The sequence below is a fragment of the bacterium genome (genome assembly GCA_024224155.1).
GTDB lineage: Bacteria > Acidobacteriota > Thermoanaerobaculia > Multivoradales > JAHEKO01 > CALZIK01.
Map to the genome: position 1 here is coordinate 1 of JAAENP010000425.1, position 57671 is coordinate 57671.

Sequence of the window (57671 nt, forward strand, 5' to 3'; positions counted from 1 at the left end):
GACGGCAAGGACCCGGTTGGCCGCCGCCAGAGCGTCTTCGAACCGGCCTGTGGCCAATGCCGTTTCGCCCTCGGCGAGAAAACCTTCGACGGCTTCGCCTCTGAGGCGGTCCTGGTCCGCTTGCGCCCTCAGGTCCAGCAAGGTGCGCTCGAGAGCCAGCGCTTCGCTGTTGTCGGGCTCGAGCGCGAGAGTCGGCTGAAGGCGTTCGAGGGCTTCTTCGGTCCGGCCCGCGCGTTGAAGATCGGCCGCCTCGGTGAGAGCGAGTGCGACCGAGCGCGAACGCTCGTCGGCTTGGATCTGGCCCCGAAGCTGCTGCTGAGCGTCTTCGAAGAGGGCTCGGGCTTCGGAGTCCTCGGTCAGACTCAGGGCCTGCCGCAAGACGCTCGAGGCTTCGGCGAACAGACCCTGAGCGTGCAGGCTCCGGCCACGATCGATGAGCTCGGAGATCCTCTTTTGAAGATCCCGGCGTTGCTGCTGCGCTGCCAGCTCGGAGCGCAGGCGGTCGAGGGTTTCGAGGGCGCGGGAGTCCTCGGGTGCGACCGCAAGTGCCCTTCCCAGGGCGGCAATGGCTCCTTCGATGTCGTTCTCGCCTTCGAGCCGGTCGGCCGCGATCAGGCTCTCCCGGACGACGTCACCGATTCGCTCGGCCTCCTCATCGACCGCGGATCGCTGTGCCGCGAGCGCCAGCTGTCGGTAGCGTTCGAGCTCGGCGCGATCGGGCTCCGACTGAGCGATCGCGCCAAGGCGCTCCTCGGTCTCGAACGCCTGGAGCGCAGCGTCGAGCTGGCTGAGCTCGTAATAGGCGATGCCCAGCTTGAGATAGGGGAAGTAGGCGGTGAACTTCATGCCGTAGGTCCGCGCGCGGGCCCCGGAGTCGCCTTTCTTCTCGATGGCGCTGTTGAGCTCTTCGATCGCGTCGGCCCAGCGCTCATCGGACAGGGCCTTTTCAGCCGCGGCGTAGTGCTCGTACCAGAGGTCGGCGAGCGCTGGTGGAGCCAGGACGGTCAGCACGGCGATCAGCACCATCAACGGCGCGATCCACATGCCCGGTCCGATTGAGAGAGTCCTAGTCGCTTGCGGTCGCATGTACGATTTCTTGAATACCTCTCCTAGAAGCTATAGATGGTCGATAGCGAGGCGGTGTCTCGGCGTTCCGAGACGTCCACTCCGAAATCGATCTGGACCTTTTCGAAAACGACACCGAAGCCGGCGGCCATGTGTAGCTCGTCTTCACCGGGAACCGTCTCGGCTCTAGCGAGGGGATCGCCGGTCCGGTCCCGCACCAGATGATCGGGATCCTGCCAGGCCCCCAGGCGGACGGCCAAGACCGCTGGGCCTACGAAGAAGGCGTACTCAGCGCCGACGTGCAGCTCGTCGGCATCGTCGATGGTCTGCCCGGAAGAGAGCTCCGGCGCCAGGCTCTCGATGACGACCGAGTACTCGACTCGGTTCCATTCGAAACCGGCGGTCCAGTGGCCGTCCGTGGATCGGTAGGAGAGTCCCAGGCCGTAGACGTCCGGGAAATGCCAAGGTGAGGTGCCGATGTCGACACTCTGACCGGGTGGAAGGTCCGGATGGACGGGACCTGCGGTGAGAACTCCACGGAGCGCGAGCTTGGGGCCTTCCCGGTAAACGCCGCCTAGCCTCCAGTCGCGGGCAAAGCTCCACAGGAAGCCGCCCGTCAGGCCCCAATCACCCCCTGAGATCTCGCCTCGGACATGGTGCGACAACCGCTCGGGTAGAAACGATGCGGCTGCAAAGTAGCCCGCCACCGTATCGTCGTCGGGTAGATACTCGTCGCCGACGAAGTATGTCGCGGGATCAAAGTAGGACAAACCCAGCCCTAGGCTCAATTGATCGTTCATGCGATAGCCGGCGGCCAGAGAGTGGGTGGTGATGTCGAAGTCGAAGAAAGCCCGTTCGATCGGACCACGCCAGGTCCCCGCGATACCCTGACCGGGCGTGAAGATACCCTGGATCTCCTGAGCCATCTCGAAGTTGAGCAGCTGGTGCTGGAAGAACGCAAACGACCAGCTGTGCGCCGGGTAGACCAGCGAGACGAACGAGAGCCCCGTCAGATCCGCGCTCGACGCCCCGCGCAGCGGGAACGCAATCGTATCGATACCGAGTCCGGTGGGTTCGCCGGCGGCTCGTCCTCCGGACGTGTAAGGCGTCGTGGAGCTCCAGGAACGGCCTTCTATCGAGACCTCGGGCTCGGTGAGCTGAATCAACCCCGCCGGATTGGCAAACGCCGCGGTGGCGTCGTCCGCGAGAGCCACGAACGCGCCACCGAGCCCAAGGCTGCGGGCGCCCGGGTTGGAGAAGCTGAACTCGACGGTGGTAATCACCTGGGCGTTCAGAACCGCCGGCGCAAGAGCCGTCAGACATACCGCCAGCGCCATTCGAGTGCGGGTTCCAACTGCCGTTGAGAAAGACATCGAAGCCTGACCTCAGAAACCGTAGATGGCCGAGAGCGACGCCGTGTCGATGCGCTCGGAAAGATCGATTCCCAGGTCGATCTGAAGTCGTTCGAAGGCGATGCCGAAGCCGCCGGTTAGATGCAGCTCGTCTTCACCCGCCGGTAGGATGGCCCGGAGAAAGGGTTCTTCAGCAGGGTCGGCTTCGCTGCGGATCTGGTGGTCGGGGTCGTGCCAGAGGCCCAGGCGGATAGCCAGCACCGAGGTGCCGGCGAAGAAGGCGTACTCGCCGCCGAGATGGATCTCGTCGGCATCGTCCAGGGTCTCCCCGTCGTCCCGCTGCTGGGGAAGAAGACTCTCGAGGAAGGTCGAGTACTCGACACGTTTCCACTCCAAGGCTCCGGTCCAGCGGCCGTCCCGCGAACGGTAGGCCGCTCCCAGACCGAAAACGTCGGGAAAGCTGTAGGGCGCCTCGAAGCCATCGACGATCCGAAAACCGGGGGGGAGATCGGGATCGGCAGGACCGGCCTCGAGACTCAACTCGAAATCGAAATCCGCTCCTTGCCGGTAGAGACCGCCCAGGTTCCAATGCTCCGTCATACGCCACAGGAATCCCGCGGTCAGGCCCCAGTCGGCCTCGTTGCCCTCGAGTGTGACGATCTGTTCCAACCGTTCCGGAAGAAAGGACGCCTCCGAGAAGTGGCTCTCGACCGTGTTCTCGTCCGGGAGATAGTCCCAGCCGAAAATGAGAATACTGGGGTCGAGATGAGACAGGCCGAGACCGAGGCTCCACTTGTCACCGGCGCGGAATCCCAGTGCTAGCCCCCGGGTGAGGATCTCGAGGTCGATGCGACTGGTCTGGATCTGGGATCTGAAGTTGTCGGAAACTCCGGCGACCGGGCCGAAGAGCCCCTGGGTCTCCAGGCCGAACTCGAAGTTCGCCAGCTGATGCTGGAAAAAGGCCAATGACCAGCGCGTGCGTGGGTAGACAAGAGAAACATAGGAGAGTCCGGTGAGGTCCGCCGTTGATTCCGCTCGCAGTGGGACCGCTACGGTGTCGATGCCCCGGCCGGTGGGCTCTCCGGCCGCTCGGCCGCCGCTGGTGTAGGGCGTCGAATAACTCCAGGACCGCCCTTCGACGGAGAGCTCAGGCTCTGCAATCTGGATCAGGCCGGCCGGGTTTGCGAATGCAGCGGTCGCATCGTCGGCCAGGGCGATGAAGGCGCCGCCGAAACCGAGGCTGCGCGCGCCGGGATTCGAGAAGCTGAACTCGAGGCTCGTGTTGGCCTGCGCGCTCAGCGCGGCCGGCGCGATCGCGCACATCAGACACACCACCAACATGGCGCGCACACTGCGAACCCGAGGAGTCATCGCTGGATCGACCCTGGCAGGCGTTGGCAGTGCCCTCAATACCCTCAGAGACGGGAGCCGCGCCACCCCGACCGGGTAGCCGGCACAGCTTCGCGGCGGGCTCCGTCCGGCGGGCTCAGCTACTGTAGGCTCAGCCACGGTAGGGGAATTTCTTCGATAGCTTTCCGGTGATCCCGACGATGACGTCGTTGGCCGGACGCCGCCAATCCGTGGCCCGATGCACCTCGACCTTCCAGAGCAGATCGCCGTCAGGACAGCTGACCAGCTCGCTGTCGGCGTGGATGTCGTGGGTCCGGGTCAGACCGGGCGGGATCAGCCAGTCGCTGCGGCCCTCGGTCGCTCGATGGAGAACTTCCAGGCCGACCTCGGTGCCGTACGAGGCCAGGTCGGAGAGATAGCGCTCCTTGACCACGCGGGTCCGGATCACCGCGTCTACGTCGAGTGTCTGAGCGAGCTCTTCGGCCGGCAGGTCCCAGCTCTCTCGAATTCCGATCTCACTCTCGCTCAGAATGCGATTCGTGGTTTCGATGGGCTGGAGGCGGACCAGGATCGGCCGCTTGCGGGTCGCGCTCGAGCGATCGAGAAGCCGGTTGTAGAAGGCGTGCTGAAAGGCGAGGCTCTCGGCTTCTTCGATGGCCAGGATCTCGTCCGGGCTGACGTCGGCGGGGACCTGACCCGTGAAGACCATCTCGAATGGCAGCACCGCGACCGTGTCCCGGGCGGGTTCGCGCTCGGCCAATCGGGGCGATTCGTAGTGAACGGCGGTGCACGCCGAGAGCATGACTGCGAAAGCTAGCAATCCATTTCTTCTCATCTCGTACTCCCTTCGGCGGGCTTCGAGAGGACCCGCTCTACTCAATCACGCGACATTGCGGTTCAATTACCGCAGTCTTATGCGCCGGTCAGCGCCAGGCGGCTCCAGCCAGTGCCCGCCCGGGGGGGTGGCCGGGGTCTCCCACCCTGCAAGTCGTTGCGTGAGACGCGGAATCGGGTACAAATCGATCAATGGCACAAGGAGTGCGCCTGCAGGCGCTTGCTTTGCTTTGTTTCGGCCTCTTTGCCGTGCCGGTCGCCGTCGAGGCGCAAGCAGGATTCAGCACCTTCCAGTTCAGCGTCTCGAACCCGGGTGCTCGTAGCCTGGGCTTCGGCGGCGCTTTTATGGCCCTGGCCGACGACGCCACCGCCGCGTTTGCCAACCCTGCCGGACTGGTGCAGATCATCGAGCCCGAGGTCTCGGTCGAGGGACGCACGGTGAGTTATTCGACGCCCTACACCGTCGGCGGTCGGATCAGCGGTGAGCCCAGCGGATTCGGTCTCGACCGGGTCCCAGGGCTGCGGCTGGGCCAATCCGAACAGGAAGTGGCCGAGCTCTCGTTCCTGTCCTACGTCTACCCCAAGAATCGATGGTCGCTGGCGTTCTACCGGCACGTGTTCTCGAACTTCGAGTTCAGGGGCGAGACCCAGGGCCTCTTTGCGACTCCGTTCCCGCCCGACACCGGTTTCCGGCGCGAGCTCGACCGACGCATTGCCACCAGCTACGACATTGTGGGCTACGGTATGACCGGAGCCTGGCAGGCGACCGATACCCTCAGCCTCGGTGTCGGCTGGGTCTATTTCGACATCGGGCTGACCGGCACCGAAGAGCGTTTCACGTTCGATATTGAGAACGCTTTCTTCGAGCGCAACCCCTACCGGCCCGAACGTAACTTCGAAAACCTTTTCTTCAAGGTGGACGACTCCGACTGGGGCTTGACGGCGGGCTTCCTGTGGAGTCCGACCGCGCACTGGCGGGTGGGTGGGGCCTACCGGGAGGGTCCGGAAACGGATGACTTCAGCGTCGAGATCCGCTCGGGCCGTTCCAATCCGGACTTGCCGCCGGGAACCACGCTGTTCGGATTCACCTCGCCGCTCTCGTTTCCCGACGTCTACGGCCTGGGCCTCGGCTACCGCGCCCCCGGCGATCGCCTGACTCTGAGCTTCGAGTGGGACCGGGTCGAGTACTCGGCCATCGTCGAGAGCATCACTTTCGAAAACCAAACCTTCATCGACGACGCGGATGAGCTCCACCTGGGTGCGGAGTTTGTCTTTCTCGAGCGGAGGCCGGTGATCGCCTTGCGCGGGGGCGTCTGGCTGGACCCCGACCACCGGCTGCGGTTTGAAGGCCCGGCGGAGCCGGATGAGATCTTGGATCAGGCTCTGTTCCGGCGTGGCGAGGACGAGATCCACTGGAGCGCCGGAGTCGGTTTCGTTTTTCGGCGATTCCAGCTCGATGTCGGAGTCGACATTTCGGACTTGGTGGACACCTTGTCGCTGTCGACGATCTACGGCTTCTGAGCCCGAGGAACAGATAGGCCTCCTGCTAAGCTCGTTTGATGTCTCGTCAGCGAATCGTCGTCGTCGAGGATGAGCCCGACATTCTCGAAATCCTCCGCTACAACCTCGAGCGCGAAGGCTATGCCGTGGACGCGTTTTCGAGAGGTGATGAAGCTCTCGAGGGAATTCGGAAGAACCCGCCGGACTTGTTGCTGCTGGACTTGATGCTTCCAGGAATGGACGGCCTCGAGATCACTCGGCTTCTGAAGCGAAGTCGCGAGACCGCCGAGATCCCCTTGATCATGCTCACCGCCAAGGACCAGGAGGTGGATCGCATCGTGGGCCTTGAGCTGGGCGCTGACGATTATCTGGCGAAGCCGTTCAGCCCGCGAGAAGTCGTCTTGCGAGTCAAGGCGGTTCTTCGCCGGAGTAACGGTTCGCCCTCCGGAGCCGAGACGTCGCGCGTGGGTGGGTTGGAACTCGACATTCCGGCCCATCGGTTGCTTGTGAACGGGATCGAAGTCGAGGTGACGGCGACCGAGTTTCGATTGATTAGAGTCCTGATGGAGCGGGCTGGGCGAGTTCAAACGCGAACCCAGCTCCTTGCGGACGTTTGGCGATACTCCGAGGACGTCGATAGTCGCACCGTGGATACGCATGTTCGCCGTTTACGCAAGAAACTCGGTCGAGAAGCGACGCGAATCGAGACCGTCATCGGCGTCGGTTACCGGCTGAAGGCCTGAGCCCAGCTTGAGCTTCGGTTTCAAGACGTTTCTCGCGGTATTCGGCGCCGTGTTTCTTAGCATCGCGTTGTTGGTTCTCTTCTGGAGCCGATTCGGTGAGATCCCGTCTGCGAAGGTCTTGGGAGCGAGCGCAGTGGTGGTGGGGCTGATTTCGGTCGCCGCGAGCCATCTAGTGATCCGGGCGGCCGAGGCGCGGCTCAGTCGGCTCTCGGGAGACGCCGACAAACGCCTGAGCCAGGTCGAATCGGAGAGCCAGCGATTAGAGGCTGTTGTGGATGGCATGTCGGAAGGAGTCCTGGTCTCGGATGCGAACGGCAGGGTATCTCTTGCCAATCCCCAATGGCGCGAGCTCTTCGGCCTGGGCGACGAGGTGGAGGGGGAGTCGGTGCTAGAGCTCAGTAACCGGACCGCCCTCAATCGGATGCTGACCGCGACGCTCGAAGACCAGCAGCAGCAACAGATCGAGCTCGAGCTGCCGGATCCCGATTCTGGAACATCCAGGACTCTGATTCTCAAGAGTGCTCCTCTGAGCGAATCGGGCGGCGCGGTCGTGGTCGCCGAAGAGGTCACCGAGCTCCTGCGCCTGACTGAGATTCGCCGCGATTTCGTGGCCAACGTCTCGCACGAGTTGAAGACCCCGCTGTCGGCGATTCGTGGCTTTGCGGAGACGCTGACGGATGGTGCCAAGGACGATCCCAAGGCGTCGAAGCGGTTCCTCAAACGGATCCTCAAGCAATGTACGCGTCTCGAAGCGTTGCTCTCCGACCTGTTGACGCTGTCGCGGCTCGAGCACGCCGCGGATCAAGGACGCATGACCGACGTCGATATGGGCCGCATCGTTGCGGAAGCGGTCGAGGAAGTGGGCGAGAGGGTTGCCAAGAAGAAACTAGATCTCGAGACCGACTTGCGACCGGTTCGCGTGATCGAGGGAGACGCCGTTGCGCTAGAGCGACTGTGTGCCAACCTCCTCGCCAATGCCGTGAAGTACAACCGAGCCGGTGGAGAGATCCAGGTCAGATTGCTGCAGTCTGGGCACGATGTCGTGCTGGAGGTAGAGGACACGGGAATAGGCATCCCGACCGACTCGACCGAGCGGCTCTTTGAGCGCTTCTACCGGGTAGACAAAGGCCGTTCCCGGGAAGAGGGTGGCACCGGACTGGGTCTCGCCATTGTCAAGCACGCGGCCAATCTGCATGGCGGCACGGTGGAGGTGGAAAGCGAGCTCGGCCGCGGCTCGCTGTTTCGTGTGCGGCTTCCGTCGGCCAGAACCACCTACTCGTAGTGGGTCCACATGCGGATCACCTTGACGGTCTTGTCGTCCTCCAGCAGTTGCTAGAGATCTCGCGCAGCTTTCCACGAAACCTGTCACCGGGCTGTCACAAGGGCGACGTGAGTTTGCGCCTCATGCTTTCTAGGTTAGCGAGTGTTAGGCGGCCTCTTCGGGCTTCCGGCCGATAAGACTCCACACAACACTGTCCGAATAGTAAGGAAAGAAGAGAGGAGAAGTACGTGTTCAAGAGAGTTCTTGGCGGCGCTTTTGCCGCGCTTGCTTCGGTAGCGACTCTGGCTGCGCCTGCCGCCGCGGGGGTTGTCGTCTATGAAGAAGGCGACAAGAAGATCGAGATCGGGGGGCGCATTCAGATCCAGTATGCGAGGGTCGATCCCGACGACGGAGACGCGAGAGACGAGGTTTTCTTCCGCCGCTTGCGCCCCTATATCTCAGGCACGGTGTCCAAGGACTGGGTCGGCAAGATCCAGTTCGACTTCGGCAAAAGCCTCGACGGCAACGAGGTTGCGGTCAAGGACGCCTACATGCAGTACAAGGGCTGGAAGAACAAGAAGCTCACGATCGGCAATTCGAAGACACCGTTCTCGCGTGAGTTCTTGACGTCGTCGAAGCGTCAGCAGACCGTCGAGCGTGGTTTCGTCGGTGACCACAACTTCGGCACACCCGATCGGCAGCTCGGCTTCAAGCTCGAGGGCCACAACGACAGCAAGAAGGTCAATTGGGCCCTCGCGCTCGGTAGCCAGCAGCTCGACCCCGATGCCAAAATAATGGACTTCGATTCGCCGGCCAACAACGCCGCGGATTGGAACCAGGGCATCGTGGTCGCGGGGCGGGTCGATTTCCACCCCCGGGGAGCGATGAAGTTCGACCAAGGGGACTTCCACAGCGACGGCTTCAAGAGCTCGTTCAGCGTCGCGGCATTCACCTGGGCCAACGACGACGACAACAACACGCGTACCGACCCGACCACGGGTTTGAGCACAAGCTCCTCGAAGCCGGATCTCGATAGCGCCGAGGGTTTCGAGTTGAGCGCCGGCGTCCGCGGCAAAGGTCTCTCGGTTGACGCCGAGTATCAGCTGATCTCCGGCGACACCGTCGATCCGACTTTCACCGGAGGGGTATACCGCGGCGGTACCACCGATCTCGACAAGATGCAGATCGAAGGCGGCTACATGCTGAAGGGCAGTCCAGTCGAGCTTGTGGCAGCCTGGGAGACCCTGGACGCCGACAACTATGAGACGTCGTGGGACGCTACGGAGCTCGGCATCAACTACTTCTGGAACAAGCACAAGGTAAAGGTCCAGTTCACCTATCGCATGGGACAGAATGTGTTTGGTGTCAAAGGCGACGACGCGGACACCGGTCTCCTCCAGTGGCAGTTCGTGTTCTAGCGGTAGCCTAATCCAGGCGGACGACCGCGGTCGTCCGCCCCGCCCCCAGATCCGAGCTGTAACCTATGTCCCCGGGTCGACCTGTTACCTATCTGTCCGGGCCAAACAGCTTGTCTCGACCGTCTTCTCCTCTCTTCGAGGTGGACGCGGACTGGGGTACTCTGGTGCGGTCCGGGGCCGGCTGACACTTTCCATGGGCGAGAAGTTCTACATCAGCGCGCAGGGACTCTTGGAGGATTCCTTCCGCCTCGGCGCGAAAGTCCTCGAAAGCGGGTTCAAGCCGAGCTTCATCGTCGCCATTTGGCGGGGCGGAGCGCCGATCGGTATGGCGGTCCAGGAGTTTCTCGACTACCACGGGGTACCTACCGACCACATCGCCATCAGGACGTCCTCGTATCAAGGAATCGACGGTCGGTCTCCGACAGTTCGCATTCACGGGACCAGCTACCTGATCAAGAACCTCGAGTTCGAGGATCGCCTGTTGATCGTCGACGACGTTTTCGACACTGGCTACACGATCCAGGCGTTGATCGCGCATCTGCGAGAAAAGTCGCGGCTAAACACTCCTGAGGACATCCGGGTCGCAGTGCCGTACTACAAGCCGTCGCGAAACGAGACGGATCTGGTGCCGGACTACTACCTCCACGAGACCGACCGGTGGATCAAGTTCCCGTACTCGCTCGAGGGCTTGACCATAGACGAGATTCGCGAGAAGCGGCCGGAGGTCTGGGAGGTCATCAAGGGGTCGGTGGCTCAGGTGTCAGAGTAGCTTATGGAGAAAGAGTTCATCCGGGAAGAAGATCTTCTGCTGGACGCCTACCGACTAGGAGTAAAGATTTATCAGAGTGGCTTTCGGCCGACGGTCATCGTCGGGGTCTGGCGCGGAGGAACCTCGGTCGGTATCGCCGTGCAGGAGTGCCTCCAGTATCTGGGGGTCGAGACCGATCACATCTCGATTCGCACCTCCTATCGGGGGATGACCAGCTACAAGGCGATGCTGGACAACGCGGAGGCGATTCGAGTCCATGGCACCCGGTACTTGCTCGAAAACCTGAATGCCGAGGACGGCCTTTTGATCGTCGACGACGTCTACAGCTCGGGCTTGAACGTCCAAGCGGTGATCGACCGGCTCGCCCATCGAACCAAGCGCAATATGCCACGCCAGGTGCGGGTCGCGGTTCCTTGGTACCGGCCGTCCAGCAGACGGACCGACCGGGTGCCGGACTACTACCTCTACGAAACCGACAAGTGGCTGGTGCTGCCCTGGGAACTCAACGGTTTGACTCGGGAAGAGATCTACCGCGAGAAGCCGTTCTTGAAGCCGATACTTGAAGGAGTGAATCGGTAGGCCAGAAGCGTGGGGTGGGACAGAGAAGAAAGACGGTCGAATGACGCTGCCCGCCGGTTGTCATTCCGAGCGATAGTGAGGAGTCCTTCGACATCGGTTCTCGAAGCCCTTCACCGGTCGGCCGACGGGATTCCTCGGTCGCACGGCTCCCTCGGAATGTCAAGTCGTAGAAGTCGGCCGCTACGGCGCGGTGCTAGCATTCGGCTCATGGGGCTACCTGAAGTCAGGGATTCTGAAGTGCTCCCGGCGCGGAATGCCGTGCAGGCGCTTCGCCTGGATCCTCTGATCGTCGCGGCCGCGGCAGAGGTGGATCGGACTCTGCTTCGCTGGATGCTCAGTCTTTCTCACCGCGACCGTCTTCGGGCGAGTACCAGGGCGACGGCTGCGCTTTCCCGGATCCGTCGTGGATCGACCCAAGCAAGCTGATCTCGCTGCCCTGATCGAGGCACTGGTCGAGGCCGGCGTCGATTTCCTGGTGATCGGCGGTGCCGCGGCGGTTCTTCATGGAGCGCCCACGACTACTTGGGACCTCGATATCGTTCACGAGAGGTCTCCCGAGAACCTGGACCGCCTGCGCAATCTGTTGGAAGAGCTACACGCGGTTGTGCGCGATCCGGCCGGTAGAGATCTGAAGCCGACTCGCGGCCTCCTCGAAGCCGGTGGTCAGCTGCAACTGCTGACGGACCTGGGCCCGATCGATCTTCTCGGAACTCTCCACGATGGACGGGACTACGACGATTTGCTGGCCAAAACCGAGAGCGTGGGAGACGAGACGTTGCGGATTCGGGTGCTCGACCTGCCGACTTTGATCGAGGTCAAGGCCGGTGCCGGTCGAGCGAAGGATCGACTCCTGATGCCGGTACTTCTTGCGCTGCAGGAAGAACGAGAGTCGGGCTAGCCGTAGCGACCTTCGATGTAGTCCGCGGTCTGCTGGTCCTCGGGTGTCATGAAGAGCTCTTCGGTCAGGTCGTGCTCGATGACCTTGCCTAGAAGCATGAAGATGCACTCGTGACTCGCACGCCGGGCCTGGGCCATGTTGTGGGTGACGATCAGAATCGTGTACTCGCCCGCGAGCTTCCAGATCAGCTCCTCGACCGCTTCGGTGGCTGCAGGGTCAAGCGCTGAACAGGGCTCGTCCATCAGCAGGACCTCGGGCTTGACCGGCAAGAGGCGCGCGATACAGAGCTTCTGCTGCTCTTCCAGCGAGAGGTCGGTCGCCGTGCGGTCGAGCCGGTCCTTGACCTCGTCCCAGAGCAGGACCTCCCGCAGAGCTTCTTCGACGATGCCGTCGCGATCCGCTTTCGACAACGTCCTTGCATCGGCCTCATGCAGCCGGTAGCCGAAGAGGACGTTGTCGCGAATCGAGAGCGGCAGCGGGTTGGGCCGCTGGCAGACCATACCGCCTTCCTTGCGCACCTGCACCATTTCGTTTTCGGGCGCAAAGATGTCGTGACCGTGCACCTCGATCTTACCGGTCGTGCGGACATAGCCGAGCCGCTCGATGATCCGGTTGACACTTCTCAGGAGAGTCGTCTTGCCGCACCCGGAGGGTCCGATCAAAGACGTGATCAGTCCCTTCTTGATCTCCAGGTCGACGTCGAAAAGGGCCTGGAAGGTCCCGTACCAGAGGTTGAGCTTCTCGGTGCGAATCGCCGGGGCTTCTTTCTTAGCCAAAGCGCCCCTCCAGATAGCCCTTGGTCCGCTCGTCGGCGACCTCGCCTTCGAAGAGCTTCTCGGTTTCGCCGACCTCGACCAGCTCGCCCGACAGGAAGAAGGCTGTGCGTTGGGAGAGCCGGCGGGTCTGCTGAACCAGGTTGGTGACCAGGATGATGGTGATCTCGTCCTTGAGCTCTTTCAGGACGTCCTCGATGCGCATTGTGGTTACCGGATCGACCGCGATCGAGAACTCGTCGAGGAGCAGAAGATCCGGATCCTGCGACAGCGCCCGGGCGATGGTGAGCCGCTGCTGCTGGCCACCGGACAGAAGGCTTCCGAGAGAGTCGAGACGATCCTTGACCTCGTCCCAGAGCGCGGCCCGGGTCAGGCAGCGCTCGACGATCACGTCCAGATCCGGCTTCTTCTTGATGCCGGCCAGCCTGGGCGCGAGCGCGACGTTGTCGTAGACCGAGAGCGGCAGGCCCACGGGCAGCGGGAAAACGACGCCGATGCGCCGTCTCAGGGCGTAGACGTTCTTCCAGCGCCGGACGTCGCTGCCGTCGAATTTGATCGTGCCATCGACCTTCATCGATGGCACGAACATGTCCATGCGGTTCAGGGCGCGCAGAAACGAGGTCTTGCCACTGTTGGCGGGTCCGATGATGCCGAAGATCTCGTTCTCGAAGATGTCGAAGCTGGCGCCCGAAAGAGCCTTCTTGGGGCCGTAGCTGATCGCCAGTTTCTTGACCTCGACGAAAGGCCGAGGCCGGAGGCCGTCTTGGTCTTGTGGACCGGCTACCACTTCTTACGGCCTCGGAGGTAGGTGCGAAAAGCGATCGAGAGGGCGTTCATTGCCAGGACCATGCTGATCAGGACCAGGGCGACACCGAACGGGAGCCCCTCCGGGACATCCGGAACCTGGGTCGAGATGACGAAGAGATGCAGCGACATGGCCATGGTCTGATCGAAGACGCTCTGCGGCAGGAAGGGGAGGAAGAACGCCGCGCCGGTGAACATGATCGGCGCGGTTTCTCCGGCGGTACGGGAGACCTCGAGAATGACGCCGGTGAGGATGCCGCTCACCGAGTTCGGCAGCACCACTCGCCGGATGGTCTGCCATCGGGTGGCGCCCATGTTCCAGCAAGCCTCGCGAAACGCTTGCGGCACGGCCTGAAGGGACTCCTTGGTCGCGACGATGACGACCGGCAGGGTCATGACGGCCAGGGTGAGGCTGGCGGCGAGAATGCTGGTGCCGAACCTGCAAAACAGCACGAAGGCGCCGACGCCGAACAAGGCGTGAACGATCGAGGGCACGCCGGCAAGGTTGATGATCGCGAGATTGATGGCTCGGGTCAGCCAGTTCTCGGGCGCGTACTCGCTCAGGTAGAGGGCCGCCGCGACTCCGATCGGGACCGAAGCGAGAAGCGCCACGACCACGAGCCACACCGTTCCGACCAAAGCCGGCAGAATGCCACCGGCGGTCATGCCGTTGGTGGGCTCGGTAAACAGGAAATCGAACGAGATCATCGGTCCACCCTTGTAGATCAGGATGCTCAAGATGATCAGGACGGGCAGGATCAACATGGCCGCCATCCAGAGAAACAGGAGGCGGACCAGGCGCTCGTTGCGCTTGTTTCTATAGTTGAGCTCGGTGGGCGCGAACATTGGATACCTACTCGGATGCCTCGGGGCTTACTTCTTTCGGATGCCGCGAACCACGAGATCGGCGGTCAGGTTGATCACAAAGGTCACGATGAAGAGGAGGATTCCGAGCGTGAAGAGCGCTCGGTAGTGGTCGGATCCGACCGCGGTTTCGCCCAGTTCGGCCGCGATCGTGGCAGTGAGAGCGCGGACGGAATCGAACACGCTGGTCGGCAGGTTCACCGAGTGGCCGCTGGCCATCAGAACCGCCATGGTCTCCCCGAAGCCGCGGCCGACGCCGAGCAGGACGGCGGCAACGAGCCCGTTCTTGGCCGCGGGTAGGACGACTCGACGCACCACCTGCCAACGGGTCGCGCCGAGCGCCTCGGCGGCTTCCCGGTAGGTGTCGGGCACCGCTTTCAAAGCGTCCTCGGCGATCGTGGTCATGATCGGTGCGGCCATCAAACCCAGAATCAGGCCCGAGTTGAGGACGTTCAGGCCGATCGGAACGTCGAAGGTCTTGATGATGAACGGATTCATGATCGAAAGGCCGATGAAGCCCCAGACCACTGAAGGTATGGCCGCCAGGAGCTCGACCAGGATCTTCAGGGTCTCTCGGGTCTTGCCCTTGGCGAATTCGCCGATGTAGATCGCTGCGCCGAGAGAGAACGGAACCGACACGATCATCGCCAGGCCGGTCACACTGCCGGTACCGACGATCAGGGCAAGCGCGCCGTAAGTCGGGTTGTGGTCTGAGGTCGGTCGCCACCGTGGTGAGGTGAAGAATTCACCGACGTCCAGCGTGTCGGTGATGAAACCGAATCCCTCCTTGGTGATGAAGACGAAGATGCCGATGACGAAAACGATCCCGGAGATTCCGCCAACGAAGACCAGGGCCTGCACGGCCTTGTCGATGTACCAGTCGCGGTCACGCCGGTCTCCGTCTCGCCGGCGGTCGTGGCGCGCCTGGGTGTTGACGGCTGATTGATTCACTCGCGTCGGTCCGTCGGGCGCCAGCTCGCGCTCAGTCGGCCTCGTCGCCGCGGAGCGTTTCCATGAGCTCTCGCATGTCGTGTTTGATCTCTTTGAAGGCCGCCTTCAGCATTGCCTGTGAGCGCTCCTGGTCCAGATCGTGTGTGTAGCCGCCGATGTCCCATTCCAAAACAACGGTGCGGAAGGGAACCTCCTCGAATCGCTCTCGTGTTCCTGGCTCGAGTCCGATCACGAGATGAAACTCGGCGAGCTCTTCGAGGGTCGCCGGCATGGGCCGTGGCTCGAGGCCGCGGGTGCTGAAATTCTTGCGGTCGAGAAAGTGAAGGCACTGCATGTCGACCTTCTCGGCGGGCTCCCAACCGGCGCTCTCGTACTCCCCGCTAGCGGGAAAGGCCTTGCGCGCGAAGGCCGCCGCCATCTGGCTCAGGCTGTCGTTGTGTGAGTCCACGAACAGGATTCGGTAGAACCTCTCGCCTTTGACCTCACCAGTGTTGGCAAAGATCACTTGCTCACAGATGTTCTTGGCCTGGCTCGCGACCCGACCGATGCTGGCGAGCACGGTCAGTAGGGCGAAGAGGTCCTGTACCTCACGCTTTTGTTTCCTGGCGGCTTTCATCAGATCCGAATAGGCCTTCTGAAACGTCGCGCGAACCTGGTTCGCTGTCTCGAGGGTCTCTTTGGCGAGCTCGGAGTCGCCCTGCTTGAAAGCCTGGAGGGCCTGCTCGAGCACCTCTATGGCTTGGCTGGAGATCAACTCGATGTCGCTCATGAGCTTGCCTGGTGGCTTCTCAGAGAGCTGGATGACCTCGCGGCAGATGGTGACCGCATAGTCGCCGATTCTCTCGAGCTCGACGTCCAGCCGCAGCACGGAAGAGACGAAGCGCAGCGGACCGGCACTGGGGAGGTGCCGTACGACGAAAACGTGGCAAAGGCGATCGATATCCCGGATTTCTCGGTTGACCGGTCGGTCTCCCAGGATGATCTCGGAGGCGAGGTCCTTGTCGCCGGTCAAGAAGGCGGCGATCGCCCTCTTCGTTGCTTTCCTGACGGTCGAACCGATGGCATCGACCCGGCCCTGAATCTCATCGAGATCCTGCTGTAGACGCTCTTCGTAGTGACTCATGGCAGTTCCTTGGCTTGCGGTAAACGAAACGACAACCTCCCGGGTGGGTCGCCACCGGCTTACAGCCGGCCCGGTCCCTGGTGGAAGCCTGCCGAGAACTCTCGAGCTACCCGCAGCTTACCGAAAAGACCGGCGCGTAGCCCTTGTCCAAAATGATGCACTGCCCTTCCTGGGAGAGGATCCAGTCCAGGTATTCCTTGACCGCTCCCTCGGGCTGTCCGGCCGTGTACATGAACAATGGCCGCGCGATCGTGTAGGTGCCGTCGATTGCCGTATCGACCGAGGGACTGACACACCCTCCTTCAGCATCCGTGGAAACGCATGGCATCTTGACGTGCTCGGTGGCGTAGGCGAGGCCGCTGTAGCCGATCGCGCAGGGGGTGTTCTCGACCAGGTCGACGACGTCCTTCGAGCCGTGCATGTCGTGCGAGCCGAGCTCGTAGTCACGTTGCTTCCCGAGCACGGCCTCCTTGAAGTAGACGTAGGTGCCCGAGTTGTTCTGGCGGCTGACGCGGATGATCTCGCCGCTCGAGCAGCCCGGTACCTCGACGCCGAGCTGATCCCAGGTCTTGGTGGTGCCGCCCTCGCCGTAGATGTCGGCCAGTTGCTCGAGATTGAATTCGTCGACCGGATTGTCGGGATGGACGAAGATCGCCAGGGCGTCGAAGCCAACCGTGTGCTCGACCGGCTCGATGCCGTTACTCCGGGCCATCTCAAGCTCCTTGGTCTTCATCTTGCGACTGGCGTTGGCGATGTCCACGGTGCCGTTGATCATCGCCGAGATGCCGGTGCCGGAGCCGCCGCCGGTGACCGCGATGGCGATGTTCGGATTGACCTCCTTGTAGTTCTCGGCCCAGGCCTGGGCCACGTTGACCAGGGTGTCCGAGCCCTTGTTCTGGAGCACGGTTCTCGAGGCGCGCTCGCCGCCGCCACCACAGCCGGCCAGGGTGAGCGCTGCCGCGACGAGGCAGCCGCCCGCTAGAGCTTTCTTCATCGATGTTCCTCCCCGCGGTTGGTTTGGATCCGCGAATTACGACGGTATGGAGGGCTTGTTACAGCGGTGTGGCAAAGAGTCGGGTTTGTTGTGACAGATACTGGGTAGGAGGGCGGGTTAGTATTGGCCGCCATGCCTTCCGGACAACTCGAGATTCTCCTTGCGGCGATTGACCAGGCTTTCGACAAGAAGTCGTGGCATGGCACCAACCTGCGCGGGGCGCTGCGAGGAGTGACGCACGCGCAGGCTTCTTGGAGGCCCGCTCCCGCGCGCCACAACATCTGGGAGCTCACCTTGCACGCCGCCTACTGGAAATACGCGGTTCGCAGGCGGCTGCTCGGCGAGCCGCGCGGATCGTTCCCTCACAAGGGCTCCGACTGGTTTCCCAGGCCGCAGGGCAAGTCGGCGGCCGATTGGAAGCAGGACGTCCGGTTGCTCGTCGAGACGCATCGCTCGATGCGGAACGCCATCGCGGGTCTCCGAGCATCGGATTTACACTATGTTCCAGCCGGCAGCACGGTCAGCAATCTGGAGCTGGTCTCGGGAATCGCGGCCCACGATCTCTACCACGCCGGCCAGATCCAGCTGTTGAAGCGCCTCGGCGCCAAGGGAGCGCGCTAGAGGGCGGCGGCCGACCGGATGACCTAGCGAGCCGAGCGCAACGAACACGGTCGAGACCCTTCGCTTCGCTCGAGGGCAAGCAGAGCTCGGCCGCTACAACGACGCAGTGGCCCCGAAGCCGTCGAGACGCTAGTCTTCGGTCGGCGTCGGCGGGTCGGTCGAGTAGTCGTAGAAGCCGCGGCCGGTTTTTCGGCCCAGATCGCCGCGCTCGACCCGACGTTTGAGAGAAGGCGCTGGAGCGTCTTCTTCGCGTCCGGTGCGGTTGAAGATCTCCATGCGAGCGTTGTAGCCGATGTCGAGCCCGGAGAAGTCGGCGAGCTGAAACGGGCCCAGTGGGTGGTTCAAGCCCAGGCGACAGGCGTTGTCGATGTCCTCGAACGAGGCGACTCCGTTCTCGAGCAGGAAGTAGGCTTCGTTCGAGATTGCCCGGAGGATCCGATTGACCAGGAAGCCCGGCATCTCCTTGTGCAGCAGCACGGCCTGCTTGCCCATTCGCCGGGCCAGGCTGGTGACCATGTCGAGCGTTTCGTCTGAGGTCTCTGTACCGCGCACCACTTCGACCAGGCGCATCACCAACGGCGGGAAGAAGAAGTGCATGTTGCAGACCTTGTCGGGCCGCGCTGTCACATCGGCGATCTCCGAGCTCATCAGGTACGAGCTGTTCGTCGTGAGGATCGCGTGAGGTGGGCACAGGCGGTCGAGCTCGGCAAAGATCTCGCGCTTGAGGTCGAGGCGCTCGACCACGGCCTCGATCACGAAATCGGCGCCCTTGGCGGCGATCTCGAGATCCGCGCTCGTCGTCAGGCGGCCGAAGGCGGATTCGAGCTCTTCGGAGGTCAGTTTGCCTTTGTCGACGCGCCGCTGGATGTGCTTGCGGTTGGTCGCGACCGCCGAGTCCAGCTGATTCTGGGAGATATCGTGAAGCCGCGTCTCGATGCCCGCGAGAGCTCCGAGCATGGCGATCTGGGAGCCCATTTGGCCGGCACCGGTGACGCAAAGGGTGTTGATTTCCACGAGCGTGAGGATACCCGAGATTGTTAGATAATGCCTTCTGATAGTGGGCCGCCGGTGCTCTCCTTTCGCTCGCACGGAGAGGCTTCGCTCCAGGAGGCACGCGGGCGGCCCTTCCAGGCACAGCCGTCCGTCATTTTGAGCGGAGTCGAACGAACTCGGGCGACCCAACGGCAGAGCAAGCGGCAAGGTGGTTCGGCGGGCGATTCGCCCAGGGGGCTCGCCGCGAGCGCTCCAGGGGAGCGATCCGGAGGCCTCTGACGGCTTGCGCGAAGCGGCGCGCAGGCGAGAGTCCGAGCGTTGCAGGCCTTTTGGCTCGAGCCATCCCCTGGTGAATCGCTTGCCGACCGCCGTCGACGTGCCCTCGCTATCGGATGACTCGAGCCGCCAGAGCGCCAGGAGCGCAGGTGATCCCGCCGCCGGGGTGACAGCCCGAGCCGCACAAGTAGAGGCCGGGAACCGGTGTCTCGTAGCGGGCGCACCCGGGCACGGGCCGGATCAGGAGCTGGTCGAGCGCGTGCTCGCCGTGAAAAAGATGGCCCTGGGTGAGCCGGTACTTCTCGGCGACGTCAGTGGGCGTCAAAGTCTCGCGGCCGACGACAAGATCCTCGACCCCGGGTGCGTAGTCCTCGAGCACTGCGACGACGTTCCGGTAGAGCCGCTCTCGGGCCTCGTCGGTCCAGCCGACCTCGAGCTCAAAGGGTGCGAAGCTCACCAGGATGGACGCCACATGGTGCCCCTCGGGCGCCAGACCCGGAGTCTCCACAGTCGGAAAACGAATGTCCAAGACCGGTCGCTCGGAGAAGCGGCGGTACTTGACGGCGTCGAAGGCGCGCTCGAGCTCGTCGAGACTCTCGCCGGTTCGGACATGCCCAAAGACTCGGCCCGGGCGCGCCGAGAAGTCGGGGTAGCCGGAGAGCGCGAGATGCACCTTGGCAGTGGTTCCGCGCGAACGGAAGTTCACAAGGTCGGACTCGAATCCGCGGGCGAGAAACCCCGGAGGCAAGAGATCGAGAAAGACCTGCTTCGGATCGCAAGACGCGCCGACCGCACCGGCGGTGATCTTCTCACCGCCCGTAAGCTCGACGCCGGAGGCGCGGTCGTCTTCCAGCAGGATTCGCTCGACCGCGATTCCGGTTCGGATCTCGACGCCGTGGCCGCGAGCGGCCTTTTCGAGGGCCGAGACGAGGGCCTGCGGACCACCGGCGATCGGGCGTGAAGCCATTGCCGCCGCGAGCAGGAGATTGGCGTTGCTTCCCGGGGACCTCGGTCCGGTGGTGGTCGAGTAGACCGCCGGGCCGGCGAGGGCGGCCTTGAGCAGGTCCGAGGTGAAGTACTCGTTCAGCCAGTCGGCGACCGGCATCGAAACGATCCGCAGAACTTCCATCATGTCGCGCTTGCCGAGCCGGCGTAGAGCCAGTCCGGAGAGGCCGAGCCGGAGAAGGTCACCGGGTCGGGTCTCGACCAGATCGGGCGGCGGCCGATCCAGGAATCGTCTGAGCACCGGAGCGATCCGATGGAGGAGATCGTTGTACTTGCCGACGGCTTTGGCGTCGGACGCTTCCAAACCCTCGACGCCGGCTCCGCTGTCCGAAAGCACCAGTCCGGGGCCGTCAACGTGCGGAATCAGGAGATTCGCGGGCGCAGAGCGCTCGAGGCCGTGCCTGTCGAGGTCAAGGTCCTCGACGACCCACGGCCGCACCGCGGAGGTGTCATGGAGCAAGCCCGTATGGCGATAGCCCGGGTGGAACTCGTCGCCGCCGGCGAGGCCCCCGATTCGATCGCGGGCTTCGACGACCAGCACTCGCCGGCCCGTTTTGGCCAGTAGTGCTGCAGTCGTGAGGCCGTTGTGGCCCGCTCCGATGACGATGACGTCGTAACGCTCGCTCATTGTTAGCCCGCTACCTTCCGGAGCCGAGGATCGAGAAAGCGGCGAGCTGACCGGGTGCGCCCATGAGTCCGCCCCCGGGATGCGCCGCCGAGCCGCACATCCAGAGATCCTTGATCGGGGTCTTGTAGTGGGCCCAGCCCGCGGCCGGGCGCTGGAAGAGAAGCTGCTCGAGGCTCAGCTCGCCCTGGAAGATGTTGCCCTCGCTCAGGCCGAACTCTTGCTCCATATCCCATGGCGTCAGCACCTGCCGGTAGAGGATCGATTCCTTCAATCCCGGGCAGTACTCGGCCAGAGTGTCGACGACCGCGTCGCCGAAGGCCTCGCGTTTCGAAGGCCAGTTCTCCGGGCCTTCCTTGATCTCGTAGGGCGCGTACTGGACGAACATCGAGATCACGTGCTTGCCCGGCGGCGCGACGCTCGGATCCATGATCGACGGGATGACCACATTGATGTAGGGGCGTTCGGAGAACTCCCCGTACTTGGCCTGGTCGTAGGCGCGTTCGAGATAGTCGATGCCGGGAGCGATGGCGATGTCGCCGCGCAGGAACTCGGTGCCCTCGCGACCGTGGAAGCTCGGCAGACGATCTACCGCCAGGTTGACTTTGCCCGAAGAGCCGCGCAGCTTGTAGCGCTCGATCTGCTCGACGAACTCGCCGTCGAGGTGGTTCCGGCCGACGAGACCGAAAAAGGTCAGTCTCGGGTCGCAGCTGGAGATGACGGTCTTGGCCTCGAGCTCGTCGCCGTTGGCCAGGACGACGCCGGTGGCGCGGCCGTTCTTGACCCGTACCTGCTCGACGCCGCCTTCGGATCGGATCTCGGCGCCGAAGCTCTCGGCGGCGCGAGCGCAGGCGAGACTCACGCCGCCGGTGCCGCCCTTCGAGTAGCCCCAGGATCGGAAGGCACCGTCGATCTCGCCCATGTAGTGGTGCAAGAGAACATAGGCGGTGCCCGGTGAGCGAACGCCGAGGAACGTTCCGATGATGCCGCTCACCGACATCGGGGCTTTGAGGACTTCGGACTCGAACCACCGGTCAAGAAAATCGACCGCGCTCATGGTCAAGAGCTTCAAGTTCATGTTGACGTTGTCGGCGCCGCCGCGCTGAAGCTCGCGACCCAGCTTCAAGAGCCGGAAAAGCTCGGCTGGATTCCAGGAGGTCGGGTCGGGCGCGGGGGAATCGATGATGTTGCGTACGAACCGGGCCCTCCTGGTCATGGTCAGGCTGAACTCGGGATAGATCTCGGCGTCGCGTGGACTGAAACGCGAGATCTCGTGTCGAGTCCTGCCGGGATCGCTCCAGCGGCAAAGCCCACGATCGCCGACCCTGGGCGTAAATGCGGTCTCGAGCGGGATGATCTCCAGGCCATGGCTCGCGAGGTCGAGGTCGCGGATGATCGAAGGCCGAAACAAGCTGACCACGTACGAGCAGACCGAGAACTGAAAGCCCGGATGGAGCTCCTCGGTCACCGCCGCACCGCCGAGAACGTGGCGTTTCTCGAGCACCAGGACCTTTTGCCCGGCCTTGGCCAGGTAGGCCGCGCATACCAGGCCGTTGTGCCCGCCGCCGATGACGACGGCGTCGTAGCGGCCGCTGGCCTGCCTCGCGGTCACTCTTTCAAGCTCTCTTCCTCGGTGGATTGAAGAACGGTGGCCTGGCGACCGCTGCGGTCACTCGGTGGCGCCGGTACTCGGCGGTGAGCTCGACTTCGACGGTATCGCCGAGGTTGGCAAGCGGCGCCTCGATCAGCGCCAGCGCCAGGTTCTTCTTGAGCGTCGGTGACCAGGCGCCGCTGGTCGCCTGGCCGATCCAGCGGCCGTCACGGTCGTAGACCGGCCGGCCGTCGCGCCAGGCCGAGGACGAGATCTCGGGTGGCAGACCATAGCCGGCGAAGACCTCTTCGAGCTCCGTCCAGCTGATGTCGAGACCGACAAACCTGCGTCTCGGCCCGGTTTGCTTCTCACGTTTGAGTGCCGCTTGCCCGATGAACGGATCGCGGTCGAGCTTGACGGTCCAACCGAGGTTGAGCTCATAGGGCGAGGACTTACGATCTTCCGTCAAGCAATGGTGGGCGCTGAAGTAGTCGATACCGTTCATGATGAAACCGGCCTCGACTCGGGTCACGTCCATGGCGTCGAGTCCGGCGGGCAGCAGGCCGTAGTTTCGACCGGCGTCCGTCACGGCGTCGTAGACGCGCTCGGCGGGGGTATCTGAGCCAAGCGAGCCAGGGGAGCCAGAGGAGCCAGGCGAGCTGGCGTTCTCGACCCAGATCTCGTAGCCGAGATCGCCGGTGTAGCCGGTGCGTGAGATGAAGACCCCGACGCCGTCCACCCGGGCCCGGACGACCCGGAAGAACTTGAGCGCGTCCATGTCGGCGTCGCAAACCTGACGCAGAATCTCGCGAGAGTTCGGTCCCTGGAGGGCCAGCGCGCCGATGCGCTGAGTGCTGTCCTCGATCGCCACCCGGTGGCCGCGTGTCAAGCGCTCGAACCAGGACAGCGAGGGCTCGGCGGCGGTGACCCGGAAGTAGTCCTCTTCGAGCCGCGTCACCGTGCCGTCGTCGACGACCTTGCCGTCGTCATCACACCAGCAGAGATAGGTCACCCGGCCGACGCCCAGTCGGGTGATGTCGCGCACGGTGGCTTGTGCCAAGAACGAGGCCGCATCCGGGCCGTGAACCTCGTACTTGAACAGCGGTGTCACATCGATCAGCCCGGCGGCGTGGCGCAGGGCGAAATACTCGGGCTCATGGCAGGATCGGTACGAGCACACGGCGTGGTACCCGGCCCAGTCCTTCCAGCGCAAGCTGGTGCACAGCTTCGAGGTGCGCGAATGAAACGGGGAAGGTATGGGCATTCAGGACTTCCTGCCGACACCGCCGATGACCGCGCCGGCGAAGGGCATTGCCAGAACGCCGACCCGTACCCCTAATTCTCCACCACCCACCCCCTCGAGCGCCAGCAGCGCGATCCCGAGGCAGAACAGTACCGAGCCCAGCAGCAGCCGCCAGGAGGAAGGAGCCGAGCCGCTGGCTTCCCCTTTATCTGCCGATCTTCGGGGTCGCTCGAAGCGGCCAAAGACAGCCATGAAGGGCAGCAGTAGAACCGCCAGCGCTGCGACCCAGAGAGTGCGCGACCACCACCAGACCCCGGTTGCCGGCTCGATTCCAAAACCCGGTCCGCCCAGTGCCACCAGGGCGCCGATCACGAGGACCAGCACGGTGGAGTGCCACAGGAAGAGGGTCATGATGTTGGCGTTGACCAGTACCGTGGTCGCCCACGCGCGCCGGCCTTCGAGCCAGCGACGCGCGGGAGCTTCGACGAACAGCAGAAGCCCGCCCTGGAACATGCCGAGCGCCAGCAGTGCGATGGTCGGCGGCAGGCTGTTCGAGATCTCCTCACCCGGAACCCCGACCATGCTGATCGGATACGGCCCCAGGTGAACCAGGCCGAAGAGCGCCGCCAAGCCGCCGGCCCCGAGCGCAGGCGCTCGCCAGCCGGCGAGTCGGCCCGCGCGCCAGGCGTAGCCCAGCTGGTGAACCGCGGCCCAGACGAAGGCATAGTTCAGCCAGCGCAGCCAGGTGAATCCGGCTCCGAAAGCGCCGACGTCGAGCGCCACGGCCGCGGCCGCCAGGACCGCGAACGAGCCCATACCCAGACCTCGCCAGAGCCGATGGGTCCAGGGCACGGCCAGAATCACCATCAGGTAGACCGACAGAAACCAGGTTGGCACCAGCGCGACTTGCGAGCCGACTCGTAGGGTCTGCGGCGCGACCCCGAGCAGCTGCGCTCCGGCGCCCAGAAGCGCCCAGGCGACAAGCAGTGGCAGCACGGGCTTGACCAGGCGTCGAAGGCGCGAGCTCAGCCAGTCGGCGTAGGTCTTGCCCCTTTCCTGGGCCTTCTGCCAGGAGATCGAGTTCGAGAACCCGCCGACGATGAAGAAAATCGGCATGACCTGAAGTGCCCAGGTCAGCCAGTGACTCCAGGGCGAGAGATCGAGTATGTGACCGAGCTCCGCTTTGCCGTTGCTCACATAAGGCGCCGCCATCAGCCAGTGCCCCATGACCACGACGCCGATCGACGCCGCGCGCAAGAAATCCGCGTAGCGGTTCCGTGCCGGAGGCGTCCGATCGGCCATGGCGAGGGCTCGATCCCAGGCGCCCGAACGGTTCGAGGAGTCGGCCATTTCCGCGAGCTTAGCGCGGAAGCGGGAAACTGGCAGGTCCGTAAAACGTAGTAGTTTAGGGTCTTTGGAAAGACCGCGGGGAGAACTTCGAATGCCTATATTTTTCGAGCGGTTGCGTCAGGCGTCTTCGCTCACCGTGCTGCTGGCGCTCCTGGCGCTTGCTTTTGCCGGGAGCACGGCCTGCTCGCGCGCCGAGAATTCCTCCAGCGACTCCGACGCCACCGAGCACTCGGGCACGGACAGGACGGGCGACGACGAGAGCGACAAGAAGGCCAAGAAGGGCAAGAAGAGCGACGACGAGGACGAGGACGACGAGGACAAGGAAGAGGCCGTTCCGATCGAAGTTGTCGACCTGGCCCGTGGCCGGATCGAGACCGTTCTGCGTTTCTCGACCAACCTCGAGGCCGAGAGCGCGGTCAAGGTGGTCTCCCAAGCCTCCCGGCAGCTTCCGGTCGTTCAGCTTCTGGTCGAGGAGGGCGCTGACGTTCGCAAGGGGCAAGTGCTGCTGCGCCTTCAGAACGACGAGCTCCGAACGGCTCTCGAGCGCACCCGCGGCCAGCTCGCCAAGGCCGAGCGCGAGTACGATCGTCAAACCAATCTCCACGAACAACAGCTGATCAGCGAGCAGGCCTACACCCAGGCCACCTACGAGCTGGAGCAGCTCCAGTTGGCGTTGAAGGACGCCCGGCGCGAGCTCGGCTACACCGAGGTTCGAGCCCCGATCAGCGGCACGGTGACCGAGCGCCACGTCAGCGTCGGAAACCAGGTGGCGCCGGGGCAGGTGCTGTTCGATATCGTCGATTTTGATTCGATCGTGGCGCGGGTCTACGTACCCGAGAAAGAGCTCTGGCGGATCCGGCCCGAGCTGGAAGCGCGGATTCTCGCGGAGGCCGCGCGCGGAGCCGAGCGCCGCGGATCGGTTGACCGCATCGCCCCACGCGTCGATCCGAAGAGCGGCACGATCAAGGTGACGGTCGCCATCCCGAGAAGCGAGGCACTTCTGCCCGGGATGTACGTCTCGGTAGAGCTGGTCACCGACGTCAACGAAGACGCGGTGCTGGTGCCGAAGAAGGCGCTCATCTACGACGCCGATCAGATCTTCATCTTCCGCCTGGTGAAGGCGGAGGAAGACGGGGAACAGGTAGACCGGGTCGAGCGGTTGCTGGTGGAGGCGCAACTCGAGGACCGCGACAACATCGAAGCGGGTGAGGCGCTGGCGGAAGGCGATCGCATCGTCATCGCCGGCCAGGCGGGACTGAAGAACGGCTCGCTGGTGCGCTTGGTGGGGGCGGATCTCGAGTCGGAGAGCTCGGAAGGAGAGCCCGCCGACGAGATCGAAACGGCCGAAAAGAGTGAGTAGCTGCAAGGCTGATCGGAGATGAGTCAGCCGACCGGTAGCCTGCTTTCGAGCTTCACCACCCGCCGGCCGGTGGCGATCACCATGGTCTTCGTGGCGGCGGTGGTCTTCGGCTACTTCTCCTATGGACGCCTGCCGGTGACGTTGATGCCGGAGCTGTCGTATCCGACCCTGACGGTGCGCACCGAGTATCCGGGCGCCGCCCCGGAGGAAGTCGAAAACGACGTCAGCCGTCCGGTCGAGGAGGCCCTCGGGGTGGTTGGAGGGCTGCGGCGGGTGTCGAGCATCAGCCGGGCCGGGGTCAGCGACGTCGTTCTCGAGTTCAGCTGGGACACACCCATGTCCGAGGCGATCCAGGACTCACTCGAGAAGCTCGATCTGATCCTACTGCCGGAAGAGGCCGAGCGACCGCTCATTCTGCGTTTCGACCCGTCGCTCGATCCGGTGATGGAGCTGAGTCTTTCGGGCAGCGGCGATCGCTTCGAAGGCGAGGAAGGACTGCGCCGGTTGCGCCGGATCGCCGACCTCCAGGTCAAGCGGGCGATAGAACCGATCAAGGGCATCGCCGCGGTGCGGGTGCGCGGTGGTCTCGAAGAAGAGATCCACGTGCTTCTGGACGAGGAAGAGCTGCGCCGGACGGGCCTTTCGATCCAGGCGGTGATCGAACGTCTGGCTCAGGAGAACATCAATCTGGCCGGTGGCACTCTCACCGAGGGCCGGACCGAGTACATGGTCCGCACGCTCAATGAGTACGAGAACCTGAGGCAGATCGAGGACACCGTGGTCGCTCACTTCGAGGGCCGCGATGTTCGGCTCGGCGCCATCGGGCGCGTCGAGCGCGCGCACAAGGAGCGCGAGATCCTGACTCGCACCAATTCGCAGGAGAGCGTCCAGATCGACATCTTCAAAGAAGCCGATGCCAACATCGTCGCGCTGGCGAAGCGGGTGAAGGCCGACCTGGGCGAGTTCGACCTCGACCGAGCGCGGAGAGTGGCGGCGGGTGAGGAGGTCGAAGATGAAAAGAAAGACAAGGCCGGCTTTGGCTTTGCTGGAAAAGCGAAGAAAGACAAGAAGGGCAAGGACGGGCCGCGGGGCCTGATCGCCGAGACCTGGGCGAATGAGGGCGCCGAGTTGTCTTTGGTCGCGGATCGTTCCCTCTTTATCGAAAGCTCGATCAAGGAAGTGCGCAATACCGCCCTCCTGGGCGGCCTGCTGGCAATTCTGGTGCTGTTTTTCTTTCTCAAGGACTTACGAACCACGACGATCATCGCGATCTCGATTCCGATCTCGCTTCTGGTCACCTTTGCGCCGCTCAACCTGCTCGGGGTCACTCTCAACATCATGTCTCTGGGCGGCTTGGCGCTCGGCATCGGCATGCTGGTCGACTCGTCGATCGTGGTGCTGGAATCGATCTTCCGCTGCCGCGAAGAAGGCGACGCGCTCGAAAGTGCCGCGGTTCGAGGCACCTCGGAGGTGCGTGGAGCCGTAGTCGCGTCGACGCTCACTACCATCGCGGTGTTCTTTCCGATGGTTTTCGTCGAAGGTGTGGCCGGGCAGGCCTTCGGGGATCTTGGCCTAGCGGTGGTGATCTCGCTCTTGGCGTCGCTGATCGTCGCTCTGTTCCTGATTCCGATGCTGGCCAGTCGCGCGGGCGTCAAGTGGACCGAAGGCGGTCCGAAGCCGATCGAGTGGAAGGAGTTCGCGAGTTGGATCGCGCTCAAGAAGGATTGGCTAAGCTTCCGCCATCCGGCCGGCGGTGGGCCCAAGGGCTTCTGGGGCAGGGTCTTGCGCGTTATGTCCTACCTGTTGGTCCCGGTCTATCTGGCGCTGCGATTCGTGATCGGCTCGATCCTCGAGCTGGTCGGGAAGCTGATCCTGGGCCTCTTCTTCGGCATGATCTGGCTCGGACGCGGATTCATCCTTCCGGTCTTGGGATGGCTGTTTCGGTTTGTGGTGGCGTTGCCGCTGCGCTTTACCCAGAAGAGCCTCGACGGCCTGCATACGGTCTATCCGAAGAGCCTGCGCTGGGCGCTCCGAAACCCACTCACAGTCGGAGTCGTGGTCGTCGCGACCTTCGCGGCCACCGCTTGGACACTTGCGGCGCTCGACACCGAGCTTCTGCCCGAAGTGCACCAGGGTGAGTTCACTGTTGAAGTCGCCCTTCCCGTGGGCACGCCGATCGAAGCGACCGAGAGTATCGTGGCCCCGGTCGAGCGAGCGATTCTGGAAGAGAAGCAGTACATCACGTCACTCCTGTTGACGGTCGGCTACGACGCGGCGTATTCCAACCGCTCGGACGAGGGCGAGCACACCGCACGCTTCAAGGTGCTTCTGGATCGCGCCGACCCGCGCACCGAGGCCGAGGTTGTGCGCCGGCTGCGGGGTCGGTTTGCCGCGATTCCGGATCTCGACGCGCGCGTGACCCGCCCGGTGCTGTTCAGTTTCAAGACGCCGATCGAGGTCGAGGTCCACGGCGACGATCTGGTGATGCTCCGGCGCCAGGCCGAAATCGTGAAGCGGGCGCTGGCGGCGATGCCGCAGCTCGCCGACGTCGAGACCACGCTGCGCCGCGGCGCTCCCGAGGTCCAGGTGGTCTACAACCGCGATCTCCTGGCGCGCTACGGCCTCAATCCGGGCCAGGTCGCGCGGCTGGTTCGCGACAAGGTCCAGGGCTTCGAGGCGACGCGTTTCAATTTGAAGGACCGGCGCATCCCGATCATCGTGCGTCTGCAGATGACCGACCGGGAGTCGGTCGAGAATGTGGCTTCGTTGATCGTCAACCCGGGCGGTGAGCGGCCGATTGCGGTCTCCGCGATAGCTTCGGTCGAGCTGGCCGAAGGCCCGAGCGAAGTGCGTCGCGTGGACGGGCGGCGAGTGGCCCTGGTGACGACCTCGATTGCGGATGGCTCCCTCGGAAGCGCGGTGGAGGCGATCAAGGACGAGTTGAACGCGCTCAGCTGGCCTTCCGGGACGACGTTCTTCATGTCGGGCCAGAACGAAGAATGGGAGCACAGCAAGGGCAGTCTATGGCTGGCGCTGGCGCTTTCGATCTTCCTGGTCTACGTCATCATGGCGGCCCAGTTCGAATCGATGTGGCACCCGCTGGTGATCCTGTTCACGATTCCGCTGGCTTTCTTTGGCACGGTCGTGACGCTGTATCTGCTCGGCATCAGCGTTTCGATCGTGGTCTTCCTGGGCATGATCATGCTCGCAGGGATCGTGGTCAACAACGCCATCGTTCTGGTGGACTACGTCAACATCCTGAGACGGCGCGGCCTGGAGGCGCTGGAGGCGATCGTTACCGCCGGCTCGGTCCGTCTGAGGCCGATCTTGATGACCACGGCGACGACCACCCTCGGGCTCTTACCCATGGCTCTCGGCTTCGGCGACGGCGCCGAGCTGCGTACGCCGATGGCGATCGCGGTGATCAGCGGGTTGCTGGTCTCGACGCTGCTGACGCTGTTTGTGATTCCGGTGATCTATTCGCTGCTCGACCGGCTGAGAGCTCGGCTCACCGGCCAGGAGTTTGCCGTCGAAAGTGCTGCCGGAAAGGCTGGAGCCCCTCTTGGGCCAAGTACCGAGCCGGGCGCCGCACTGACTCCACGAAAGGCTTGATCCATGCTGCCACCCGAAGAATCGGTCCGCGAATCGCGTCTTCCCCGGTTTTCCCTCGACCGTCGAATCACGGTCGTGATGATTCTGCTGACCCTGGTTGTTCTGGGCACGGTCGCGACTTTGAGCATTCCGCTCGAGCTTTTTCCCTCGGGCTTCGAGGGACCGCATCTCATGGTGCGGGTGCCCTGGCGCGACGCGCCAGCGCAAGAGGTGTTGGAGAAGATCGTCCTGCCGCTCGAAGCGGAGCTCTCGACCATCGCCGGCATCGACAAGCTTAATTCCTACGCCCGCACGGGGTACGGCTCGGCCTCGCTCATCTTCAAGCAGGGCACCGACATGGACGTCGCCTACCGTGAGGCCCGTGATCGGGTCGAGCGGGCGCGCGCCCAGATGCCCGACGACGTGCGCCAGGTTTTCATCCTCAAAGATGACGTTTCCGGCATCCCGATCTACTTCGTCGGCCTGGCGATCGATCCGGCGGTGGTCGATGTCTACAACCTGGTGCAAGACGAGGTGGTGCTGCCGCTCGAGCGTCTCGAGGGCGTGGCCTCGGTCGAGACCCACGGTCTCGAGGAGAAAGAAGTCCTGATCGAGCTCGATCGCGAGCGCACCGACGCTTCGGGCCTGAACATCTATGAGCTGGCGCAGCAGCTGGGCGGCGACAATTTCACCCTGTCGAGCGGCACCGTGCGCCAGGGTGGCAAGAAACTCCTGCTGCGCTCGGTGGCGCGCTACCGGAGTCTCGAGGAGCTCGAGTACCGGCAGGTCGGCCCCCAGACTCGCCTCAGGGACATCGCGACCGTTAGCTACGACCTACCCGACAAGAAGTACCGGGTGCGAGCGATGAGCCGGCCGGCGGTCGCGGTCTCGGTGATGAAGGAGGGCGACGCCAACGCTCTCGAGGTGGCCAGGCGCGTCGACGCCGCGGTCGAGGAGATGCGGGTCAATCCCCGCCTCCAGGTAATCGAGGTCGCCACCCTGTTCGATCAGGGCCAGGTCATCATGGAGTCGCTGGGGACGCTGCTCGCCAGCGGTCGCATCGGCGGCATCATCGCCCTTCTGGTGCTCTTTTTCTTCCTGCGGCGGTTCCGGATGACCCTGATCGTGACGCTGTCGATCCCGGTCTCGATCGTGATCGCCCTGACCGCGATGTATTTCGCCGGCGAGTCGCTCAACATCCTGACGCTCCTGGCGCTCATGATCTCGGTCGGGCTGCTGGTTGACAACTCGGTGGTGGTCGGCGAGAACATTTTCCGCCTCCATCGCGAGGGCTTGTCGCGCCGGCGCGCGTGCATCGAAGGCGCGGGGGAGATCGCGCTGGCGATCGTGATGGCGACTCTGACCACGATCATCGTCTTCCTGCCGGTGTCGCTGGTCGAAGGCATGGGCCAGTTCTTTTTGCTTCGGCTTTCGATCCCGATCTCGGTCGCGCTCCTGGGCTCGCTCGTGGTGGCGCTCATCTTCATCCCGCTCTCCGTCTACGTCACCCTGCCCAAGAACGGGAGTGAGGAAGAAACGCCGCACCCGGTGTTCAACTGGCTCAAGCGCGCCTATGACGCTTCGTTCGGCCTTCTGAATCGGGCCTACACCGGCATGCTCGCCGTATTCCTGCGCCGCCGCCTGGATCTGGTGCTGGTTCTGGTTGCGGTCTTCCTGGTCAGCTCGGCCATCGTCTTCAAGAAGGTCGAGTTCGTCGAGGCCCAGGAAGAGGCGCGCGGCGGCTTCGAGCTCCAGGTGAGCCTGCCCCAGAATACGACGCTAGAAGAGGCCGAGGAGTATTTCTTGGCCGGCGAGAAGGTGATCGAGGGTTTCGCCGAAGAGCTGGACCTCGATGGCTGGTTCATTTTCCACCGCCAGACCTTCGGAGAGTTTCAGGGTTGGTTCAAGAGCCCGCGTACCAACAAGGTATCGCCGCGCGAGGCCACCAAGCAGGTCATGGACGCCCTGCCCGAGAAAGCCGGGGTCAAGGTCCGTACCGCCGAGGAAAGTCAGACCGACCAGCTTCAGAACAAGAACGTCTACACCGTGATGATCGAGGGCGAGAATTCCGAGATTCTCGAAACGGTGGCCGACGACCTCGAGCTGGTGTTCACCAGGGTGCCGGGCGTACTCGGCACCAAGAAGGTCGCCGACGATTCGCCGAGCGAGATGGCCCTGGTGCTCGATCGCGAGCGCATTCAGGCGCAGAACATCAACCCGATGGTGGTCTCGGCGATCGTGGGCTACGCGCTTCGCGGCCAGGGGCTGCCGCGGTTTCACTGGGGTGGCAAGGAGATCCCGGTCACGGTCCGTTTCAAAGAAGAGGACCGCGACTCGCTCGACGAGCTTGCCGACTTCGCGGTGCCGACCGAAGAGGGCGCCCTGGTGCCGTTGTCGTCGGTCTCGGAGCCCCGCTACCTGTCTTCGGCGACTCGCATCTTCCGCAAGAACAAGCGCACCTCGCGTGAGATCACCATGGAGCTCGAGGAGGGCCAGGAAGACGAGACGCGCGAGACTCTCGCGGCGCTGGTGTCGGTGATCGACCTGCCCGAAGGCGTGACCTTCGATGCGAGCGGCAAGAGCGAAGGCCTGAACGAAGACCTGCAGGGGATGCTGTTTGCCGGAATCGTGTCGATCATCTTCATCTATCTCTTGATGGGTTTTCTTTTCGAGAGCTTCATCCTGCCGCTGTCGATCATCCTGACGATTCCGCTGGCGAGCCTGGGGGTCTACTGGAGCCACTTCCTTTTCGGGCTCAACATTGACTTCTTGGGTGCGGTCGGGCTGATCCTCCTGGTCGGCGTCGTGGTCAACAACGGCATCGTTCTGATCGACTATGTGACGAGGCTGCGCCACCGCGGCTACGAGCGTGGCGAGGCACTGCTGTTGGCTGCCGAGCGCCGTTTCCGGCCGATCATGATGACCGCTCTCACCACCATCGGTGGCCTGGTGCCGCTCACCGTGCGGGGCTCCTCGAGCATCGGCCTGAGCTATCGCAGCTTCGGCCTGACTCTCATCGGCGGTCTCACGACGGCTACGCTCCTGACCCTGTTGGTGATCCCCGTCTTCTACACCTTCTTCGACGACGCGCGCATCATCACCGGCGCCGCGCTCAAGAGGGCTCTAGGTCGAAGCGGGCGGCGCGGCCGCGGCGAGGAGCCCGAGGCGGCTTCGGTTTCGCTGGGCTCGTAGGACTCGGGGACACCTCTCCAAGGTGTCCCCTCCCGACGGTTGTAGCGGTCGAGGGCAAGCGATGGTCGATCGTGACAAGCGACTGCGCCGTCCCCACCCGGCCGGGTGTTGCCGGGCTCCGGGCTCGCGAGTAGCTTGAAGGTGCAATGCGCATTGCGCTGGTGCTCGTCTTGTCTCTGGTGCCGTTCGCCCCCGCGTGGGGAGAACCCGCCGGGCCGAGCGAGTGCGCGGTGCTCGACATTCACCGGATCGGCGCGACGCGGCTTGCGGCACTCACCACGAGCCCGGGTTTGGACTTGTGGCTCGAGCTCGACGATGAGCTCTTCGTGTGTGCCTCGGTGAGCTCGCTCGCCGCTCTCGAGGAGCACGCGCCGGTCAGACGCTCCCTCGGCGCGCTAAATAGCGATCGGCTTCGTCTCGCCTACAGGCTGAGTCGCGCCCAGCTCGAAGCGCGGGGCCTGAGGGTCCTGGCTGCGGGCGGGCTCTTCGCTGTGGTCGAAACTCAGGGGCGATTCACGGCGTCAGGCGAGGAGGCGGCGGATCTCCTGCCGTTCCGATCGCCACTGATACTTGCCCGTCAGGTCGCCAACCAGCCCGCCCGCGCGCGCGTGGAGGCCGGCGAAGGTACGGTGGCTCGACTGGTGGCAGCAGTAGAGCCGGCCCGTTGGTTCGCGGATGTCGAGAGTCTCGCCGCCTACAACCGCTTCACCGGCGGTAGCGAGATCCACGACGCGCACGACTGGCTCATGCGGGCGTTTCGGAGCCTCCCCGGCGTGACCGCCGAGAGCGACTCGTTCCGGGTCGAAGGAGTCCAAGTAGCCAACGTCATCGCGACTCTTTCCGGCCGCAGCCGCCCCGACGATTGGTTCATTGTCGGGGGGCACTACGACTCCATCTCCGAAGCTCCGTTGGTTGCGGCGCCGGGCGCGGAGGACAACGCGAGTGGCTGCGCCGGCGTGTTGGAGATGGCGCGAATCTTCTCCGCCCACCCGCCCGAAGCGACTATGCTCTTCATCTGCTACGCCGGAGAGGAGCAAGGGCTTTTTGGCAGCGCCGACCATGTTGAGGGGCTCCTCGCCGCCGGCGAAGCGGAGAAGGTCGGTGCGATGCTCAACCTGGACATGATCGGCTTCACCGCGGACGCGGACCTGGACTGTCTCCTCCAGTCCGATCCGGGAGGACAGTTTCTGATTGACGCCCTCGCAGATTCTGCCGCGCGCCACACTCGGTTGCGGCTGGTGACCTCCAACGTCATCGGCGGCTCCGATCACGTGCCTTACGCCGTGTTCGGGATTCCGGCGGTGCTGTCGATCGAGGCCGACACGGGCCTCTACCCGCACTACCACCGAATGACAGACACGCCCGACCATCTCACGCCTGAGATGGCGGCCGAGATCCTGCGCATGAACGTCGGCGCATTAGCCCGGTTTACCGGCAACAGTGACGTTGCTGGCTGTCTGAAGCTCGAAGACGAGCCGCTGGTCGGCCTCAGCGTTTCGTCCAGGCAGAGTGGCGCGCCGCGCCTGAAGACCTCCAGCGACCGGCAGGGGTGCTTTGCCGTTGATCCGATGGTACGGGGGAAGAGCTTCAAGCTGCGGATCAAGGGTAACGAGCAAGCCGGCGACGATCCGACTGTTTCGGGGTGCGTGCGCCTTCTGGGTGAGCCGGCGGAGCGGCGGAGAGTGATCTTCCGTCAGTCCGGAGAGCCGGCCCAGAAGACGCGCTCGGATAGCGACGGCTGCTACTCCTTCCAAGCAGCGGGCGACAAGCGGTTCACCGTCATCTTCAAAGGCCCCGAGGTCCCGGCGGACGGCTAGGCGGGCAGCCCGGGTTCGAATCCCGTACGCGCTACCAACGACCCTCTGGGAGCGGCTCGCCACCCGGCAGCCAGGTCAAGCATGGCCCTTCGTCGAGCCAGTTGAGGGACTCGAGGTTCGCTGAATAGGAACACCGGCGTTCCGATCCCGGCCAGAAGACCGTGACATCCTGGATGCTTGCGGCGTCGAGGAGACCGATGTGGGCAAGGTAGGGAGCGCTGCCGAAGCCCGTCTTGTGATCCATGAGGTAGGTTCTGATGATCTCGTGGCCGTCCACATTCACGGCTCGGACCTTGATCCTGGCACCGACGCCGTAGCGGTTCGTCTGCCTGCCGCGAAGACGGAGCTTGATCCAACGATTGTCGGTTCGACTTTCGTTGAGGAAGAACTGGTTAGGCCACCGATCGCCGGGCCACATGCCGCCGAGGCTCGAGTAGATGTCTTGGTCACCGTCGTCATCGACATCGAAGAAGACGATTCCGTGCCCTTTCTGGATCGTGCCGAATCCGTTGATCATCGAGATGTTCGTTGCCTCATCACCACAGATCGAGTCGTCCCGAACGCCGCGGAACATGAGGTTCGGAAGAACCAACCAGCCCTCCGGGTTGCCGGTCCCGATGTAGAAGTCGGTGCATCCGTCGAGGTCGAGATCTCCGTAGGAGACCCCCATGCTCGGGATTGGTAGCGTACCGCCGTCGAAATAGTCGCTGTCCGGCTCGAACCGACCCGCCGGGCCGCGGCGCAGAATGAGACTACGGCCGGCTGGCTGTCCGATCTCATCGCCGAAAACGGCGCCCGCCGTGCTCGTCCAGGCGTCGGTGAACCCACCCTGGAAAATCTCCAGCTGACCATCGTGATCTAGGTCGAGAAAGGCGGCCATGAAGCCCGGGCCGTGGCGCTCGCGGATCGAGAAACGGCCCCAGCCGTCGTTGGCTAACAATCGGCTTCCGTTCTGGACTACGCTCGAGAGAAAGAGATCGAGGTCGCCATCGTTGTCAGAATCGCCCCACGCGACGCCGACGTAGACCTGGTCTTTCAGGACTTCGGTGAGTCCCGCTTCGGCAGTGTGATCGACGAAACGGCCACTGCCTTGGTTGCGAAAGAAGAGCGAGCCTCGATAGGGCCTGGCTAGGAGCCCGCCCAGAAAGGGAACGCGGAGGCCCCAGCGGGAGATGAAGAGGTCGAGGTCGCCGTCATTATCGGCATCTCCCCAGGCGGAGCCCCAGGTGAAGCTGACCTCGTCGTCGAGCCAGCCGTCAAGTAGGCCGGCAGAGAGGGTGACATCGTCGAAGGTTCCGTCCCCATTGTTGTGTAGCAGCAGATAGGGGAGAAAGGGCCTGCCGACGAACAGATCAACCCAGCCATCATTGTCATAGTCCGCGGCCGTGATGATGTGAACCTGACTAATCGCGCCGAGACCGGCCTCCTGGGTCCGGTCGACGAAGTCCCGTCCGTCCTGATTGACGTAGTAGTGGAGTGGATCGAAGTTGCCCCCAGTGATGATGTCGAGGTCGCCATCGAGGTCGAAGTCCTCGACCGCGACGCCCTTACCGGCGTCGAATGTATCGACGTGAAGGGCAGGTGCCCTGTCCCTGAAGACGAGATCGCTGTGCTCTTCGGTGAGTTGTGAGGCTTTCTGGCCGTAGAACGTATCGACAAAGGCAGTGTCGACCAGGTCCTCGGGAGGAACGCCCTGCGGAAACTCGCCCAACGTCATGTAGGTGAAATTGAGAAGCCAGTGGTAAACGCGATTGCCTGGATGTTCGGCACGCAGGCGATGGAGAAGCTCCTGGGCTCGTCGAGAGCCCTCCGGGCGGTCGTGGTGACGTTTGAGGGGAAGAGAGCACATGAGCTGGAGATGTTCCGGCCCACGCGGCTGTAGCTCGGTTGTCTTGTCGCGAGTTAACGATTTGCCCCGGAGCGCGGCAAGGCAATTGTCCGTCTCGCCAAGTCGCCTGAATGAGTCGGCAAGCCAGAACGTCAACTCCTCGGATTCGCCCTCCTCCTCAATCGAGCGCTCCAGCATCTTGACAGCGGTGGCGAAATCGCCCACGTGATAGGCGAAAAGACCCCGCTCGGCGTCCGTCTCGGCGGCACCCCTGACACCTTCGAAGTCGTAGTAACCGGACTGAGGATTGAAGCTCAGCGGCACAAGGTATCGCGCCATGTAGGACAAGAATCTGTATTTGTTCAAGCTCTCCTTGAAGCTAGCGTGTCGAGCCTGAGACCACATGGCGGCTGCCAGCCCCGAGTGGCGCTCAAGGAGCAACCACAAGGCACTCACCAGGAGGACAAGGACCAGTCCCGCTCCGAGCTTGTGGCGAGTCCCGGGTTTAAATCGCACCGTATCGGCTCCGACGTTCAATCCGTTTCATGGTAACTGGGCGGCCCAGCCCCAAGAGAGTTCGAGCTGGCCTGATCGTACCGAGGTCTTGCGCTTTCTCAGAAGTCGACCGGGTGGACCTGCAGTGGCGCCTGAGCGTCGGGCCGAGCTGCTTTCAATGAGGATGCGTCCGAGTGGCGACTCCGGTCTCCCGTGATCGGAAGGTGATCCCCTGTTGCGACAAACCCTCTCTGAGCAGAGCCAGCTCTTGTAGCCAGACTCCCATCTGGTTCCAAGTAGGAACAGCTTGGGCTACCAATCTTCTTCCAACTCGTAGGGCTCTTCGCAGCCGAAGCGGCGCTAAAACACCCGCTCTAGCATTGAGAGGCTGTTGAGCACGCAGTGTGCGAGGATGACGGGCCACAGCCTCCGTGGCGAACTCGGCTCCAAGCTGCATCTGCTCGGTTGCTTGCTTCAGCTCCTCGGGGACGTCTCCGAAGAATAAGAAGGGTCCAGGGGCTGCGATGGCAAGCAACTGTGGGAAATGACTGGGCGCGGTGCTGCTCAAGTGCAGGCCCAGCGCCGCAGCGTCTTTGAACTCGTCTCGGACATACAGTGCGTTGTCCTTCTCAGAGACGCAGCAGTGGACGGCCTCAGCGTCAGGCCCGTTCTGCTTCATCGCCTCGGTCACCTGCTCGTAGATCGATTTGAGCTCGTCCAACTTGCCCGGCTGCGCGGTCCACTTGTAGACGACGGTGATGTGTGTGCTGCTCATTTGGCCTCGCCTCGCTACTCCTCTCGTGACCGGCCGGTTGAGTCCGGCCGAGCGGCGATTCTATTACCGGGGCCCTGGAATGCGATGACAGCATACAGCCATGCTGGGGGTTCGCAAGGTCCCTCAACCACTGGCTGAGCTGGTTCCAAGTAGGAATGGAGTGGGCTACCAGCTTTCTCCTTCACGACTTTCGGCACACGGTTTCGTATGGCCCTCAGGTCCTCGGAAGCGAAGCGTTGATTCCTGCGGCGCAGATCACAGCCGTGGAAGCTCCGGCCTCCTAACATGACCGCATCTGCGGGACGGCGGCTGACGGCTGCGCCCGAGCGATGTGCTTTTGGGGGGAACCTTGGATCACCGTACTTGGATGCTCTTCGCCGGTCTGCTCGTGGGGGCAGTGCCGGCCGAGCTTGCGGCAGTCTGTGCTTCGTCCGGAACTGCCGCCACCGTCGGCGCAGTCGTCCGTCGGATCGAGGACGAAGAGATCAGATACGTCTTCGTAGGCGAGCGGCATGGCGTCGGACCGGTGAAGAGATTCACTGCAGACCTCGCCAACGAGCTCGTGGCTCGCGGCCACGACGTCGGGCTCTACGTCGAGGGATTTCGCACGGGCTGCGAGCCCGGCGACGAGTCCTGCAGGGATCTGGCCCGACTCTTCAATGGCGAAGCGTTCTTGACGCTCTTGAGTGAGTCGCGTGCACCGGTCCACCCTCTCGATCCGGCCGAGAGAGACCGCCGCACACTCCGGATGGCGGCGACGATTGCCGGGGGCCCGGAGTCGCTCCGAATCGTCCTCGTCGGGCGCTCCCACGTCGCTTCGGCCTGGGATCCGGATGCCGAGCTTTGGGTCTACGGCGGGGGTGTGCGCTACCCGGATCCGGGCGACCTGGTCGAGGCGTTCCCTCGCGCACAGGCACTGACGATGGCGTTCGAGCCCCGGTTCGAATCCGGCGCGGATGAGGACGGCCCCTACAGACTTCAAGTGGATGGTTGTGAAGCGGACTACCGGTTAGTGGCCCGGCGCCGAGCGGCCTACTAGGACCACGCCAGGCTCATGAAGTAGGCCCCCACCTCGGTCCGAGGACCAAGGTGGGGGCAGGGTTGGGGTATTGGAAGCCGGGGAAGCCGGGGCGCCGGGGGAGCCGGCGGCGCCGGCCTTTGGCCGAGGCCTACTCGTAGGCGGGCTCGACACTCGAAACCGCGAAGTACTCCTCGCCGTCGTCGTCCTCGGCCCAGCGTCCGCTGACCGTGACGCTGGATCCCTCGTGCTCGGCGAGCTCGTCTTCCGATCCTCGCAGAGCGATCTCGTCGCCGCTCTCGGGCTCGATCAGGATGTACTGCCCGGTCGAGCTCTCGGAGAGCTGTCCGGTCAGGCTGATCTCCTCTTCCATCTCGGCTTCCTGGGCTACCGCCAGGCCGGCCAGACCACAGGACAGGAGTACGAGAGTGAATGCGATCGTGAGTCCGTTGGCTCTTCTCATGTTGCCTCCTTGCAGTGGGAAGCCCGGCGCCGAGGCTTCCGCGTTCATGGATGCGATAGGGCTCTTTGCGGCCGAAAGTCCCCGGCACCGGGTTGCTCGCGGCCAGGGCGACTGAAGAGCAACGCCTGTGCCACAGGCCGCGAGCCCAGCGTTCGCTTGAGAAAACCGACGGTGAGGTCGTGACTCCTTTCGGTCATCGGGCTCGAGGTAGGAAAAAAGTGCCCTGGCGTTTTGCGCCGGACGGTACAGTTGAGCCAGCAACACAGAGGTTGCGGCAGCGGGTACGAGAGTCCGGGGAGGACCTTACTGTTGGGTTGCGGAAAGGAAACCAATGGTCAGAATCACGATCCTCCGCCCTTTCTCTTACACGGTTGCCTGCCTGCTCCTCTTTGCGCCCGGCCTCCTCGCCACTGAGCGCACCGCCGGGCTGCAGGTGGGCTACGGTCAGGACTTCGGGTTCATGCTGAACTCGACGTTTTCGGATTTTGCCAAGGGCTTTCCCTGGGATGCCCGCTTCGGTCTTGGGTACACATCGCTCGACCCCGGAGACCCGCTGGCTGCGCGCCGAATCTTCATCAATGACGGCACCAATGGCACGCCGACCGAAAGCGGGCAGGCCTGGGATGTGCGCGTGGACCTGCTTCACGATTTCAAGTTCTTCGAGAAGAGCGAGACCTTCTACTTCGTGGGTCTCCGCTACTCGGACTTCACCGGCGATTTCAGGTATGTCGGAGGCAACGAGGAGTTCGAGGTGAGAAGCAATCAGTGGGGACTCGGTGGTGGGGTCGAGAGTCACCACCCGCTGCTGAACACGGAAAAGGTGGATCTCGTAATTACGGCAATGGTGGACTACTACCTGGAAAGCCCGCTCAGCGGTCATGACACCACCTACGACCCTGACGGCGCCGATGTGAATCCCAGGCGAAACTACACGTATGGCGACGCCGATGCGGCGATCCGGCAACCGAAGCTGGTGCCCCGAGTCATGATCGGCGTCAATCGTAAGTTCGGCAAGTAGAGCTCCATCAGGCCGCAGCGCGCCCGCAGGGCGGTGTGCGGAGCTCGACTCCGCTGCCGCGCGCATGCCACCATTCGCTGATAGGACATGCGCGTTATCAGCCTCGTTCCCAGCCTGACGGAATCGCTGCTCGAGTGCGGGGTCGATGTGGTGGGTCGGACGCGCTTTTGCGTGCATCCGGCGGACAGGGTGGCAGGCATCCCGGTGGTTGGCGGCACGAAAGAAGTCGACTGGGCCGCGTGCCAGGCACTCCGCCCCGACCTCGTCGTCTTGGATCGAGAGGAGAACACCCGAGAGATGGCCGATTCCTGCCCTTGGCCCTGGACGGCAGTGCACATCACGGCGGTAGAGAATGTGGGTACGGAGTTGAGCGGCCTGGCTCGGAGGGTGGGGAGCGACGCGCTCCTTCAGCTGGCTGGCGACTGGAGCAGAGTTGCCGATCGGGGCGCCTTGGCCTTCCCCGGTTGGCGCCAGATACCCGGGGCCGAGACCTACTTGTCTGCTAGTACAGAAGCGATCTCACGTCTTGAGTACGTGATTTGGCGAAAGCCTTGGAGGGTGATCGGACCCGGTACCTTTATTCACTCCATGCTTCGAAAAGTGGGGTTGGGCGACTACCTGCCGTCGCACGAGAGCCGCTACCCGGAGATGCTCGAAGCGGCCATGAATCGAAGCGACACCTTCTATCTCTATTCCTCGGAGCCCTACCCTTTTGCGGACAAAGAAGAGCTGCTCGGGTCGAGCGGTATCGCCGGAGCCATTGTGGATGGCGAGCTCTACTCCTGGTACGGCGTCAGAAGTTATCGGTTCCTCGAAGCGTTGTCGGAGGGTTGATCGTGAACCTCCTCGGTCATTCAACGTAATACAAGGAACGAACCCGCCCGGTCGCTGGTGACCGCGGGGCAACGGTCATGATTCGGCACCGCATCCTCTGTCTTACCCTCCTGCTAGCCGCTCTGGTCACGGCGGCGGAGCTTTGGGCCGGCGCCAAAGTCAAGTTCAGTCATCTGAACATGGACGACGGGCTGCCCGAGGCCGGTGCGATCTCGATGATTCAGGATCGGCTGGGCTTTCTTTGGATCGGTACTCAAAACGGACTGGTTCGGTATGACGGCTACAACTTCAGGACCTACAAGCCCGATCCGGAGAATCCGAGCTCGATCGGGGGCCGGATCGTTCTGGCGCTCTACGAGGACCGGGACGGCGAGCTTTGGATCGGTACGCGGCGCGGTGGGCTCAATCGCTACGATCGGGCTACTGACTCCTTCGTTCGTTTTCAGAACGACCCGGCCGATCCAAACAGTCTGAGCCATGATGCCGTGAGTTCGATCGTCGAGGACGCGAAAGGCCGGCTCTGGGTGGGCACCGGGGACACGGAGGCTGAGGACGGCGGGGGAGGGCTCAACCTGTTTGACCGAGCTACCGAGCGCTTCACTCGCTATCGCCACGACCCCGAGGATCCCGCCTCGCTCGGTCACAACGCGATCATGGAGCTAGCGGCGGACCCCTCGGGTGGTCTCTGGATCGGCACTACCGGTGGCGGGCTCGACAGAATGCCGCTATCGGTGAACGGGTCACCAGCCTTCACTCACTTTCGCCATGACCCCGATGACCCCGGCAGTTTGAGCAACGATGTGGTCTTCGCCCTGACCCTCGATCAGGAAGGGAATGTCTGGGTAGGCACCGAGGGTGGTCTCAACCGGCTCAATCGCGAAGCGGGGCCGGGTGACGCTCGATTCACCCGCTACCGCCAGGATCCGGATGGTCGCGGTGGGCTCGCCAGCGACTACATTTCGGAGCTCTTCTTCGAGCCCGGCGGGAGCCTTTGGGTGGGTACCTGGACCGGTGTCCTGCACAAGTTCGATCCGGTGAGCGAGAAGTTCTACCGATTCGAGCACCACCCCGATGATCCCGACAGCTTGAGCTCGAACAACGGAGTGACGGCGCTCCTTGTGGACCGGACCGAGATCCTGTGGGTCGCGACCTGGGGCGGAGGATTGAACAAGCTCGATCGATTCGCCGCCCGTTTCCCGCACTACAAGCACGATCCCAACGACGCCAACAGTCTGAGCGCCGACCGGGTCACCGCCATGGCCGAGGATCGCGCCGGCAATGTCTGGATCGGAACCCACGGTGGTGGACTCAATCGCTTCAATCCGCGCACCGATACCTTCAACCACTTTCGGCACGATCCAGACGATCCCACGTCGCTCAGCTCCGACGGCGTCTCGTCTGTCCTGGAGGATTCCACCGGTACTCTTTGGGTAGGAACCCCCAAGGGTCTCGATCGGTTCAACCCCGACGGCGGCACCTTCACCCACTACCGTCACGATCCGGACGACCCCTCGAGTCTCAGCGACAATTCCGTTTTGTCCATGCTCGAAGACAGTAGCGGTCGTTTCTGGGTGGGCACGCTCGCGGGCGGTCTCAACCTGATGGACCGGGCGAGCGGGAGGTTTCAAGCCTGGGACCACGATCCCGGCGATCCCGATAGCCTCGGTCACAACGCGGTTTCGTCGATTTACGAGGACCGATCCGGAACGATCTGGACCGCCTGTGACGGCGGCCTCGCTCGCTTCGATCTCGCGAGCGGTACTTCTACCAACTACCTCGAGCCGCTGACCGGGCTGGACATCATCCAGTCGATGCACGAGGACCGCTCGGGGCGTTTCTGGGTCGGCACGTTCAACGGCGGGTTGCATCTCTTCGACCGGACCGCGGGCACCAGCCGGCCAATCACCGAAGCTCACGGCTTGGCACACGATTCCGTCTACAACATTCTCGAGGACAACCAAGGCAGGCTCTGGCTCGCCACCGGCAACGGCCTGTCCCGCTACGACGCGGATACCGGGGTGTTCCGAAACTACGGGGTGGCCGACGGTCTCCAGGCGCGGCGCTTCAACGGCGGCGCGCTGTTGACTCGTACGGGCGAGATGTTCTTCGGCGGCGACAACGGCGTCAACGCATTCCATCCCGAACAGGTCTGGGACAATCCCCATCCACCGCAGGTCGCTCTGACGTATTTCAAGCTCTTCAACCAACCGGTCGAGGCCGGGGAAGGCGCGCCGCTGGCGCAGCACGTCTCGGTAGCCGAAGAGATCGAGCTGGCGCACGACGAGAACGCGATCTCCTTCGGTTTCGCGGCCATTCACCACAGCCGGCCGAGAGGCAACCGCTATGCCTACCGCCTGGAGCCGCTGGACAAGTCCTGGTTCGAGACCGAGCACCCTCACGCGTCGTACTCCAACTTGCCTCCGGGCCGCTATGTTTTCCGGGTCCAGGCGGCCAACAGCGACGGCGTGTGGAACGAAGACGGCGCCTCGATATCGGTGATCATCCGGCCTCCCTGGTGGCGGACATGGTGGGCTTGGACCGGTTACGCGCTGCTCCTGGTGGCCGGTCTTTTTTCGGGCGACCGACTCCAGCGCTCTCGTCTGCTCACCCGCGAGCGCGCCCGGGTCAAGGAACAGGAAGCGCGGCTCCAGGCCGAGGCCGCGGAGCTCAGAGTAAAGGCCGCCGAGGCGCAAGCGCTAGTGCTCCAGGCCGAGAACGACCGTCAGACTCGCGAGCTCGAAGACGCGCGAGATCTGCAGCTTTCGATGCTGCCGGAGTCTTTACCGGAGCATCCCGATTTCGAGATCGCCGCCTATATGAACACGGCGACCGAGGTCGGCGGCGACTACTACGATTTCGACGTGGCGCCAGACGGCACACTCACGATCGCCATCGGCGACGCCACCGGACACGGCACGAGAGCGGGAACGATGGTCACGGCGACCAAGGTGCTGTTCAACGCTCTGGCGTCGGAGCCCGACAGCCTGCGGGTGCTCGAGAAGTCGACCCGGGTGATCAAGCGATTGAATCTGCACAATCTGTTCATGGCGCTGGCACTGGCAAAAGTGCGTGGCAGACAGTTGGAGATTGCCGGTGCGGGCATGCCGCCGACACTGATTCTGAGGGCCGCTTCCGGCCGCGTCGAGGAGCTCGAGCTCAACGGCGCCCCTCTCGGTAGCTTTTCGGATTTTCCCTATTCATCGGCTTCGGCCGAGCTCGAGCCGGGCGACACGGTACTCATGATGAGTGACGGCCTTCCCGAGACCGTCGATCCGGACGGCGAGGTGTTCGGATACGAGCGCGTCGGGGCCGCCCTGCGCGATGCCGGCCCGCTCGCTCCGCAGGAGCTGATCGAGTACCTGTCGAGCGCGGCCGCGGGCTGGGCCAACGGCAGGCCGGCTGATGACGACTTGACGCTGGTGGCGTTGCGGCTGCGAGCATCGGGGACACCACACTAGACGCAGACGGTCGATTCTTACGGGTAGAGAATCGAAGTCCCGAAACAACGATAATAGTAGCGGCGTACAGAGAGGGAGAGGGCCGTTTACCCGGTAAAGGCGCGGTCGGCTCAGGAACACTCCGAAAGCGAGGCATCCCGTGGGGCGCATTCTGAAAATCCTCCTGATCCTCATTCTCGTTGCCGGCCTGGGTGGCGCGGGCTACGCCTGGTTCAAGGGCCGAAACACGGGCGACGAGGAATTCAAGCTGATCGCGGTGGAGCGCGGGGTGATCGTCGAGAAGGCCGTCGCTATCGGTCAGATCGAGCCGCGGCTCGAGTTCAAGGTGAAATCCAAGATCTCGGGGATCGTCAAACGCTGCGCCGTGGAGGTCGGCGACCGGGTCGCCGCCGGCGATGCTCTGTTCGAGATCGTTCCCGATCCCACGCCCAGTGAGCTGGTCGAAGCCCAGCGGCGTTTGGACTCGGCGCGCTCGGCCCATACTCGGGCCGAAGCGGCGTGGAAACGGGCCGAGGAGCTGGCGCGCGAAGGCATCACTCCGGCCGACGACCTCGATACCAAGCGTGAGGCGGTCGAGTTGGCCGGGATCGAACTAGCCAGTGCCCAGGACAATCTCGAGTTGATCCGCAAGGGCCGAATCGCCGGTCGCGGTCGCTCGATGGAATCGGTCATTCGAGCCCCGGCGGCCGGTATCGTGCTGGCGCGCGCGGTGGATCCGGGAGATCCGGTGGTGCCGTTGACCTCTTTTCAGGAGGGAACCGAACTCGCCACTATCGCTGACATGGGAGACTTGATCTTTCGCGGTACGGTTGACGAGATCGACGTTGGCAAGCTCGATCACGGGGTCACGGCTCGGCTCAAGATCGGAGCACTGCCCGGAGTCGAGGTCACCGGACGGCTGTCGAAGATCGCTCCTCAGGCCAAGGAGGAAGAAGGCGCCCGGCTGTTCGACGTCGAGATCGAGCTCGACCCCGCCGACGAGGTCACGCTGCGCGCCGGATACTCGGCCAATGCGGATTTGATCATTCGCGAGAAGGAGGACATCCTGCTCATCCCCGAACGCTTGGTGCTCTTCGAGGAGGACGGGGCCAAGACCTTCGTCGAGCTTCCCGGGGAAAGTCCGGAGGCCGAGCCGCAAAAGGTCGAGATCGAAACCGGTCTCTCGGATGGACTCAACATTGAGATCGTGTCCGGCCTCGACGAGGGCGCCGAGGTCATTCAGAGACCTCCCAGGGATATCTTCGGTTAGGCGATGCGGGCATGGATCGTTTCCGCAATCTTCTCAAGCAGCTTTTTCGGGATCTTCGCGCTCAGCGTCTGCGCACGCTGCTGACGACGCTCGGGATCGTCTGGGGAACGGCCGCGGTGAGCCTGCTCCTGGCTTTCGGCGACGGCTTCCACCATCAGCTCAAGAAGAACTCCGCCGGTCTCGGCAACGGCATCGTCATCGCGTGGCCGTCACTGACTTCGATGCCTTTCGAGGGGCTCGGAAAGGGTCGGCCGATTCGCTTGGACGAAAGCGACATCGAGCTCATTCGCGCCGGCACGCAGGAGCTGGGCTGGATCTCGAGCGAGTACGCCCGGACCTTGAAGCTGCAGCTCGGAACCAGGACCCTGGCCGTCGATACCGTCGGCGCCCACCCGATCTTCAGTGAGCTGCGCAACATGATCCCGCAGGCCGGCGGCCGCTTTATCGATCCCTTGGACATGCGCGACAAGCGCCGGGTGATGTTCCTGGGAAACGATCTTGCCGAGCAGCTCTTCGGAACCGGGGATCCGGTGGGCCAGACGCTGCGTTTGCACGGTTCTCCCTTTACCGTGATTGGCGTGCTCAAGAAGAAGACCCAGGACTCCTCGTATCGCTTCCGGGACAAAGACATGGCGGTGATTCCGGCGACGACGATGCGAGCGCTGACCGGTCAGAAGTACATGAACAACTTCGTCTTCACGGCCAGGGATGTAACCCGCACCGAACAGGCGACCAATGAGGTCTTGCGAGTCGTCGCCGCAGAGCATCGGTTCGATCCCGAGGACAAAGAAGCCCTCGCCGTCTGGGACACGTCGGACATGGCCAAGTTCCTGGACACCTTCATGCTGGCGTTCCGGCTCTTTCTCGGCATCGTCGGTTCGCTGACCCTGGTTGTCGGCGGAATCGGCGTGTCCAACATCATGAACGTCGCCGTCGAAGAGAGGACCCGCGAGATCGGTATCAAGATGGCGCTCGGCGCACGGCCCCAGGGCGTCCTCGGACAGTTTCTGCTCGAAACCTTGATGATCACCGCCGTCGGCGGTGGCATCGGGCTCGCGATCACACAAGGGCTATGCTCGCTCTTTCCGGCCTTCGGCGTCACCGAGTACGTCGGCGATCCCAATCTGACACCCGCCCTCGCCCTCGGCACGGTGGCTCTGCTCGGAGCCATCGGCTTGATCGCCGGTTACTTTCCGGCTCGTACCGCCGCAGAGCTCGACCCAGTGGTGGCGATGAAGACGTAGACCGATGCTCAGACCCTGGCTCATCTTTCAGCTCTTTCTGCGCTCGTCTCGGGTCCAGAAGAAGCGCGCTTTTCTGACCATAGCCGCCATCGCCTGGGGCTCTCTTTCGCTGGTGCTTCTACTCGCCTTCGGTGAGGGGATGAAACGACAGCTCACCCTGGCCCAGGCGGGTCTGGGCCGAAACCTCGCTATTATGTGGCCCGGCGAGACCACTCTGCCCTGGGAAGGCATGCCGGCGGGCCGGCCGATCCGGCCGCGCCTGGAGGACGTCGAATTGGTCGCCGCCCGGGTCGAGAACGTCAGCGCGGTCACCGGTGAGATGACCAACTATCGCGCGCCGCTGACCAACGGGCGCAAGACGATCAACGGCCGGGTAACCGGCGTCAGCCTGGCCTACGGCGAGATGAGAAACCACATCGCGGCATCCGGTGGGCGCTTCCTGAACATTCTGGACGACAAGCTTCGTCGCCGTGTGATCTTCCTCGGCTGGACCCTGGCCGAAGATCTCTACGGAGAGGAAGACCCGGTTGGCCGGACGCTGCTTGTAGACAACACTCCTTACACCGTGGTCGGGGTTTTGGAGGAGAAGCTCCAGATGGGAAGCTACGGCAGCCCCGACGAGGACCACGCGGTGGTGCCGATCACGACCTTCAAGGCCCAGTGGGGGCGCGAGCGCCTGACCAACCTGGTGGTTCAGGCCGACCGGGCCGAGAGCATGCCCACCGTCCTACGCGGAGTGCGCGAAGTCCTGGGCGCCAAGTACGGCTTCGATCCCGAGGACGAGCGCGCACTTCCCACCTGGGACACGGTCGAAGGCGCGGCCATCATGGGCAACATGCTCCTCGGTATCCAACTCTTCTTGGGGATCATCGGTGCGCTGACCCTGTTTGTGGGCGGCATCGGCGTCGCCAACATCATGTACGCGGTGGTGAAGGAGCGCACCAAGGAGATAGGGGTCAAGATGGCTCTCGGAGCCCGGAGCCGGTGGGTCACGGGACCGCTGGTGCTCGAGGGCCTCACCTACACGCTGCTCGGGGGCGTCCTGGGACTGATCATGGCCACCGGCCTGGTCACGGTGCTGGAGATGCTGCCGACCGGCGATAACGAAGCGATCGAGTTCCTCGGCAAGCCCACGCTGTCGCTTCCGATCGCGATCGCCACCGCCGCGATACTCGGCCTGATCGGGCTGGTGGCGGCCTACTTCCCGGCCCGGCGCGCTTCGCTGGTCGATCCCGCGGAGACCCTGCGCTATGAGTGAGCGCTCAAACGGATCCCTCATTCACATGAGTGGGATCGGCAAGGTCTACGACACCGGCAAGATCAAGGTCGAGGCCCTGCGCGACGTCGACCTCGACGTCGGAGACGGCGAGTTCCTCTCGGTCGTCGGTCCGTCCGGCTCGGGCAAGTCGACCTTGATGAATCTCATCGGTTGCCTGGACACGCCCACGGCTGGAACCTATGAGCTGCGCGGCGAGCCGGTCTCCGGCATGACCCGGGCCGAGCTGGCCGACGTCCGCAACCGCCGAATCGGCTTCGTGTTCCAGAACTTCAACCTCATCCCCCAGATTTCGACCTTCGAGAATGTCGAGATGCCTCTCCTGTTTGGCCGGGTGGGGAAGAAGAAGCGGCGCCAGCGGGTCGAGGAACTGCTGGAGAAGGTCGGCTTGGCCGACCGCGGCGATCACAAGCCGACCGAGCTCTCCGGCGGCGAGATGCAGCGCGTGGCGATCGCTCGAGCGCTGGCCATGCGCCCGGCCTTGCTGCTCGCCGACGAGCCGACCGGGAATCTCGACTCGAGCTCGGGAGGCGACATCATGACGCTGTTCGAGGAGCTCTGGCGGCAGGGGCATACCATGGTCGTGATCACCCACGATCAAGCTCTGGCCAAGCGCACCGAACGTCAGATCGAGCTTCACGACGGCCGCATTACCCGAGACAGCCGGTCGGACTGAGTAGGCGCCGGAACCGGGCCCGCGCGGTCTCGGGGCGGCTGCACGCCGGTGCGATTCCGTCGTAGAATCTCGGCGCCTTTCGTGCAGACCGAATTGAACGGAGTTACATCTCTCTATGCCCCCAGTCCTCATCGCCGGCATCATCATCGTCAATCTGGCCCTGGTCAGCTACACCGTGGGTATCCTCTCGGAGCAGAGGAGCCACCGAGTCCGCCGCTCGACCCTGAACTGGCTTCGGCTCGGTGTCGTTCTCGACGTCACAGCCACGGTCTGTATGATCACGGGCTCGAGCCGCGGCATATTCACCGCGCACGCGTTTCTCGGGTTCTCCTCACTGGCCGCGATGTTGGTAGAGACCTCACTGGCTTGGCGTCATCGCTCGGCGAACGGCGACGAGCTGGTGCCGGGGTGGCTTCACAACTATTCGCGCATCGCCTACGTCTGGTGGCTGGTCGCTTACGCAACCGGCGCCTATCTGGTGATGAGCGCCGGTGGTCGATAGCATCTCCCTGAAGCGGGAAAGAACCGGCCGTCGCCGTGCAGAGCAACAATCAGAGGTCCGTGTCCACGAGCACTCCTGCGCCGCGCTTCAGCTACGCGATCGAGGCTTCTATGCCCGCTCCTCGCGCGGTGTCGGTCATTTTCGAGACCCTCTTGAAGATCATGGTCGACAACCAGGCCGGCGTCGTCGGCCGTGTCGACGCGGAGTTTCTTCACGACTACCGTGTGGCCGTGCGCCGAACGCGCTCGGCCCTATCGCTGTTCGGCTCAGTTCTGCCACCGGTGATGTCGAGGAGGGGGCGTCGTTTCTTCTCGGATCTGGGCCGGCGCACCAACGTCGCCCGTGATCTCGACGTTCTTCTCCTCGAGTTACCCGGCTATGCGGAGGATCTCCCCGATGATCACAGCGCCGGGCTCGTCTCCCTGCAACGGAAGCTGGAGCAGCAGGCCGCCCGCGAGTACGCCGCGATCGGTCGGTGGCTCACAGGGAAGACCTACCAGCGCTCGCTCGAGAGCTGGCGCAGGGACGTGTCTCTTCTGGGCGTGCCGTCTGCAACGGCCGATGAGCTGGTCATCGATGAGCTCGCCGCGGCGGCCATTATGAAGGCCGCGTCCAAGGCCTTCAAGCAAGCCGAGAAGCTGGACGGAAAGAAGCCCGACAAAGTGATTCACCGAATGCGGATTCGCTTCAAGAAGCTGCGCTATGCGCTCGAGTTTTCGCGCTCGCTGTCCGCGGGTGGTGAGATCGAGAGCTTCATTGCCGCTTTGAAGAAGTTGCAGGACAAGCTCGGGGTGTATCAGGATCTGGTCGTTCATCAGGAGTGGTTCACTCGCCTGAGCGGGGCGTCGAGCTCGGATGCCGAACTCGGGGCTGCGGCCGATTGGCTTGTCGCCGTGGCGCGAGGCCGGCAAGGCCGACTCCGAGACGAGATTCGAGACAGCGTCCCGGATCTGCTCGGTGGCTTTCGCCTCGAGCTCGAGCGGGCTCTGGAGAGTCTGGGGAAGCTCGGCTAATCGGATTCGGCCAGGCGCGGATTCGCTTCGAGCATCAGCTCGCGGCCGAAAGCTTGCTGAAAGAGCTCGGTGTCCTTCCGCGCTTCCCAGAGCTCGATGGTCGGTGTCTCGTCGGCCTCGAGCCGGATCTGGACGCCCTCGGGCTCGATCTCGACCTCGAGGTCCCGGATGCGAGCCGCCCGCGCGCGCTCGAGGCTCTCGGCGAGACGCAGGCAGGTCGCGAGCTGCAGCAGCCGCTTATCGTCGTCGGGCCCCATCAGGGCGGCGTATTCGCCGAACTTGGGAGCGCCGCGGCGGTGAAAGCGGACCAGTGAGCTGATCATGGCCATCTCGCGATGGCTGAATCCGTTGAGCGGAGAGATGTTGATCAGATAAGCGCCGTGTTTGTGATGGCGGTAGTAGTCGAGGGTAGTGCCGATATCGTGCAGGGTGGCGGCGGCGTCGAGAAGCTCGCGGTCGACATCGGAAAGCCGGTGCAGCGGAGCCAGCTGTTTGAACAGTCGCCGCGCCAGGAAGCGCACGTGATCGACGTGTCCGGGAGGCAGTGAGTAGCGGCTCGCTCGGTTGAGCACACTGAATCGCCGGACATTTTCGAGCAGGTGGGGCTCCGGAAGGAAGTGCCGATAGAAGGCGCCTTCGCGTACGCCGTGCCCGGAGATCAGAATGTGGTCGAGTCCCGAGCGACGGACCAGCCAGCGATAGACGAGCGCGCCGGCGACGATGATATCCGCGCGGTCCGGGTTGATGCCGGACAGCCGCCGCCGCTCCTCCACGGGGGTCTCGAGCAGCCGCTCGGTGACGTCCTCGAGCGCCTCGTGCGTCAGACGGTAGCCGTGCAGCATCGGCAGTGGATAACCGCCCGACTTTTGCGCGATCCGCGCTAGATTCCGCACCGTGCCGCCGATCGCTACCAGCGGTGCCGTTCCATCGAGCGTCTTCGCGACGTCGCCGAGCACTTCGGCGACCCGGTTCTCGAGCGCCCGGATCTCTCCCTTCGAGGGTGGGTCGCTGTCGAGGAAAGTCTCTGTTAGACGAACCGTCCCCAGGGGGTGAGCCGTGCCGAACTCGTAGCGGCGGCTTTTCATCAGCGAGATCTGGGAGCTGCCGCCGCCGAGGTCCATAACCCAGGCATCCTCGAACGCGAAGCCGTTGGCGACCGCGGCGACACTCAAGGCCGCCTCCTGCTCGCCGGTGATCACGTCGAGCTGGTACCCAAGCTCTTCGACCCGGCCCATGAGAGTTTCGCCGTTCGAGGCCTCGCGGATTGCGCTGGTGCCGAGAATCTCGAGGCGGTCGAGTGAGGTCGCTCGGGCGTAGTCGAAGAAGAGCTCGAGCGCCGCGCCGGCGCGGTCGATCGCGGCATCGCTCAACCGGCCGGTCTTCCACAAGCCCTCACCCAGGCGAATCGGCTCGCGAATGCCATCGCTGATCTGAAACCAGCGACCGGCCTCGTAGGCGAACACGACGAGTCGAGCCGTGTTCGAGCCCAGGTCCGCGATACCGAGACGCATATTGAATCCATACTATCCAGCGGACCACCCGCATGGGTGGTGCGGCCCGAACGGTCGCGGGCGTATGTTCAAATAAGACCGAAAGCGAGGTGCCCGATGCCAGTAGCAAAGCTCAAGGAGCTCTTGGACCGGGAGGAGGTCAAGTACGTTGCGATCTCTCATTCCACCGCGTTTACCGCGCAAGAGATCGCAGCGTCGGCTCACATACCGGGAAGGGAGCTCGCCAAGACAGTCATGATCCTGCTCGACGGCAAGATGGCGATGGCCGTGTTGCCCGCTCCCGCCCGAGTCGAGCTGGAGCGCTTGCGGGAGATCTCGAGCGCGGAACGCGTCGAGCTGGCGAGCGAAAGTGATTTCAAGCAGCTCTTTCCGGAATGCGACACCGGAGCCATGCCGCCCTTTGGGAACCTGTACGGGTTGCCGGTGTTCGTCGACCGTAGCTTGGCGGAGGACGAGCAGATCGCCTTCAATGCGGGCACTCATGCCGAGCTGATTCGGATGGCGTACGCTGACTTCGAGCGCCTGGTGCAGCCCAAACTGGGTGATTTCACGGTACCTGCCGCCGTCGCCTGACAGACGAACCCCTTTCGGTCTCGCCGGAACGATTCAGCGCGGCGCGACCCGCGCCGCGAGCAGGTACAGGCCACAGGCGGCCGCCACCACGAAGCTGAATCCGAAATGAACGGCGAGTAGGGTCGCCAGTACGGCCGAGAGCACCGAGGCCCAACCGTTGACGCCCCAGGCCCAGGGCACGAGCTCTTCGCGCGTCTTCGCCACGTTCCTCAGTCCCAGCGGGAACGGCATGCCGAGCAGGAACGCCAGCGGTGCGATCACGAAAAGCGCCAGCGCGACCTTGGCGGGTACCGGCCAGGCGATGCCGCGGGCCAGCACGGCGGGCAAGAACAGGAGATACACGAGAGCCAGAACCACGATGGCACCCAGGACCGTGTGCAGCGGTTCGCGCGTCCCGGGCAGGCGCAGCCGGTCCAGTCGCCGGGACGCGCCGCTGCCGAGACCGGCAAAGAACAGAAAGCCGGCCAGTACCACCGCCGCCGCGCTCAACGGATGGGCGAGGAACAGGGTCAGACGCTGGATGAAGGCGATCTCGAGGAATAGGAACGCCAACCCGAGGTAGAGAAAGTAGAGACCCACGCGGCCGGCGCCGAGCGTGCTCGAGTACGCGATACGGAGCGGAAGCAGGATCACCAGGAGACCGGCGACCGCCGCCTGGGGCAACGCGGTCAGAAGCAAGATGTAGCCGAGATCCATCAACGCCGCCCCGCCTCTTGTCCTGAGCTTGATGAGCTCGGCGAGCGTCGCCCAGCGGAAGAAGTGAAAGAAGTAGGGTCGATCGTCGGTAGCCGGGGCGATCCGGAACTTGTAGCTACTCAGGAACCTCTTCCAGACCGGGCCGAGCAGCGCTTGCGCACCGCGAAAGATCTCCGGCTCCTCCAGAATGTGAAAGCGGTTGGCCTGTGACTCGTCCATTTCGGGAAAGTAGGCCAGATCGAAGCCGCGGTTTTCGCAGAACGCGCGCGCCGTCGCGATCTCGTTGCGAGTGATCTCCGAGGGCTTGACCAGGATCAGGAAGCGGTTCCAGCTGCGGATGGCGATCACGTGTCGGGGGGGATCCAGATCCAGTCGCCGGAGCGCTTCGGCCGCCGTGGCCAGGAGCTTCAGGCTGGAGCGAGGCGGCGAGGAGAGCTCGCCACCCAGGGCCAGAATGCCGTGTTCGAAGAGGCTTTCCAGAAACAGCTCGAAAGCCTCGAGGGTGTAAGCATAGGTCTCCCTGAGCGAACCGGCGGCGCCGATGCCGCGCGCGCCGCCCACGTCCAGTGTGATCAGGTCGAAGCGGCTCGACCGCGCAAAGAACCCTCGCGCGTCGACCGAGTAGGTGTGAACTCTGGGATCGCCGTAGAGCCGGCTCGAGAAGTCGGCGAGTTCCTCGCTCACGATCTCCGAGATCTGCGGATTGACCTCGACCACGTGGACCTCGCTCGCGCCGTGGCTGAGCGCCAGTGCCAGCGCGCTGCCACCGAGCATCGCCACACGCAGCTCATCACTCTGGGGTCGGGGTAGGTAGTAGGGGAGGGCAGCGGGCAGAGAATCGAGATAGGCGGGGCTCTCGGCCGCTGGATCGGAGCCCGAGTTGCCGGCATCGACCACCGTGGCGACCTCGCCATCCTGGAAGATGACCCTCTGCTCGGGAATCTCGCCGACGAAGTTGAAGCTCAGGCCCGGGGCGATGCGAAAGGGAATCCTCCCAGATTGCACCGCGGCGAGGCTGCCGAGCGGGCTCGAGCGCTCGGCAAGGATCTCGGTACCGGGCACCTCGAGGGTCTTGGCCAACGCCTTGTACTCCGACATGCGCGGAGTGAGCCAGGAAGGTGGCCACAGAAAAGGTAGAGCGATGGCCGCGGCGCAGCCGAAAGCGGTCATCGCCCGGCGAGCGCCCAGCCGCCGTCCGACGGCGTCACCGCGGCCAGCCCGATCGAACAGCGACACCACGGCCGCCAGGCCGGCCACGAATGCCACCAGTCGCAGGCAGTCCGCGGGCCGGAACAGGTAGAGAGAACCGATCAACGCGCCGCTGCCACCGGCCGCTCCGACCAGGTCGGCACGATAGATGCGGTGAATCGAGTCGCCAAAGCGCGCGAGGGCCAGACCGACGGCACCACCGGCGCACACGAAGGGCACCGCCAGAAGCAGATAGACCGCGGTGAGGATGCCGAGCTGGCGCGGGTCCCACATCACTTCGAACGGGTTGAGTCGAAGCCGTTGGGCCCCGGCGAAGCAGAGCACAGTTGATAGCCCGAAAAGGACCGCGAGCCAGAAGAACGCGAAGTCGAACCGCTTCAGAAGCGGTTGCCGAAAAAGGGTGAGCAGGGCGCCGCTCGCACCGTAACCGAGCAGCGCAAGACTGATCACCATGTATGCGAAGTGATGCCATTGCGTGATCGAGAACAGCCTCATCAGAAGCAGTTGATAGGCGATGGCCGCACCGGACAGGAGGCCGATCGCGACGCGGAGCGGCATCTAGTGGTCGCCGGTGAGGGGGACGAACGAGACGGGCAGCACGCGGCGGCTCCGAATCTCGCCATCGGCGCTCTTGGTGATCTCCATGAGGTGCTGGACCCAGAAGGGGCTGCCGACCGGTATCAGCATGCGGCCGCCGGGCTTGAGCTGCTCGAGTAGCGGCGGCGGAACGTGCCCGCCCGCCGCTGTGACGATGATGGCGTCGAAGGGAGCATGGTCCTTCCAGCCGTAGTAGCCGTCACCGATTCGGGTTTCGATGTTCTTGTAGCCGAGCCGCCCGAGCCGCTCGCGGGCGCTCTCGCCAAGCTCCGGGATGATCTCGATCGAATAGACCTTCTTGACCATCTCGGCCAGGACCGCGGCTTGATAACCCGAGCCGGTGCCGACCTCGAGGATCTCATCCTCTGGGTCGGTCCGGAGCAGGTCGGTCATGATGGCGACAATGTAGGGCTGCGAGATCGTTTGACCGTGTCCGATCGGCAGCGGCCGGTTCAGATAGGCGTATTGCCGCAGCGACTCGCTCACGAACTCATGGCGCGGCACTCGGCCCAGCGCCTCGAGGACCTTCGGATCGAGGGCGTCTTTGCGCAGCTCGCGGCGCGTGGTCTGGACATCGGCCCGCACCTCTTCCAGCAACTGACGACGCTGGCGCTCGTAGTCGGTCGCCTGCGCCATCGCGCCTCCAGCGGTCAGAAGGAGCAACGGGATGCTGAGAAGAAGACGTTTCATCGGCTCCGCCGAACGTGACGCTTCCCGGTTCAGCCTATCAGGAGGCGCGTGGGCTCGTTCCGGCCGCCGAGGCTGAGCCGGCGAGGCGGGCCGTTCGCATCCGGGGTTCGAATAACGTACGGTCTACCAAACCCCTCGTTTCACTCGGTCTTCGGCAACTCCCGTGATCTCGGACGCGGCTCGGACGGCTTAGCCGTCCTCACCTTAGTAGCGAATCCCGTACGCGCTACCATCTTTTTCCAGCTCGATCTCTTTGACTTTGTAGCGGCTGACTCCGTGTAAGACGGGCTCGGTGGCGTCAGTCCTCGGCAGTGGCAGAAAACGACAGGAACTCCCGCACCGGCCGGGGCAAGCCCAGCAGAAGCGTCGCGACCACGATCAGAGCGCCGCAGAGGCCGAAGATCAGCGGCAGGTTCTTGTCGGTCAAGTCGCCGAGGATACCCCCGAGCGCCATACCGAGGGGCGCGATCGCCATGGCCACCGTCATGACGACGCCCATCACCCGACCGCGCAGACTCTCGTCGGAGCCCATCTGGAACGCAGTGGTGAGAATGATGTTGAAGAACCCGTTGAGCGCCCCGACGCTGATCATCATGACGAGGGCCAGTCCCGGACGGTAGACGAACCCGAGGCCCGCCAGGAGGCAGCTCTGAACGACGAGCACGGAGAGAAGGACCGCGGAGCGATTTGCGGCGGAGAGCTTGAGGCCACCGGCCGCCGCGTAGCCTACGAGGGCGCCACCTCCGAACCCTGCGAGCAGGAAGCCGTACCACTCGGCTCCCTTGCCCAGGTGGTCGCTGACCAGGAAGGGCAGCAACACCAGGATTGGCATGGCGAAGAAGTTCACGACGGCGGCGAGGAGGAGGAAGTTGCGCATGCCGCGGTCGTCCCAGACATAGCGCAACCCTTCGATCAGGTCCTTCCTGTACGCCGATCGAGCCGAAGCTCCCAGTTCCTCTGGTTCGGCCTGAGGCTTGACGCGAATGAAACTCTCGCTCACCGCCGAGAAGAGATACGACAGGCCGTCGATCACGAAGAGCACTGGCGCGCCGAGCAGCTTGTAGAGGACCCCTCCGACGCTCTGGCCGACGAGAGTCGAGAGCTGGAGCGAGCCCTGGTCGAGGCCGTTAGCGGAGGTAAGCTTTTCCGTGGGCACCAGGTCTGGGATGAGAGCGGTCGAAGCTGGCAGGAAGAAGGCCTGGAGTATGCCCACCAGAAGCACCATGCCCAGGAGGCACCAGATCAGAACCTGCTGAGGCGTGTCCGCCAGGAAGAATGGGATCGCGAGGCCCACGAGTACCAGCCCGCTTCCGGCGTCGCAGAAGACTAGAATCCACTTGCGGGACACGCGGTCGGCCAGGGTCCCGGCCAGGGGCCCCAAGGCCACCGCGGGCAGAGTGCCCAACATCATCATGGCCCCCATCAGGCTGGCCGAGCCGGTAGCCTCCATCGTCCAGAACATCATGGCGATGGTCAGCGTCTGGCTGCCCATTCGGCTGACCAGCTGGCCTTGCCACAGGAGGACGAAATCGCGATTGAAGAGACGGACGCGTGCCGGAGAGTCGCCGGCCGGCGCCTCGACAAGCAGGGGCTCGTCGCCGTCA

General features: G+C 63.7%; 45 protein-coding genes (1 of these 45 running past the window's edge). 23 read left to right on the forward strand and 22 right to left on the reverse strand.

What is annotated here, in order from left to right; genetic code table 11:
- The 4 genes from GY769_20955 to GY769_20970 all read right to left on the reverse strand — a co-directional run.
- Positions 1-1044, reverse strand: a 1044-nt coding sequence (locus tag GY769_20955; protein MCP4204387.1) for a hypothetical protein, incomplete at its 3' end; no start/stop codon positions are given.
- 65 nt (positions 1045-1109) lie between these two features.
- Positions 1110-2438 (reverse strand): hypothetical protein, encoded by a 1329-nt coding sequence (locus GY769_20960; protein ID MCP4204388.1) that lies wholly within the window; start codon positions 2436-2438, stop codon positions 1110-1112.
- Positions 2439-2450: 12 nt separating this feature from the next.
- Positions 2451-3788 (reverse strand): hypothetical protein, encoded by a 1338-nt coding sequence (locus GY769_20965; protein ID MCP4204389.1) that lies wholly within the window; start codon positions 3786-3788, stop codon positions 2451-2453.
- Between the two features lie 130 nt (positions 3789-3918).
- Positions 3919-4587: a hypothetical protein gene (locus GY769_20970; GenBank protein ID MCP4204390.1), complete on the reverse strand. Its 669-nt coding sequence runs from the start codon at positions 4585-4587 to the stop codon at positions 3919-3921.
- 206 nt (positions 4588-4793) lie between these two features.
- On the opposite strand from GY769_20970, the gene GY769_20975 reads away from it, so the two are divergent.
- The 7 genes from GY769_20975 (at position 4794) to GY769_21005 (ending at position 11769) form a co-directional block, all read left to right on the forward strand.
- Entirely contained in the window at positions 4794-6122 is a 1329-nt protein-coding gene (locus GY769_20975) for a hypothetical protein (protein MCP4204391.1), read from the forward strand.
- Positions 6123-6160: 38 nt separating this feature from the next.
- The gene (locus GY769_20980; GenBank protein MCP4204392.1) at positions 6161-6844 is read left to right on the forward strand and encodes a response regulator transcription factor; all 684 of its coding nucleotides are present in this window, start codon (positions 6161-6163) and stop codon (positions 6842-6844) included.
- Positions 6845-6851: 7 nt separating this feature from the next.
- Positions 6852-8126, forward strand: coding sequence for a PAS domain-containing protein (locus GY769_20985; protein ID MCP4204393.1), 1275 nt, complete (start codon positions 6852-6854; stop codon positions 8124-8126).
- Positions 8127-8353: 227 nt separating this feature from the next.
- Positions 8354-9523 carry a hypothetical protein gene (locus tag GY769_20990; GenBank protein ID MCP4204394.1) on the forward strand — a complete coding sequence of 390 codons (1170 nt, stop codon included), beginning with the start codon at positions 8354-8356 and terminating at the stop codon, positions 9521-9523.
- Positions 9524-9716: 193 nt separating this feature from the next.
- Positions 9717-10292: a hypoxanthine phosphoribosyltransferase gene (locus GY769_20995; protein MCP4204395.1), complete on the forward strand. Its 576-nt coding sequence runs from the start codon at positions 9717-9719 to the stop codon at positions 10290-10292.
- 3 nt (positions 10293-10295) lie between these two features.
- Complete coding sequence (locus tag GY769_21000; GenBank protein ID MCP4204396.1) at positions 10296-10871, forward strand: hypoxanthine phosphoribosyltransferase; 576 nt, start codon at positions 10296-10298, stop codon at positions 10869-10871.
- Positions 10872-11274: 403 nt separating this feature from the next.
- Positions 11275-11769 (forward strand): hypothetical protein, encoded by a 495-nt coding sequence (locus tag GY769_21005; GenBank protein MCP4204397.1) that lies wholly within the window; start codon positions 11275-11277, stop codon positions 11767-11769.
- Here the strand turns inward: GY769_21005 and GY769_21010 are convergent.
- The 6 genes from GY769_21010 to GY769_21035 form a co-directional block, all read right to left on the reverse strand.
- Positions 11766-12545, reverse strand: a complete 780-nt coding sequence (locus GY769_21010; protein ID MCP4204398.1) for a phosphate ABC transporter ATP-binding protein — start codon at positions 12543-12545, stop codon at positions 11766-11768. The genes GY769_21005 and GY769_21010 overlap by 4 nt on opposite strands.
- Positions 12538-13329 carry a phosphate ABC transporter ATP-binding protein gene (locus tag GY769_21015; GenBank protein MCP4204399.1) on the reverse strand — a complete coding sequence of 264 codons (792 nt, stop codon included), beginning with the start codon at positions 13327-13329 and terminating at the stop codon, positions 12538-12540. Before GY769_21015 ends, GY769_21010 begins: the two co-directional genes overlap by 8 nt.
- Positions 13323-14192, reverse strand: a complete 870-nt coding sequence (gene pstA / locus GY769_21020; GenBank protein MCP4204400.1) for a phosphate ABC transporter permease PstA — start codon at positions 14190-14192, stop codon at positions 13323-13325. The genes GY769_21015 and pstA overlap by 7 nt, the downstream gene beginning before the upstream one ends.
- Positions 14193-14219: 27 nt before the next feature.
- Positions 14220-15161: a phosphate ABC transporter permease subunit PstC gene (pstC, locus tag GY769_21025; GenBank protein MCP4204401.1), complete on the reverse strand. Its 942-nt coding sequence runs from the start codon at positions 15159-15161 to the stop codon at positions 14220-14222.
- Positions 15162-15192: 31 nt separating this feature from the next.
- Complete coding sequence (gene phoU, locus GY769_21030) at positions 15193-16284, reverse strand: phosphate signaling complex protein PhoU (GenBank protein MCP4204402.1); 1092 nt, start codon at positions 16282-16284, stop codon at positions 15193-15195.
- Positions 16285-16390: 106 nt separating this feature from the next.
- Positions 16391-17278: a phosphate ABC transporter substrate-binding protein gene (locus GY769_21035; protein MCP4204403.1), complete on the reverse strand. Its 888-nt coding sequence runs from the start codon at positions 17276-17278 to the stop codon at positions 16391-16393.
- A gap of 132 nt (positions 17279-17410) precedes the next feature.
- On the opposite strand from GY769_21035, the gene GY769_21040 reads away from it, so the two are divergent.
- Positions 17411-17899 (forward strand): DinB family protein, encoded by a 489-nt coding sequence (locus GY769_21040; GenBank protein MCP4204404.1) that lies wholly within the window; start codon positions 17411-17413, stop codon positions 17897-17899.
- A gap of 129 nt (positions 17900-18028) precedes the next feature.
- On the opposite strand, the gene GY769_21045 is transcribed toward GY769_21040, so the two are convergent.
- From GY769_21045 to GY769_21065, 5 genes are all read right to left on the reverse strand, one after another.
- On the reverse strand, positions 18029-18874 hold the full coding sequence (locus GY769_21045; protein ID MCP4204405.1) for a 3-hydroxyacyl-CoA dehydrogenase family protein: 846 nt from the start codon (positions 18872-18874) through the stop codon (positions 18029-18031).
- 403 nt (positions 18875-19277) lie between these two features.
- Complete coding sequence (locus tag GY769_21050) at positions 19278-20801, reverse strand: NAD(P)/FAD-dependent oxidoreductase (protein ID MCP4204406.1); 1524 nt, start codon at positions 20799-20801, stop codon at positions 19278-19280.
- Between the two features lie 10 nt (positions 20802-20811).
- Entirely contained in the window at positions 20812-22437 is a 1626-nt protein-coding gene (locus GY769_21055; protein ID MCP4204407.1) for an NAD(P)/FAD-dependent oxidoreductase, read from the reverse strand.
- Positions 22415-23653, reverse strand: a complete 1239-nt coding sequence (locus GY769_21060) for an aminomethyl transferase family protein (protein MCP4204408.1) — start codon at positions 23651-23653, stop codon at positions 22415-22417. The genes GY769_21055 and GY769_21060 overlap by 23 nt, the downstream gene beginning before the upstream one ends.
- A complete protein-coding gene (locus GY769_21065; GenBank protein ID MCP4204409.1) occupies positions 23654-24982 on the reverse strand; it encodes an acyltransferase in 1329 nt (442 codons plus the stop codon).
- A 91-nt stretch (positions 24983-25073) separates the two neighbouring features.
- On the opposite strand from GY769_21065, the gene GY769_21070 reads away from it, so the two are divergent.
- The 4 genes from GY769_21070 to GY769_21085 all read left to right on the forward strand — a co-directional run bounded on the left by GY769_21070 (position 25074) and on the right by GY769_21085 (position 34942).
- Positions 25074-26342, forward strand: a complete 1269-nt coding sequence (locus GY769_21070) for an efflux RND transporter periplasmic adaptor subunit (GenBank protein MCP4204410.1) — start codon at positions 25074-25076, stop codon at positions 26340-26342.
- 18 nt (positions 26343-26360) lie between these two features.
- On the forward strand, positions 26361-29954 hold the full coding sequence (locus tag GY769_21075) for an efflux RND transporter permease subunit (protein ID MCP4204411.1): 3594 nt from the start codon (positions 26361-26363) through the stop codon (positions 29952-29954).
- 3 nt (positions 29955-29957) lie between these two features.
- Complete coding sequence (locus GY769_21080; GenBank protein MCP4204412.1) at positions 29958-33125, forward strand: efflux RND transporter permease subunit; 3168 nt, start codon at positions 29958-29960, stop codon at positions 33123-33125.
- Positions 33126-33271: 146 nt separating this feature from the next.
- The gene (locus tag GY769_21085) at positions 33272-34942 is read left to right on the forward strand and encodes a Zn-dependent exopeptidase M28 (protein MCP4204413.1); all 1671 of its coding nucleotides are present in this window, start codon (positions 33272-33274) and stop codon (positions 34940-34942) included.
- A 31-nt stretch (positions 34943-34973) separates the two neighbouring features.
- Here GY769_21085 and GY769_21090 read toward each other — a convergent pair whose 3' ends face one another.
- Both GY769_21090 and GY769_21095 read right to left on the reverse strand, forming a co-directional pair.
- Positions 34974-37136: a VCBS repeat-containing protein gene (locus GY769_21090; GenBank protein ID MCP4204414.1), complete on the reverse strand. Its 2163-nt coding sequence runs from the start codon at positions 37134-37136 to the stop codon at positions 34974-34976.
- 304 nt (positions 37137-37440) lie between these two features.
- Positions 37441-38040 carry a hypothetical protein gene (locus tag GY769_21095; protein MCP4204415.1) on the reverse strand — a complete coding sequence of 200 codons (600 nt, stop codon included), beginning with the start codon at positions 38038-38040 and terminating at the stop codon, positions 37441-37443.
- A 367-nt stretch (positions 38041-38407) separates the two neighbouring features.
- Between GY769_21095 and GY769_21100 the strand changes: the two genes are divergently transcribed.
- Complete coding sequence (locus GY769_21100; protein MCP4204416.1) at positions 38408-39079, forward strand: hypothetical protein; 672 nt, start codon at positions 38408-38410, stop codon at positions 39077-39079.
- A gap of 130 nt (positions 39080-39209) precedes the next feature.
- On the opposite strand, the gene GY769_21105 is transcribed toward GY769_21100, so the two are convergent.
- Positions 39210-39521 carry a hypothetical protein gene (locus GY769_21105; protein MCP4204417.1) on the reverse strand — a complete coding sequence of 104 codons (312 nt, stop codon included), beginning with the start codon at positions 39519-39521 and terminating at the stop codon, positions 39210-39212.
- Between the two features lie 331 nt (positions 39522-39852).
- Between GY769_21105 and GY769_21110 the strand changes: the two genes are divergently transcribed.
- The 9 genes from GY769_21110 to GY769_21150 all read left to right on the forward strand — a co-directional run bounded on the left by GY769_21110 (position 39853) and on the right by GY769_21150 (position 50791).
- A complete protein-coding gene (locus tag GY769_21110) occupies positions 39853-40539 on the forward strand; it encodes a hypothetical protein (GenBank protein ID MCP4204418.1) in 687 nt (228 codons plus the stop codon).
- Between the two features lie 87 nt (positions 40540-40626).
- Entirely contained in the window at positions 40627-41373 is a 747-nt protein-coding gene (locus GY769_21115) for a Fe3+-siderophores ABC transporter protein (GenBank protein MCP4204419.1), read from the forward strand.
- Positions 41374-41450: 77 nt separating this feature from the next.
- On the forward strand, positions 41451-44831 hold the full coding sequence (locus GY769_21120; GenBank protein MCP4204420.1) for a SpoIIE family protein phosphatase: 3381 nt from the start codon (positions 41451-41453) through the stop codon (positions 44829-44831).
- 139 nt (positions 44832-44970) lie between these two features.
- Positions 44971-46080 carry an efflux RND transporter periplasmic adaptor subunit gene (locus GY769_21125; GenBank protein ID MCP4204421.1) on the forward strand — a complete coding sequence of 370 codons (1110 nt, stop codon included), beginning with the start codon at positions 44971-44973 and terminating at the stop codon, positions 46078-46080.
- Positions 46081-46091: 11 nt separating this feature from the next.
- Positions 46092-47324, forward strand: coding sequence for an ABC transporter permease (locus GY769_21130; protein MCP4204422.1), 1233 nt, complete (start codon positions 46092-46094; stop codon positions 47322-47324).
- A 4-nt stretch (positions 47325-47328) separates the two neighbouring features.
- Entirely contained in the window at positions 47329-48582 is a 1254-nt protein-coding gene (locus GY769_21135; GenBank protein ID MCP4204423.1) for an ABC transporter permease, read from the forward strand.
- Positions 48575-49276, forward strand: a complete 702-nt coding sequence (locus tag GY769_21140; GenBank protein MCP4204424.1) for an ABC transporter ATP-binding protein — start codon at positions 48575-48577, stop codon at positions 49274-49276. Before GY769_21135 ends, GY769_21140 begins: the two co-directional genes overlap by 8 nt.
- A gap of 115 nt (positions 49277-49391) precedes the next feature.
- Positions 49392-49778, forward strand: coding sequence for a hypothetical protein (locus GY769_21145; GenBank protein MCP4204425.1), 387 nt, complete (start codon positions 49392-49394; stop codon positions 49776-49778).
- Positions 49779-49888: 110 nt separating this feature from the next.
- On the forward strand, positions 49889-50791 hold the full coding sequence (locus GY769_21150; GenBank protein MCP4204426.1) for a CHAD domain-containing protein: 903 nt from the start codon (positions 49889-49891) through the stop codon (positions 50789-50791).
- On the opposite strand, the gene GY769_21155 is transcribed toward GY769_21150, so the two are convergent.
- A complete protein-coding gene (locus GY769_21155) occupies positions 50788-52302 on the reverse strand; it encodes a Ppx/GppA family phosphatase (GenBank protein MCP4204427.1) in 1515 nt (504 codons plus the stop codon). The two genes, GY769_21150 and GY769_21155, sit on opposite strands and share 4 nt — an antisense overlap.
- Positions 52303-52398: 96 nt before the next feature.
- Here GY769_21155 and GY769_21160 point away from each other — a divergent pair, with 96 nt between their 5' ends.
- Positions 52399-52875, forward strand: coding sequence for a YbaK/EbsC family protein (locus GY769_21160; GenBank protein MCP4204428.1), 477 nt, complete (start codon positions 52399-52401; stop codon positions 52873-52875).
- A 33-nt stretch (positions 52876-52908) separates the two neighbouring features.
- Here the strand turns inward: GY769_21160 and GY769_21165 are convergent, their stop codons facing one another.
- The 3 genes from GY769_21165 to GY769_21175 form a co-directional block, all read right to left on the reverse strand.
- Entirely contained in the window at positions 52909-55338 is a 2430-nt protein-coding gene (locus GY769_21165) for an SAM-dependent methyltransferase (GenBank protein ID MCP4204429.1), read from the reverse strand.
- Complete coding sequence (locus GY769_21170) at positions 55339-56067, reverse strand: protein-L-isoaspartate(D-aspartate) O-methyltransferase (GenBank protein ID MCP4204430.1); 729 nt, start codon at positions 56065-56067, stop codon at positions 55339-55341.
- A gap of 298 nt (positions 56068-56365) precedes the next feature.
- Positions 56366-57671, reverse strand: the 3' portion of a protein-coding gene (locus GY769_21175) for an MFS transporter (protein MCP4204431.1). It continues 32 nt past the right edge of the window; the window shows 1306 of its 1338 coding nt (coding positions 33-1338); its start codon lies beyond the right edge, outside the window — the gene reads right to left on this strand; its stop codon occupies positions 56366-56368.

Coding starts and splice junctions, on each gene's coding strand:
- GY769_21170 (MCP4204430.1), bottom strand. CDS start 56,067: ATGAAACGTCTTCTTCTCAGCATCCCGTTGCTCCTTCTGACCGCTGGA.
- GY769_21070 (MCP4204410.1), top strand. CDS start 25,074: ATGCCTATATTTTTCGAGCGGTTGCGTCAGGCGTCTTCGCTCACCGTG.
- GY769_21105 (MCP4204417.1), bottom strand. CDS start 39,521: ATGAGAAGAGCCAACGGACTCACGATCGCATTCACTCTCGTACTCCTG.
- GY769_21145 (MCP4204425.1), top strand. CDS start 49,392: ATGCCCCCAGTCCTCATCGCCGGCATCATCATCGTCAATCTGGCCCTG.
- GY769_21110 (MCP4204418.1), top strand. CDS start 39,853: ATGGTCAGAATCACGATCCTCCGCCCTTTCTCTTACACGGTTGCCTGC.
- GY769_20980 (MCP4204392.1), top strand. CDS start 6,161: ATGTCTCGTCAGCGAATCGTCGTCGTCGAGGATGAGCCCGACATTCTC.
- GY769_21075 (MCP4204411.1), top strand. CDS start 26,361: ATGAGTCAGCCGACCGGTAGCCTGCTTTCGAGCTTCACCACCCGCCGG.
- GY769_21095 (MCP4204415.1), bottom strand. CDS start 38,040: ATGAGCAGCACACACATCACCGTCGTCTACAAGTGGACCGCGCAGCCG.
- GY769_21130 (MCP4204422.1), top strand. CDS start 46,092: ATGGATCGTTTCCGCAATCTTCTCAAGCAGCTTTTTCGGGATCTTCGC.
- GY769_21140 (MCP4204424.1), top strand. CDS start 48,575: ATGAGTGAGCGCTCAAACGGATCCCTCATTCACATGAGTGGGATCGGC.
- GY769_20960 (MCP4204388.1), bottom strand. CDS start 2,438: ATGTCTTTCTCAACGGCAGTTGGAACCCGCACTCGAATGGCGCTGGCG.
- GY769_21050 (MCP4204406.1), bottom strand. CDS start 20,801: ATGAGCGAGCGTTACGACGTCATCGTCATCGGAGCGGGCCACAACGGC.
- GY769_21155 (MCP4204427.1), bottom strand. CDS start 52,302: ATGCGTCTCGGTATCGCGGACCTGGGCTCGAACACGGCTCGACTCGTC.
- GY769_20965 (MCP4204389.1), bottom strand. CDS start 3,788: ATGACTCCTCGGGTTCGCAGTGTGCGCGCCATGTTGGTGGTGTGTCTG.
- GY769_21160 (MCP4204428.1), top strand. CDS start 52,399: ATGCCAGTAGCAAAGCTCAAGGAGCTCTTGGACCGGGAGGAGGTCAAG.
- GY769_21085 (MCP4204413.1), top strand. CDS start 33,272: ATGCGCATTGCGCTGGTGCTCGTCTTGTCTCTGGTGCCGTTCGCCCCC.
- pstA (MCP4204400.1), bottom strand. CDS start 14,192: ATGTTCGCGCCCACCGAGCTCAACTATAGAAACAAGCGCAACGAGCGC.
- GY769_21120 (MCP4204420.1), top strand. CDS start 41,451: ATGATTCGGCACCGCATCCTCTGTCTTACCCTCCTGCTAGCCGCTCTG.
- GY769_21035 (MCP4204403.1), bottom strand. CDS start 17,278: ATGAAGAAAGCTCTAGCGGGCGGCTGCCTCGTCGCGGCAGCGCTCACC.
- GY769_21115 (MCP4204419.1), top strand. CDS start 40,627: ATGCGCGTTATCAGCCTCGTTCCCAGCCTGACGGAATCGCTGCTCGAG.
- GY769_20975 (MCP4204391.1), top strand. CDS start 4,794: ATGGCACAAGGAGTGCGCCTGCAGGCGCTTGCTTTGCTTTGTTTCGGC.
- GY769_21040 (MCP4204404.1), top strand. CDS start 17,411: ATGCCTTCCGGACAACTCGAGATTCTCCTTGCGGCGATTGACCAGGCT.
- GY769_21100 (MCP4204416.1), top strand. CDS start 38,408: ATGCTCTTCGCCGGTCTGCTCGTGGGGGCAGTGCCGGCCGAGCTTGCG.
- GY769_21080 (MCP4204412.1), top strand. CDS start 29,958: ATGCTGCCACCCGAAGAATCGGTCCGCGAATCGCGTCTTCCCCGGTTT.
- GY769_21165 (MCP4204429.1), bottom strand. CDS start 55,338: ATGCCGCTCCGCGTCGCGATCGGCCTCCTGTCCGGTGCGGCCATCGCC.
- GY769_21060 (MCP4204408.1), bottom strand. CDS start 23,653: ATGCCCATACCTTCCCCGTTTCATTCGCGCACCTCGAAGCTGTGCACC.
- GY769_21150 (MCP4204426.1), top strand. CDS start 49,889: ATGCCCGCTCCTCGCGCGGTGTCGGTCATTTTCGAGACCCTCTTGAAG.
- GY769_21045 (MCP4204405.1), bottom strand. CDS start 18,874: ATGGGCTCCCAGATCGCCATGCTCGGAGCTCTCGCGGGCATCGAGACG.
- GY769_21135 (MCP4204423.1), top strand. CDS start 47,329: ATGCTCAGACCCTGGCTCATCTTTCAGCTCTTTCTGCGCTCGTCTCGG.
- GY769_21000 (MCP4204396.1), top strand. CDS start 10,296: ATGGAGAAAGAGTTCATCCGGGAAGAAGATCTTCTGCTGGACGCCTAC.
- GY769_21065 (MCP4204409.1), bottom strand. CDS start 24,982: ATGGCCGACTCCTCGAACCGTTCGGGCGCCTGGGATCGAGCCCTCGCC.
- phoU (MCP4204402.1), bottom strand. CDS start 16,284: ATGAGTCACTACGAAGAGCGTCTACAGCAGGATCTCGATGAGATTCAG.
- GY769_20995 (MCP4204395.1), top strand. CDS start 9,717: ATGGGCGAGAAGTTCTACATCAGCGCGCAGGGACTCTTGGAGGATTCC.